This window comes from Kitasatospora sp. NPDC127116, from assembly GCF_042677365.1.
GTDB lineage: Bacteria > Actinomycetota > Actinomycetes > Streptomycetales > Streptomycetaceae > Kitasatospora > Kitasatospora lactacystinica.
The window spans coordinates 1-57671 of the sequence record NZ_JBHXTL010000051.1 but is presented as its reverse complement, the minus strand read 5'-3'; the positions used below and the strand labels follow the sequence as shown (position 1 = coordinate 57671).

Sequence of the window (57671 nt, the reverse complement as noted above, 5' to 3'; positions counted from 1 at the left end):
ACCCCGGCCGGTTCCTGCTCGTGGACGCCGACGAGCTGCCCGACGGCCTGTCGGTCGGCGACGAGGACCAGGTGGCGGTGCGCGGCGGGGCCGTCTACGTGCCCCGGCTGGTGCGCTCCGCGCCGTCGGAGTTCGACGGACGGCTGACGCAGGCGGGCACGGGCAGCCTGGACGACCTCGCGTTCCTGCCGTACGAGCAGGCCCCGCCCGGGCCCCGGGAGGTGCGCGTCGCCGTGCGGGCGGCCGGCCTGAACCTCCGGGACGTGCTGATCGCCCTCGGTGTCTACCCGGACCCGGCGCTGCTCGGCAGCGAGGGCGCGGGCGTCGTCACCGAGGTCGGCGCCGAGGTCACCGGGCTGCGGCCGGGTGACCGGGTCGCCGGGCTGCTGCCCGGCGCGTTCGGCCGGGTGGCCGTCGCCGACCACAGGGTGCTGGTGCGCATCCCCGACGAGTGGACGTTCACCCAGGCCGCCACTGTGCCGATCGCGTTCCTGACCGCGTGGTACGGCCTGCGCGACCTGGGCGGGCTGAAGGCCGGTGACCGGGTGCTGATCCACGCCGGGGCCGGCGGCGTCGGCATGGCGGCGGTCCAGCTCGCGCGGCTCTGGGGCGCGGACGTCCACGCGACCGCCGGCCCGGGCAAGTGGGACGCGCTGCGCGCCCTGGGGCTGGACGAGGACCACATCGCCTCGTCCCGGACCCTGGAGTTCGCCGACCGGTTCGGACCCTTCGACGTGGTGCTGAACTCGCTGTCCGGTGAGTTCCTGGACGCCTCCCTGCGGCTGCTCGCGCCCGGCGGGCGGTTCGTGGAGATGGGCAAGGCCGACATCCGGCCCGGCGTGCTGGCCTTCGACCTGGCCGACGCGGGCCCGGAGCGGCTGGGGGAGATCCTGGCCGAGGCCGTCCGGCTGCTCGGCGCGGGCGAGTTGCGTCTGCCACCACTCACCACCTGGGACGTCCGCCGCGCGCGGGACGCCTTCCGGTTCATGAGCCGGGCGGCTCATGTCGGGAAGATCGTCCTCACTGTTCCCGCGGATCTCGATGCGGCGGGTACGGTGCTGATCACCGGTGGTACGGGGACGCTGGGGGGCCGTGTGGCCCGGCATCTGGTGGTCGAGCGGGGTGTGCGGCATCTGGTGCTGGTCAGCCGCAGTGGTGGCGGGGCGGTGTTGCGGGAGGAGCTGGCCGGGCTGGGCGCGGAGGTGACCGTGGCGGCCTGCGACGTGGCGGACCGGGACGCGCTGGCGGCCGTACTGGACTCGATCCCGGCGGCGCACCCGCTGACCGCGGTCGTCCACGCCTCCGGTGTGCTGGACGACGCCGTGGTCGAGTCCCTGACCCCAGAGCGTCTCGCCGCGGTCTGGGAGCCCAAGGCGCGGGCGGCGTGGAACCTGCACGAACTCACCCGGGGACGGGACCTGACGGCGTTCGTCCTCTTCTCCTCGGCGGCCGGGACGCTCGGCAGCCCCGGGCAGGCCAACTACGCCGCTGCGAACGCCTACCTCGACGGCCTGGCCGCGTACCGGCGCGCCCAGGGCCTGCCGGCGGTGTCGCTGGCCTGGGGCCACTGGGCGGAGGCCAGCGGGCTGACCGGGCGGATGTCCGAGGCCGACGGTGAACGCCTCGCCCGCGCGGGGCTGCTGCCGATGGCGACCGACTACGGACTCGGGCTGTTCGACGGAGGCCTGGACACCGCGGAACCGGCGGTGGTCGCGGCCCGACTCAAGGTGTCCGCACTGGGCGACCGGCCGGTGCTGCGCGCGCTGGCACGCGCCCGCAGACCGGTGCGGACCACCGGACTGGCGGGCGAACTGGGAGCGCTCCCCGAGGCCCGGCAACGCGAGATCCTGCTCGACCTGGTCAGGACCCACGCCTCGGCCGTGCTGGGCCGCAGCGACAGCGCGGCCGTCAGCGCCGACCGGGCCTTCAAGGACCTCGGCTTCGACTCGCTGACCGGCGTGGAACTGCGCAACCGGCTGTCCACGGCGGTCGGGACCAGGCTGTCGGCGACGATGGTCTTCGACCACCCGACCCCGGCCCGGCTGGCCGAATACCTGCGGGAGGTGGTCCTCGGCCAGGAGCGCGGGACGGTCGCGCCCGTGCCGGTCGGGGGTCCGGTGCCGGGTGATCCGGTGGTCGTGGTCGGGCTGGGGGCCCGGTACCCGGGTGGGGTCGGGTCGGCCCAGGACTTGTGGGGCCTGGTGTCGGGTGGCGTGGACGCGGTGGGTGAGTTCCCGTCGGACCGTGGCTGGGACGTGGGTCGTCTCTACGATCCGGCCGGTGCTCCGGGGACGTCCTGCACCAGGTCGGGTGGCTTCCTCGGGGACGCGGGTGGCTTCGACGCCGCGTTCTTCGGGATCTCGCCGCGCGAGGCGTTGGCGATGGACCCGCAGCAGCGGGTGCTGCTGGAGACGGTGTGGGAGACGTTCGAGGACGCGGGGATCGATCCGACGTCGCTGCGGGGCAGCCAGACAGGCGTGTTCACCGGCATCTGGGCATCCGGCTACGCGGGCGGAGTGGACCAGATCTCGCGGGACACGGACGGCTACGTGGCCACCGGCACGGCGACGAGTGTGACCTCGGGACGGGTGTCGTACCTGCTGGGGCTGGAGGGTCCCGCGGTGTCGGTGGACACGGCCTGCTCGTCCTCGTTGGTGGCGATCCATCTGGCGGCGCAGGCGCTGCGCTCGGGCGAGTGCTCGCTGGCCCTGGCCGGCGGTGTCACGATCATGGCGACCCCCGCCGCCTTCATCGACTTCTCGCGGCAGCGGGGGCTCGCGGCCGACGGCCGGGTGAAGGCGTTCGCCGAGGCCGCTGATGGTACGGCGTGGGGTGAGGGTGCCGGCTTGGTGCTGCTGGAACGTCTGTCCGACGCCCGTCGTAACGGTCACCGGGTGCTGGCGGTCGTCGCGGGAAGCGCGGTGAATCAGGACGGGGCGTCGAACGGGTTGACCGCGCCGAACGGTCCGTCGCAGGAACGCGTCATCCGCCAGGCGTTGGCGAATGCCGGGCTGGAGCCGTCCGAGGTGGACGCGGTGGAGGCCCACGGCACCGGCACCACCCTCGGTGATCCCATCGAGGCCCAGGCGCTGCTGGCGACCTACGGCCGGGACCGGGACGAGCCGTTGTGGCTGGGGTCGGTGAAGTCCAACATCGGGCACACCCAGGCCGCCGCCGGTGTGGCGGGTGTGATCAAGATGATCATGGCGATGCGGCACGGTGAGCTGCCGCCGACGCTGCACGTCGACGAGCCGAGTTCCCATGTCGACTGGTCGGCGGGTCAGGTCTCCCTGCTGACCGAGGCCCGGCCGTGGCCGGAGGCGGGCCGTCCCCGCCGTGCCGGCGTGTCGGCGTTCGGGATCAGCGGGACGAACGCGCACGTGATCCTGGAGGCCCCGGCCCCGGAGCCGGCTGCCCACGATCCCGCTTCCGCGCCCGCCCCTGCGGCCGTCGGGCCGGTGCCGTGGCTGCTGTCGGCCAAGTCCGAGCAGTCGCTCCGGGCCCAGGCCCGCAGGCTGCAGACGTACGCGGCCAAGGCCCCCGACGAGGACGGGATCGCCGCCGCGCTCGCCGTGCGGACCCGGTTCGCCCACCGGGCCGTGGTGACCGGACCGGAGGCACTGGCGGCCCTGCTGCGCGGGGAGGTGCATTCCGGTCTGGTGACCGGTGAGGCCCGCGACTCCGGCCGGTCGGCGTTCGTTTTCTCCGGTCAGGGTGGTCAGTGGGCGGGGATGGGGCAGGAGTTGTACCGGGAGTTCCCGGTGTTCGCGGGGGCCTTGGACGAGGTCTGCGACCTGCTGGGGCTGTCGGTGGAGGTGCTGTTCGAGGACGCGGAAGGGGTGCTGGGGGAGACGCGGTTCACCCAGTGTGCGGTGTTCGCGCTGGAGGTGGCGCTGTTCCGGCTGGTGGAGTGGCTGGGTGTGCGGCCGGACTTCGTGGTCGGGCATTCCGTCGGTGAGGTGGCGGCGGCCCATGCGGCCGGTGTGCTGGGCCTGGAGGACGCGTGCGCCCTGGTGGGTGCGCGGGGCCGGTTGATGCAGGGGTTGCCCGGTGGTGGGGCGATGGTGTCGCTCCAGGCGTCGCCGGAGGAGGTGGCGGGGTCGCTGGTGCCGGGGGCCGAGGTGGCGGCGGTCAACGCGCCGGACGCGGTCGTGGTGTCCGGGGACGAGGCGGCTGTGATGGCGGTTGCCGAGGTGTGGCGGGGTCGTGGGCGTCGGGTGAAGCGTCTGGAGGTCAGTCACGCGTTCCATTCGGCGCGGATGGATCCGGTGCTGGAGGAACTCGGTGAGGTGGTCGCGGGCCTGTCGTTCGGTGAGCCGGTGATTCCGGTGGTTTCCACGGTGACCGGGCGTCCGGCCGAGATGGGTGTTCCGGGCTACTGGGTGCGTCAGGTGCGGGAGCCGGTGCGGTTCGCCGACGCGATGGAGTGGCTGACGGGCCAGGGTGTGACGGGGTTCGTGGAGGTGGGTCCGCATCCGCTGCTGGTGGGGACCGGGTTGATGCGCCGTGGTGGTGATTCTCCGGAGCGGTTGTTCGCGGGGCTGGGGCGGTTGTGGGCGGACGGCGCGGTGCGCTGGACGCCGCCGGTGACCACGACCGCGACCACGACGGCGGGGACGTCGGACGTGCGCGTGCCTTCGTACGCTTTCCAGCACCAGCACTACTGGCTCCGGCCCACCACCCCGTCGGAGGGCCTCGACACGCCCGACCACCCGCTGCTGCGGTCCCTGGTGAAGCTCCCCGACGGGCAGGGCGTGGTGCTGACCGGGAAACTCTCCGCGTCCGTCCACCCGTGGCTGGCCGAGCACACCGTGCTCGGTTCGACGCTGCTGCCCGCGATGGCGTTCGTGGACATGGCCGTCCACGCCGGTGAGCACACGGCCAGCCCCGTACTGTCCGAGCTGGTCCTGGAGGCGCCGCTCGTGCTGTCCGAGCGCGACGGGGTGCACGTGCAGGTCACCGTCGGCGCGCCCGACGACACCGGACGCCGGCCCGTCACCGTCCACTCCCGCACCTCCGCCGAGCCCGACGAGTGGACCCGCCACGCGACCGGCGTGCTCGGTCCGCCGGCGGACCGGGCGGACCGGGCGGCACAGGCCGACCGGACGGCCGCGCCCGGGGCGGACGAGGGCGAGGCCGCGCCGATCGACATCGGCTCGCTCTACGACCGGCTCGCCGACGCCGGCTACGACTACGGGCCGACCTTCCAGGGGCTCACCGGCATCCGGCGGCACGGCGAGGACCTGCACGCCGAGGCGAGCTTCCCGGCGGACCCCGCTCAGCTCACCGGTTACCGCGTCCACCCCGCGCTCCTGGACGCCGCCATCCAGCCGCTGACCCTGCTCGCCGGCCTCGCGGCCGAGGACGGCGGAGCCGGCGGCAGCCCGGCGCGGCTGCCCTTCTCGTTCTCCGGTGTGTCTGTCACCGGGTCGGCCGCGACGGTCCGCGTGGTGCTGCACCCGACCGGGCCGGACACCTGCGCGGTGCGGATCACCGACACCGCCGGGACGCCGGTCGTGAGCATCGACGAGATCGTCCTGCGGCCCGTCGAAGCGGCGGGTCACGGGGCCGGGCGCCGGCCGAACACGCTGTTCGCCGTGGACTGGACCCCGATGGCGGCACCGGACGGCCCGGACACCGAGGCGGTCCTCCACGAGGTCGTCGGCGAGGGCGAACCGGTCGCGGCCGCCCACGCGGTGACCCGGGAACTGCTCGGCAGGGTCCGGGAGTTCCTGGCCACCGACACGCCGGCCCGGCTCGTGGTCCTCACCGGCGACGACCTCGCGTCGGCCGCAGCCCGCGGCTTCCTGCGCAGCGCGCACAGCGAGAACCCCGGGCGGATCCTGACCGTCCGGCACGACGGCACGGCCGCCTCACGACGGGCGATCCCCGCCGCGGTGCGCGCCGCCGTGAGCGACGGCGAGCCCGAGATCCGGTTGCGCGACGGAACCGCCCTCGTGCCGAGGCTGGTGAGGGCCGCCCCGACCGGGCCGGTCGAGCCCCTGGACGGCGCGCCCCTGGACGGCACCGTGCTGATCACCGGCGGCACCGGCACCCTCGGCGTCCTGGTCGCCCGGCACCTGGTCGCGCGGCACGGCGCCCCGCACGTGGTGCTCGCCGGCCGCCGCGGCGTCGAGCCGCCCGGGCTCCGGCAGGAGCTGGGCGCCGCCCTCACCGTGGTCGCCTGCGACGCCGGTGACCGCGGGGCACTGAGGGACCTCGTCGCCTCGATCCCCGACCTGCGGGCCGTCGTGCACGCCGCCGGGGTCGTCGACGACGCCGTGGTGGGATCGATGACACCGGAGCAGATCGACACGGTGCTGCGCTCGAAGGCCGATGCCGGGTGGTACCTGCACGAGGCCACCGAGCACCTGGACCTGCGGGCGTTCGTGCTGTTCTCCTCGGCGTCCGGCGTGTTCGGCGCCCCCGGGCAGGCCAACTACGCCGCCGCGAACGCGTTCCTCGACGCGCTCGCCGAGCACCGGCACGCGCGCGGTCTGCCGGTCACCTCCCTGGCCTGGGGCCAGTGGGCCGAGTCCAGCGGCATCACCAGGGCCCTGACCGGGGCCGGCCACCGCCGGCTGGCGAGGACCGGGATGCTGCCGCTGGCCACCGAGCAGGCCCTCGACCTGTTCGACACGGCCCTGGCCGGCGAACGCCCGGTGCTGGTGCCGGTCCGCCTCGACCTCGCGGCGATCGACACCCCGCCCGCGTTGCTGCGCGGACTCGCCCGGCCGCGGCGCGCGCCGGCCCCGGCGGCCGGCCCCGGCGACCTGCGGGCCGGGCTCGAAGCCCTGCCCGAGCCCGAGCAGCGCGCCCTGCTGCTCGACCTGGTCGTCACGCACAGCGCGAGCATCCTCGGGACGGCCCCCGCCGGGATCGACGACCCGCGCCAGCTGTTCCGCGACCACGGCGTCGACTCGCTGACCGCCATCGAGCTGCGCAACCGGCTCAACGCGGCCACCGGGCTCCGGCTCCCGGCGACCCTCGTCTTCGACTTCCCGACGCCCGAACAGCTCGTCAACCACCTCTACGGGCAGCTGTGCTCGCCGGAGAACCGGGTCGCCGGGCCGATGGAGCGCCTGCTGCGCAAGGCCGTCGACGTCGGCCGCGCGCAGGACGGCCTCGACCTGCTGGCCACGGCGTCCCGGCTGAGCCCGGCCACCGACGCGCCCAAGGCCGAGGCGGTCGGCCTCGCGACCGGCTTCCTCCAGCCGTCGCTGGTCTGCCTGCCGTCCGCGCTGGCGTCCGGCGGCATCGAGGAGTACGGGCGGTTCGCCGCGGCGCTGGAGGCCGCCCGCGACGTCACGGCGGTCACCCTGCCGGGCTTCGCCGGCGACCCGCTGCCCGCGGACGCCGACGTCCTGGTACAGGCACTCGCCGAGGCCGCGTCGACCGTCGCCGCGCCGGTGCTGGTCGGCCGTTCGGTGGGCGCGTGGCTGGCGCTGGCGACCGCCGGGGAACTGGAACGGCGGGGGGCCCGGCCCAGCGCCGTGGTGCTCATCGACGGCTACCCCGACGACCTGCCGGGTGTGCTCACCGGCATGCTCGACGCCGGCCACCAGGTCCAGCCGGTCGACGACGACCGGCTGGTGGCCATGGGCCGCTACCTCGATCTGGCCGGCGCCCCGGAGCCCGTCACCGCGCCGGTGCTGCTGGTGGGCACCGGGAAGCGCTCGTGGCCCCGGCTGTCCACCACCGTTCAGGAAGTACTCACCGTCCCGGGCGACCACTTCACCGTACTGGAGGAGCACTCCGCGGCCACGGCGCTGGCCATCAGCACCTGGCTCCTCGACTTCAGCGGATACGGAGCCGGGTTGTCCGCACTCAGGGGAAAGGACCACGCATGATCTGGGACAACGTCTACATCGGCGGAACGGGGCGGTATCTGCCGCCCCGCACGCCCGCGACACAGGCCGTGCCGGACACCGAGACCATGCGGCGGCTGCTCGCGCTGTCGGACTTCGTGTCGTTCACCCGCTCCGACGACGTCACCGAGCACGCGATGGCCGTGCACGCGGCGATCGGAGCCCTGCGCGAGTCCGGCCTCAGCGGCGCCGACATCTCCATGGCCGCCTACGCCCAGATGGACCACCAGGACCACATGGCGTCCTCCTGCCACCTGCAGCGCGTCCTCGGCCTCGGCCACGCCCTCGTCTACGAGGTCGAGGCGACCAGCAACGGCGGCTCGGCCGCGCTGCAGTCCGCCGCCGCGCACCTGGTGGCCGACCCGGCCGCGACCGCGACCCTGGTCACGGCCACCGCCCGGTTCCTGCCGCCGCGGTGGGAACGCTGGCAGCCCACCATCGGGATCTTCCTGGCCGACGGTGCGGTCGCGGCCGTGCTCAACCGAGAGGGCGGCCGGGCGCGGCTGGTCGCGACCGCCAACAGCTCCGCGACCCAGATGGAGGTCCTCGCCACCCCGACGATCCCGGACCCCGAGGGCCACCGCAACCGTACGCCGATCGAGGTCACCGGCCTGGCCCCGTATCTGACGCTGATGAGCGGGGCACTGGTCACCGCGGTCGAGCAGGCCGCCGAGGAGGCCGGCGTCCGCGTCTCCGACATCACCAGGTTCGTCGTCACCGGTCTGGGCCTGGCCCAACTGGAGGTCGTCGTGCTGGAGCCGCTCGGCATCGACCTGGGCCGCACCACCTGGCCGATGCTGCGCGAGCTCGGCCACGTCGGGCCGTGCGACCAACTGCTCGGCATCGACCACCTGCTGCACGACGAGACCCTCGAACCCGGCGACACCATCATGTCGATCGGCCTCGGCATGGGCTCGCGGTTCACCGCGTCCCTGCTGGAGGTCACCGAGCCGCCCAAGCCCCGTACGACCACCACCTTCACCGAGCCGGTGCGCGCGCAGGCCCCGCCCGCCGGCGCGTACGTCATCGACCCCTCGGGCGGCGACATCTTCGGCGAGGCCGCCGCCCTGCGCGAGCGCGGCCCGGCCACGCCCGTCGAACTGCCCGGTGGCGTGTCGGCCTGGGCCGTCACCGGGCACGACCTGGCGAAGAAGCTGCTGCTCGACCCGAGGGTCTCCAAGGACGCGAACAGGCACTGGCCCATGTGGCGCGACGGCGACATCCCGCCGGACTGGCCGCTGATCATGTGGGTCGCGATGCAGAACATGTTCACCGCCTACGGGGCCGACCACACCAGGCTGCGCAGCCTGGTCGCCAAGGCGTTCACCCCGCGCCGCATCGAAGCGATGCGCCCGCGCGTCGAGGAGATCACGGCCGGCCTGATCGCCGACCTGGCCGCGGTGCCGCCGGGGCAGACGGTCGACCTGCGCGCACGGTTCGCGTTCCCGCTGCCGATCCAGGTCATCACCGAACTGTTCGGGGTGACCGCGCGGACGGGCGCGGACCTGCGGCGGCTGGTGGACGCGGTGTTCAGCCTCGACGCGGACCCGGCGGGCGTGCAGGCCGCCTCCGGCGAGCTGTACATGCTGCTCAAGGAGCTCGTGGCCGCCAAACGGCGCGACCCCGGCGACGACATGACCACCGACCTGATCGCCGCGCAGGAGGCGGACGGCACACGGCTGTCCGAGCGGGAACTGCTGGACACCCTGCTGCTGACCATCTCCGCCGGCTTCGAGACGACGGTCAACCTGCTCGACCACGCCGTCCACGCGCTGGCCACGCGCCCGTCCCAGCTCGCCCTGGTCCGGTCCGGGACCAGCACGTGGGAGGACGTGGTGGACGAAACCCTGCGCTGGCAGGCGCCGGTGCCGAACCTGCCGCTGCGGTACGCCGTGGAGGACATCTCCGTGGACGGTGTGCTGATCCGCAAGGGCGAGGCGATCCTGCTGTCCTACGGCGCGGCCGGCCGCGACCCGGCGCAGCACGGGGCCGACGCGGAGGACTTCTCCGTCACCCGGCCGTCGCGGGCCGATCACCTCACCTTCGGGCACGGCGTGCACTACTGCCTCGGCAGCCCCCTGGCGAAGCTGGAGGCGACGACGGCGCTGTCCGCGCTGTTCTCCCGCTTCCCCCGGCTGCGGCTGGCCGTCCCGTCGTCCGAACTCGAGCCGCTGGGTTCCTTCTTCACCAACGGGCACAAGACTCTGCCGGTCATCCTGGAGGAGAGCTGATGGCCCACTTCGCCTTCGTGAGCGCGCCCGCGTCCGGGCATGTGAACCCGACCCTGCCGCTGGTCGAAGAGCTGGTCCGGCGCGGTCACCGGGTCAGCTACGCCACGGGACCGGCCACCATGGACGCCGCCGTCGCCGCCGGGGCGTCGCCGGTGACCCTGCCCTCGCAGCTGCCGCCCGACATGGCGGCGCGGGGCGAGTTCACGGCGGAACAGCTCGCCGTGACGCTGGAGTACTACCTCGACGACGCGCGTGCCTCCTTCCCCGTCCTGGCCGGGCACTTCTCGGCCGACCCGCCGGACGCGGTGTGCTACGACTCGGTGACCTTCACCGGGAGGATGCTGGCGAACCTGCTCGGGGTGCGGGAGATCTCCCTGGTGCCGACCTTCGCGGAGAACGAGTCCTTCTCGGCGGCGCAGGTGTACCTGCCGGCCGACTTCGACCACACCGACCCCCGGCTGGTGGCCGCGATTCAGGACATGGGGAAGTTCGCGCAGGGCCACACCTTCCTCGAGGACCCGAACCTGATGTTCGGCCACGTGCCCCCGACGAGCCTGGTGTTCATCCCCCGCGAGTTCCAGATGTCGGGGGACACCTTCGACGAGCGCTTCCACTTCGTCGGGCCGTCGCTGAGCAGCCGGCAGACCGCTCAGGAGTGGAGCCCCCGGTCGCAGGCCCCGGTGCTGCTGATATCGCTGGGAACCGTCTTCAACGACCGGCCCGAGTTCTACCGGACCTGCGTCGAGGCGTTCGGGGACACCGACTGGCAGGTCGTCATGGCGGTGGGCGGGCTGGACCAGGAGTCGCTGGGCCCGATCCCGGCGAACGTCGAAGTGCACGCGCACGTGCCGCAGGTGGCGGTGCTGCGACACACCGAGGTGTTCCTGAGCCACGCCGGGATGAACTCGGCGATGGAGTCCCTCCACCACGGGGTGCCCTTCGTGGCGGTGCCGCAGATCCCGGAACAGCGCGCGATCGCCCGGCGGGCGGAGGAGCTGCGGGTCGGCAGGACGCTCGCCGAGCCGACCGTGCAGGGCCTCCGCGACGCCGTCCAGGAGGTCCGGTCCTGCCGCCCCCGGGCGGCGGCCCTGAGCCGGGTCGTGCGCGGGGCGGGCGGCGCGTCAAAGGGGGCGGACGTCCTGGAGCAGCTGCTGACGCGGTAGCGGCCGGACTCCACCGGGCCGTGCGCACCCGCACCCCGCCCGGTGGAGTCCGTTCCCGCGTACCTTCTCGTACGGTCTCGTACGGTCTCGTACGGCGAACTTCGGCTGTCACCGGACCACCCGCAATCGACGTGGCGGCCATACGACGAGAACAGCCCGGCCTGTTACCTGCCGCGAACTGATGCACCCGTATTCTCGTGAGTCCCGTGAAACCCTTCGGTTGTCTCCCAGTACGAAAATTCCGTCCAGGGGTACGTCGATCCGCGTCCCGTTGTCGATCGAGCCGTCTGCCCGGGCGCTGCCGCCGACAAGAACGCTGTCCCCACCTGTGGCGGCGACTCGCTTGACCACCCTGCGCCCGTCGGTACCGGAGGTGAAGACGACAACCTGGCCGCGAGCGGGACAGTGCCGTGTCAGTACCGGCCTCCGGACGACCAGGAGACGGTCGTCGACAATCAGTGTCGGCGCCATGGACTCCGTTGCTATCCGAACGAAATAGGTCAGCGAAGTCACGGCAATGACTGCCAGCGCCAATCCGGTCAGGTATATGATCTCGGCAGGGTGCACTGGTCGTTCCCCCAGCCGGCCGCCGGAAGGCCTGCCCCGCGATTCCTCGGCGGGGCAGGCGTGGAATTTCAACGGCCAAGTTTTAGCTTGAAGTCGGGGATGGCGAGATGTTGATCTCCGATGCTGAGGACAGCCGAGGCCCGCCTCGCCTGGTACTTGATGTCCCCCAGAAGTACATAGCCGCTTTCTCGCGCCGAGAACGGGGCCGGGAGAAGGCCCTCGTCGAATCCCTCGGAAGTGACGATATCCAGCTCGACGTACGAGGCCGGCTCGGAGATGAACCGGGTCAGCTCCAGGGGGAACCACACGGTATCGGTTCTGAACGAGTAGTGAACACTGCCGCCAGGTGCGAAGTTGACAAACTCCGACGAGTCTTCCCGCGCGCTGTGGAAATATGAGCGAAGGAACAGGTCCTGACGCCCGCCGTTGTGGACGATCACGGCGCGCTGGAGCACCAGGCTGCAGGCCACGAATGATCCCGGATCAGAGACGCTCGGATGGTCCACCAGCGCCATGAAGATGGTGTTGCCGTTCTTGAGGTAGCTGTCGTAGACGCTCAGGACTTCGGGCTCCATCTCGATTCCGTGGCGTCCCTGCCAACGCACCAGCTCGTCGGGAGTCCACGCAGTGCAGGCGTTGAACACCTCGGACGTGCGAAGGTTCTTCAAGTACTTCTCGGGGTAGTCCGACGGAATCCCCGGCCCGGTGGCCTGCTCGACCCGCTCGAAGATGTCGCCGTTCGCCACCCTCACCCGTGCCTCTTCGGGGGCGGGCCCCGACCACGTGACGACGAGTCCGCCGTCGAAGTACATGGGTGCGTCACCGCACTTGAGATCGGCATAGGCAGGTCGCGAAAGGCGGACCATGAGGCCTATCAGGACAACTGCCATGCACGTCATGACAACAATAAGCATGAGGCTCTCCCGTCTGTCACAATCTCTTGCTTTGGGGAGCTTAAGAATCAGTGAAGACGTGTCGCGCGCACGCAGAATGCAGTGGAGGCAATGGGGGAGGATGATCCCAGGAACCACTGGGCTTGATTCAAGCCTAGTCGCCGCCGACATGATTCGCAGCCGTACGGTAACCGTTCCGTCACGGCTGCGGCCCTCAACACCGTGCCGTCGGGCCGGTCGGTCAGCGGTTCACCGCCCGCATGCCGTCCTCGTCGTAGCGTTCGCCCGCCACTTCGGGCAGCTCGGCGTCGATGCGGGCCAGGTCGTCCGCGGTGAGCTCGACGTCGACGGCGCCCGCGTTCTGGTCCAGGTAGGCGCGGCGCTTGGTGCCGGGGATCGGCACGAGGTCCTCGCCGCGGGCCAGGACCCAGGCGATCGCCAGCTGGGCCGGGGTGACGTCCTTCTCCGCGGCGATCTCCTTCACCTTCTCCGCGAGCTTGAGGTTGGCCGCCAGATTGGCCCTGGTGAAGCGCGGGTTGGTGCGGCGGAAGTCGTCCTGGTCCAGTTCGTCCGGGGAGCTGAAACGGCCCGCGAGGAAGCCGCGGCCGAGCGGGGAGTACGGCACGAAGCCGATGCCGAGTTCCCGGCAGGCGGGGAGCACCTCGGCCTCCACGTCCCGCGTCCAGAGCGAGTACTCGCTCTGGACGGCGGTGACCGGGTGGACGGCGTGGGCGCGGCGGATGGTCTCCGCGCTCGCCTCGCTCAGCCCGATGTGGCGGACCTTGCCCTCGGCGACCAGTTCGCCGAGGGCGCCGACGGTCTCCTCGATGGGCACGTCCGGGTCGACCCGGTGCTGGTAGTACAGGTCGATGCGGTCGGTGCCGAGCCGCGCGAGTGAACCGTGGACGGATTCGCGGACGTGCTCGGCGGAGCCGTCCTGGCGGCCCACGGTCGACATGTCGCCCGGTACGGCGCCGTCCATCCGGTAGTTGAACTTCGTGGCGATCACGTACTCGTCGCGGTGACCCCGGACGGCCTCGCCGACCAGGGACTCGTTGGTGAGCGGTCCGTAGACCTGTGCCGTGTCGAGGAAGGTGATGCCGAGGTCGAGGGCGTGCCGGATGGTCGCGGTGGCCTCGTCCTGGTCAGCCGTGCCGTAGAAGGCGGACATCCCCATGCAGCCGAGGCCGATGGCCGACACCCGGAGGTCCCGCAGACTGCGCTGTCGCACGTGAGCTTCCCTTCGTCTCGTCCCTGCTCGTCCGTGCCGTGGCCCGGCGCCGTCGTGGCGCCCCGGTCCGCGCGACCGGTCGGCCCCGTCTCCTGGGAGAGGACCCTACGGTGCCGGTGCCCTCCGGAGGCGGACCGGCACGGCCGGACGCGGGCACCCGTGGGGTGGGCGCGTCGACGGCGACCCCGGCCGGTCCGGTCGGCGGGTCCGGTCGGCGGGGCGAATGCGCCGACCGGGCGAGCGGGGCGTTCCCGGAACCCGTCAGGCCGTCGACGAGACGCCGTCGGCCGGTTCGCCGGCGGCACCGGTCGGCCGGCCGTCGGCGTGCCCCTGGCCGACGTGCGGGGTCTTCTCCCAGCTGAACGGGGAGAACGCCAGCTGGTGGACCGCCCGCCAGGCCGCGATCGACCACAGCACCGAGTAGAGCGGGGCGAAGACCGCGGGCCACCCGCTCAGGTCGGCCCGCCGGGCGGCCGCGAAGGTGATGCCGACCCGCGCGACGATCGACACCCCCTGGGCGACCAGCACCGGTGCCAGTAGCCCGGCACCGAACGACGACGGGAACAGGCCCGACACGGCGAGCACGGTGAGGGCGGCCGTCACCGGCAGGACCAGGGCGGTCACCGGGGCGCTCGCGACCACACCGAGCAGCACGAGCAGCCCCGAGGCGCGGAACCGGCGCAGGGTCCGGAGTGGGCGGCGGGTGTGCACGATCGCCGTCATCAGGAAGCCCTTGAACCAACGGGTGCGCTGGCGGACGAACGGCCCCGGCACGTCGAGGGCCTCCTCCCAGGTCACCGTCTCGATCATCTCGGTGCGGTAGCCGAGCGCCGCGCAGCGCATGCCGAGGTCGGCGTCCTCGGTGACGTTCCAGGCGTCCCAGCCGCCGAGCGTGCGGAGGGTGTCGGTGCGGAAGTGGTTGCTGGTGCCGCCGAGGGGGATCGGCATGCCGAGCCGCACCAGCCCGGGCATCGAGAACCGGAAACGCAGGGCGTACTCCATGGCGAACTGCCGGGTCAGCCAGTTCACCTCGGCGTTGTGGAAGAGCAGTTGTGCCTGGACACAGGCCAGCCGGTCGTCGGCCGAGGCGAACCGGGCGGCGACGCGGCGCAGTTGGAGGGGGTCCGGCCGGTCCTCGGCATCGAAGATCACCAGAAGCTCGCCGCGGGCCAGCATCAGCCCCAGGTTCACGGCCCGGGGCTTCGTCTGCGGAGGACCGGGCGGCAGGCGCACGATCCGGACGAAGGCGGGCGGATCGGCGGCGAGCACCGCCCGGATCGTGTCGGGGTCGTGCCGTTCCACCAGGACGAGCACCTCCAGCCGGTCCGGCGGGTAGTCCAGCGCGGCCAGGTGCCGGACCAGGGCGCCGATCACCCCGGCCTCCCGGTAGGCGGGCACCACCACGGTGTAGAACGGGAGGTCCGCGTCCGCGAGCGGCGGTTCCTCCGGGGTCCCGCGGCGTCCGCCGCTCAGCAGCCCGGCCACCGCGACCACCGCGTGCAGCAGGCTGTAGGCCGTCGCCAGTGTCGTCAGCAGCAGGAGCGCGACCATGGGCGCGACCACCACCGCCGCCAGGGCGCAGACCGCCCCGGCCGCGAGCGCCACCAGCTGCCAGCGGGCGAATCCGGACCTCGCCGCGAACTCCGGATGCCGGCGGGCGAACCCGTTGGCCATCTCGTCGGCCACCTCCGCCGACCGCTCCTCCAGGACCCGGTCCTGCGCCTCGGCCCCACCGCGCGCCAGTGCCTCGACCACGTCCACTTCGACGAACCCCGCCATGCCTCCCCCTCCTCGTCCCACCGGTGACCACCGGTTCGATGATCATCGGAAGTATCCCGTGTCCGCGGACCGGCGCCGGACCGGCGTCAGGGGCGGACGCCGCCGGCTACGACGTCTCCTGATTCCCCGTCAGGATCTGCCTGGGCCGCTCACCTCTATTGACCCGGATCACCGGCGCCTTTCGGTCGCGCAATCATTTTCGGCCGTAATCGAATCCTTGACGGTTCGCGCCGCATTCGACCCCCCTATCCTCGTGCCCGATCGCAGCTCTGTCGGAGCCAGGCGATACACGCACGGAATTCCCGCCCAAACCGCCCACGATGGGGGAATCCTCATGCCGATGCCCAAAGCCGCCCGCTTTCTTGCCGCCGCCGGTGTCGCGGCGCTGCTCCCGCTCTCCTTCGCGTCCAACGCGCACGCGGCCACGTACCTGCAAACCGTTGCGCTCGAGAACGTCACCACGGGGAAGTGCGCCGACCTGCCGGGCTACGGCTGGAACCCGCTCGACACCCGGGTCGGCCAGTACAACTGCAGCTACGGCGTGTACGACAACCAGATGTGGAACCTGGAGCAGACCCGCACCGTCGACGGGCGGCCCCTGTACCGGTTCGCCAACGCCAAGAGCGGCTACTGCCTCGACCTGCCCGACTACGGCGCCGCCCCGGCCGGCGCCCCCGTGTCCGTCTACACCTGCAACTCCGACCCCGCGAACGACAACCAGGAGTGGTACCTCGTCGACGTGGTCGGCAACGGGGGCTACGAGATCGTCAACTACCGGAACGGCCTCTGCCTGGACGTGGCCGGCTGGGCCGGCGACGGAAGCGACCGGGCCAACGACCTGCCCCTGACCGTCTACCCCTGCTACGACAGTTCGTGGCACGGCGGCGTCTACGACGGCTACGACGACCACATCTGGCGTTTCGCCGGCTGATCCCGCGCCAACCCGTCGACCCCGCACGCTCCTTGCGAAGCGTGCGGGGTCGGCACCACGCGTTCGCGCAGCGGCGTCCCGGTCGAGGGGGAGCGGCGCTGACAAGTCGATCACAGCTATGGACCCCACCGGAGACGGCAAAGTACGGTGGGCGCGTCGCCGGAGGCCCGCCCCGAAACGCCTTCGAGCCGACCTTTCCCGGGCTGCCCGACCGCACACGGCAGCAGCCCGCACGCAGCATCGGCAATGACAACCGACCAGCGCTCAAAAGGCGTTTGCACCGAAAACCCGACGGACGTGGCTCCGGTGCAGTGGCACGTTCATGTGGGGGATCGACAATGACGTCGGCGAGCATGTCCGAAACCGGCCGGGTTCATCGGGCTTTCGAGGAACAGGCGAGACGGACCCCGGACCACATCGCCGTGGTGGCGCAGTCGGTCCGGACCACGTACTCGGAGCTCGACCGCAGGGCCGCCGCCGTGGCCCGCGAGTTGCGCCGCCTGGGCGTCGGGCGGGGTTCGCTGGTGGGGGTCTGCCTGGACCGCGACGAGTGGCTGATCCCGGCGCTGCTGGGGGTCTGGAAGGCCGGTGCGGCCTACGTGCCGCTGGATCCGGCCCACCCGGCGGACCGCCTGGAGTTCATCGCCACGGACGCCGGGATCTCCCACCTGGTCTCCTCGTCGGCCGTCCTCGGGCGCCACGGGGACGGCCGCCGGGCTGCCGGCGTCGACCTGCTGCTCGTCGAGACGGTGGTCCCGGGCGCCGACGACCGCGCCGCCCTCGACATGTCCGGCGAGCCGACGGACGCCGCGTACGTGATGTACACCTCGGGCTCGACCGGCCGGCCCAAGGGCGTGGTGGTCGAGCACCGCAACGTGACGGCCCTGCTGCGGTGGGAGTCGTCCGTGTACTCGGCCGGCGAACTCCGCGGGATGCTGGCCGCGACGTCCGTCTGTTTCGACCCGTCGGTGACCCAGTTGTTCCTCCCGCTGCTCGGCGGCGGGACGGTGATCCTGGCCGAGAACCTGCTCGCGCTGCCTGCCCTGCCCGCGCGGGACCAGGTCACGATGGTCTACGGGACGCCGTCCGTACTGGCCGCGCTCGTGCGTGAGCCGCTGCCGCCGGGCGTGCGCACCGTCCGCGCGGGCGGGGAACCGCTCACCCGGGCCCTGGCGGACCGGATCTACGCCAACGCCGGCGTACGACGGGTCGTCCAGAGCTACGGCCCGACCGAATGCACCGTCAGCTGCGTGACCCACGAGGTGCCCAGGGCCGGGCGGGAGGAGCCGCCGATCGGGTCGCCCTACGCGCAGAGCGGCCTCTCGATACGTGACGGCGCCGGGAACCCGCTCGGCGACGGCGAGGTCGGCGAACTCTGGGTGTCCGGTCCGCTGGTCAGCAGGGGCTATCTGGCCCGGCCGGAGCTGACGGCCGAACGGTTCGTCACGGATGCGGCCGGAGTCCGGCACTACCGGACCGGCGACCTGGTCAGGCGGGCGGACGGGCTCCACCACTTCGCCGGGCGGGTCGACGACCAGGTGAAGGTCCGCGGCTTCCGGATCGAGCCGGGCGAGGTCCAGGCGACGCTCGCGGGGCACCCGGCCGTCCAGCACGCCGTGGTGCTGGCGCCGGCCGACGCGGACGGCACCCGGCAGCTGTTGGCCTACGCGGAGTCGGCCGACCGGACGCTCACCGAGGCGCGGCTGCGTGCCTGGCTCCGGGACAGGCTGCCGGACCACCTGGTGCCGTCCCGGATCGCCGTCCTCGACCGCCTGCCCGTCGGTCCGACCGGCAAGGCCGATCGCGCCGCACTGGCCGCGGTGGAGTTCGGCCGCGGGGTCGACACCGAGTACGTGGCCCCGCGCACCGACACCGAGCAGCGGATCACGGAGGTCGTCGCCGGTGCCCTCGGTCTGGCGGATGTCGGCATCCACGACGACTTCGGCGCGCTCGGCGGCCACTCCCTGGCGGCCGCTCGCGTCTGTGCCGTCCTGGGCCGCGACTTCGGAACGACCGTCCCGCTGGCGGGCTTCCTCGCCGCGCCCACCGTCGCCGGACTCGCCTCGCTGCTGCGAGCCCGGTCGGCCGACGGCTCGGGCACCGGGCCGGAGCCCGCGCTGGTCCGTCACACAGGGCGGGACACGTACCCGCTGACGTCCGCGCAGCAGGGGATGTGGCTGCTGCGGCAGGTCAGTTCCGCCGAGCGCGCCACGACCATCGCCTTCCGACTGGGCCTGCGCGGACTGCCGGGCACGGCGCGGCTACGGGCCGCGTTGGACGCGGTGGTCGAGCGGCACGAGGTGCTGCGCAGCGTCGTGCCGGCCGGCGTCGTGGCGGACGCCGCGGGCCGGGGAGTGGACGCCGCGGGTCAGGCAGTGGACGACGAACCGGTCGCGCTGGTCCGCCCGCCGGCCCCGGTGCCGTTCGAGGAGCACGATCTCAGGGGAGCGCCCGAGGCGGAGCGGGCGAGCAGGGCGGCCGAGCTGACTCGCGCGGCCGCGGGCCACGCGTTCGACCTCGCCACCGAGACACCGCTCCTCAGGGCCACCCTGCTCCGGCTCGACGACGACACCGCCGAACTGGTCGTCGTGACCGACCACGTGGCGTTCGACGGCTGGTCGATCGGCGTCCTGATGTCGGAGCTGGTCGGCATCCCGGGTGGTGGGGAGGACCACGGGTCGGGCAGCGGCCCGGACATCACGCCGCCGCCCGTACAGGTCGGCGACATCGCGCTGCACGAACGCGCGCTGGCCGCCGGGCCCGACCGGGTCGAGGAGTTGCGGGCCTTCTGGGCCCGGGAGCTGGCGGACGCCGTCCCGCCGCACGACCTCCTCTCCGCCGGGCCCGCCGGGCGCGCCGAGCCCGCCGGCCCCGGTCGACTGGTCGGCGAACGGCTGGCCCGTCCCCTCGACGCCGAGACGGCGGCGATGCTGCGCGAGCTCGCGGCCGACTGCGGAGCCACTCCGTTCTCGACCTTCCTGACCGCGCTCGGTGTGCTGGTCGCCGGCCTCACCGGCCGGTCCGACGTCGTCCTGGGCGCAGCCGTGGCGCACCGGGCGCACCCCGAGCTGGAGGCGGTCGTCGGGCCACTGGTCGGCATCATGCCGATCAGGCTGAGGCTGGCGGAGGGACTGTCCTTCCGGAGCGCCGTCGGCCGTGCCTCCGCCACGACTGCCCGCGTCATGGACCATCCGGGGTTCACCGTGCAGGACGCCTTCGAGGCGGCCGGCGTCGAACACCCCCGGGGAACGATCGGCACCCCGGTCGTGCTGTCGCTCCAGCCGGCCGGCCTCCCGGTGGCGGTGGAGCGCGACGGCGTCCGGCTGGAGCTGCTCGGCGAGGTGAGCAGCGGCGGAACGCAGGCGGCGCTGACCGTGTTCGTCAACGAGACGGTGCGGGGGCCCGAGCTCCAGATCGAGTACGACGTGGACCGGTTCGGCCCGGCCGACGCCGAGGCGTTCGCCGACCGGCTGCTCCGGGTCCTGCGCGCCGCGGCGGCCGATCCGGACCTTCCGCTGTCGGCCCTGGAGTTGGTGAGCGGAGCGGAGAAGGCCGCTCTGCTCGCCGCCGGCACCGGAGTCCCGCTGCCGGTCGACGGTCCGCGGACGGTGGTGGCGGCCGTTCTCGACCAGGCCGCCCGGCGGCCGACCTCGGTGGCCGCCTCCGACTCGGCCGGCGAACTCACCTACGCGGAACTGGCCGAACGGTCCCGGCGAGTGGCCGCGGCCCTGCTCGCGAGGAGAGCGGCCGAGCCCGCGGCAGGACCGGCGGCGGCATTCACCGTGGGGGTCTGCCTTCCCCGCGACCGGTACCTGCCCGCCGCCCTGCTCGGCGTCCTGCGAGCCGGTGCGGCCTACGTTCCCCTGGAACCGGACCAGCCCACCGAACGGCTGCGCGGCCAACTCGCCGACTCCGGGGCGACCGTCGTCGTCGCCGCCGAGGAGACCCTCGCGCTGGCCGGCGAGCTCGGCGAATCGGTCGGCGTCGGCGTCCTCGACCTGGGCGGCCTGCCCGACCCCGGACCCACGAGGCTGCCCGAGGCGGCGCCCGAGGATCTGGCGTACGGGCTGTACACCTCCGGTTCGACCGGCCGGCCCAAGGGTGTGGAGGTCACTCACGCCAGCCTGGCGGCCTTCGTGGCCGCGATGCGGATCAGGCCGGGCGTCCGGCCCGACGACGTGATGCTGGGTCTCACGTCACCGGCCTTCGACGTGTTCGGGTTCGAACTCTGGGTCAGTCTGGCCTGCGGACTCCGGCTGGCGGTGCTGGACCGCAAGGCCGCGGTCGACGGGTATGCCGTCGCGCGGTCCATCGACCGGGCCGGGGTGACGTTGATGACCGCCACGCCGACCACGCTCCGGATGCTGGTCGCCGCCGAGTGGTCGGCCCCAGGGGTGCGCGTCGTCAGCATCGGCGAGCCGATGGACCCCGGGCTGGCGCGCGAACTCCTGGCGCGGACAGGCGAATTGTGGAATGCCTACGGGCCCACCGAGAGCACGGTCTACTCGACCGTGGCGCGGGTGGAGACTCCCGTCGGCGAGGCGGTGCCGATCGGCCGCCCCTTGGCCGGGGAGACGGCCTACGTGCTGGACGCCATGGGCCGGCTGGTGCCGCCGGGAGTCACCGGAGAGCTGTGGATCGGCGGTGCGGGCGTCGCCCGGGGCTACCGGAACCGGCCCGAGGCGACCGCGGCGGCGTTCACCGCGGATCCGTTCACGCCGGGCGGACGGCGCTACCGGACCGGTGATCTGGCCCGCTGGCGGCCATGGGGATCCCCCCGGCCGGTGGGGGCACCTCCCGGCCTCCCCCAGCCTTCGGCCGGGGGGACCCCCATGGCCGGGGGCGCCGGGGGAGGCACCCTCGAATTCCTGGGCCGCCGCGACCAGCAGGTGAAGCTGCGCGGCCACCGGATCGAACTCGGCGAGATCGAGACCGCCCTGCGCGCGGAGCCGGCGGTCGTGGACGCGGCCGTCGTGCTCCTCGGCGACGGAGCCGACGCCCACCTGGTCGGCTACCTCGCGGTGGACCCCTCGGCGGTGACCGCGGACGCCTTCGGCACGCCCGCGGTGGAGGAGCGCCTGCACACCCGTCTCCCGGACCACATGGTGCCCCGGCGGTGGGTCGTGCTCGACGCCCTGCCCCTGACGGCCTCGGGCAAGGTGAACCGGGGCGCCCTCCCGGCGCCCGGTCGCGAAACCGGCCGCGAACAGGTCGCCCCGCGCACCGATGCCGAGCTGCTGGTGGCCGAGGTGTGGGAGACCGTCCTCGGGGCCACCGAAGTCGGTGCGCACGACGACTTCTTCGCGATCGGCGGGCATTCGCTGGCGGCCACCCGGGTCGCGGGCCGGCTGATGGCGGCGCTGGACTTCGCGCTGCCGGTGCGGCTGCTGTTCGAGCACCCGGTCCTGGCCGACTTCGCCGCCGCGCTGGAGGCCCTGCTGCTGGCCGACCTCGCCGAATCGGCCGACCTTGCCGAATCGGCCGACCCGGCCGGCCTCGACGACCCGGCCGACCCGGCCGAACCCGCCCGCCCGGCCTCCGGCACCGGCGGCGGTGCCGCATGACCGAGGTGTCCGCCGAGCGGCGGGACCCCCGGCTCACCAACGCGCTGCGCGCCCGGCTCGCCTCGGCCCGCCGCACCGCGGTCCGCGGCACCCCGGCGATACCCGCCCGCCCGGACGCGGGTGCTCCGGCCCCGCTGTCGGCCGCACAGACCCGGCTGTGGTTCCTCACCCAGCTGGATCCGGAGAGCACCGCCTACCACATCCCGGTCGCCCTGCACCTGCACGGACCCCTGGACCGTGCGGCGCTGCTGGGGGCGGTGCGCGATCTCGCCGAGAGGCACCAGGTCCTTCGGAGCCTGATCGTCGAGACCGACGGCGAGCCGGCGGCAGTGGCAGGCCCGGCGGACGCGGTACCGCTGGCCGAGGCCGATCTGACCGGGCCGGGCGAGCGGGAGTCGCTGGACCGCCGCCTGACCGAGGACCTGCGCCGGCCGTTCGACCTGGCCGTGGAACCGCCCCTGCGGGCGGTGCTGCTCCGGCTCGGCACCGACGAGCACGTCCTGGCACTGACGGTCCACCACATCGCCTTCGACGCCTGGTCGAGGACGGTGGCGGTGGCGGAACTGGCGGCACTCTACTCGGCGCGGCTCGGGCTGGCCGAGTCTCCCGCACCGCCACCGGTCCAGTACGCGGACTACGCGCACTGGCTCTCCCGGCGGCCGGAGGACGGGGACCGGGCGGAGACCGACCTGGCCTGGTGGGTCCGTGCGCTGTCCGGTCTGGAGCCGGTCCTGGACCTGCCCACCGACCTGCCCCGCCCACCGATCGCGGAACGGGCGGGCGCGGAAGTGCCGGTGGTCCTTCCGGCCGCCCTGACCGCCAAGGTGCGCGGGCGGGCCGCCGAAACCGGCTGCACGCCGTTCATGGTGCTCCTCGCGGTCTGGCAGGAGCTGCTGGCCCGGCTGTCGGGCGTCGACGACGTGCCGGTCGGCGTGCCCGAGGCGGGACGACGGCACCCCGACACCGAGCACACCATCGGCTTCTTCATCAACACCCTGACCATGCGGACCGACCTGTCCGGCGGGCCGAGCGGCCGGGAGCTGCTGACCCGGGTGCGCGACGCGGCCCTGGAGGCCTTCGCCCGCACCGAGGTCCCGTTCGAGCGGATCGTGGACCGGCTGCGCCCGGCTCGCGACCTCTCCACCACGCCGATCTTCCAGGTCCTCCTCAACGTGATCGACACCCCGACGGCGGCGCCGCGCTTCCCGGGCCTGACGGCGAGGGTCTTCGCACCGCCGGCGACGACGGCCAAGTACGAACTGAACCTGGCGTTCGCGGCCACCTCCTCGAACGGCACCGGCGACACCTACGAGGGGTCGCTGATCTACCGCACCGACCTCTTCGAGCGGCACACCGCGCAGCGGATCACCGAGTGGTACGCGGTCCTGCTGGACGGTGTGCTGTCCGATCTCGACCGCCCCGTGCGCGAGGTGGCCGTGGAACCGGTGGACGGACCGCTGCTGTCCGGGCCGCGCCGGCAGTTCGACCTGGAGCAGCCGCTGCACGGTCTGGTCGAGCGCTGGGCGGCCGAACGGCCCGACGCGACGGCAGTCGTGGGCCCCGACGGCGAACTCACCTACGGACAGCTGGACCGGCGGGCGAACCGGCTCGCGCACCGGCTGCTCGCGGCCGGAGTCGGACCGCAGGAACCGGTCGCCGTCCTGGCCGACCGCCGGACACCGCTCGTGGTCGCCCTGCTCGCCACGCTCAAAGCCGGCGCGATCTACCTGCCGCTCGACCCCGCGTACCCGGACGACCGGCTGGCCGACATCCTGTCGACGGCGGGTGCGCGGGTCGTCCTCGCGGAACGGGAGTTCGCGCGGCGCCTCCCGGGACGCGGCGCGGACACTGCGGGCACCCCCGCGGAGCTGCTGCTCCTCGACGGTCCGCCCACCCTGGAAACGCCACACGACCAGCCCGGAGGAGCACCCGGCGTGGCCGTCGATCCGACCGCGCCGGCCTACCTGGTCTTCACCTCGGGCTCGACCGGCCGCCCCAAGGGCGTCACCGTCGAGCACCGGCAGATCGTGCACTACCTGCACGCGGTGACGGAGCGACTGACCGGCTGCGGTGTCGAGGGGGGCGCGTTCGCCCTGGTGTCGACCCACGCGGCGGACCTCGGCATGACCAACCTCTTCGGCGCGCTGGCCACCGGCGGCACGGTGCACCTGGTGGACCGCGAGGTGGCCACCGACCCGCAGGCGTACGGGGAGTACCTGGAGGCGCACCCGGTCGACGCGGTCAAGATGGTGCCGAGCCACCTCGAACTGCTCGCCGCCCACGGGGACCTCGGCCGCGTGCTGCCCCGCAAGCTGCTCATCCTCGCGGGAGAGGCCTGCTCCTGGGACCTGGTGGCCAGGATCCGGACCGCGCGGCCCGAGCTGTCCGTGCAGGTGCACTACGGCCCCACCGAGACCACGGTGTCCGTGCTCGGCTGCGCCGTGGAGGAGACCCCGCCGGCCCGGCGTTCGGGGACGGTTCCGATCGGCCGGCCACTGGCCGACGTGGACTGCTACGTGGTCGACCCCGGCGGCCGGCCGCTGCCCGCCGGGGTGCCCGGCGAGCTGTGGATCGGCGGGCCGAGCGTGGCGCGCGGGTACTTCGGCCGCCCCGACCTCACCGACGAGCGCTTCGTCCCCGACCCGGTGACCGGCACCTCGCGGTGCTACCGCTCCGGGGACCGGGTCCGGCTGACCACGACCGGACTGTTCGAGTTCCTCGGCCGGATCGACGACCAGGTCAAGATCCGCGGCTTCCGGGTGGAACCGGGCGAGGTGGCCGCCGCGCTGCGCGACCTGCCCGAGATCGCCGAAGCGGTGGTGCTGCCGGTCGGCGAGGCCCGTGCCAGGCGGCTCGCCGCCTGGGTGACCCCCGCGGCGCCGGCGACCGGCGTGGACGTCGCGCGCGTGCGCACCGCGTTGCGCGAGCGACTGCCCGACTACATGGTGCCCACGGCGATCGTCGTGCTCCCCGCGCTGCCGCTCAACCCCAACGGAAAGGTGGACAGATCGGCCCTGCCCGCCCCCGAGCCGGCGGCGAGTACCGAGCACATCGCCCCGAGCACGCCGACCGAGCTGCGCGTCGCACAGGCCTGGGCACAGGTCCTCGACCTGGACGCCCCCGACGGCATCGGCGTCGACGACGACTTCTTCGCCCTGGGCGGGGACTCCTTCCGGGCCGTGCGCGCCGTCCGGGCGATCGACCCGACGCTCCGGGTGATCGACCTGTTCACCCGGCCGACCGTGCGCGAGCTGGCCGCGTTCCTCGACGCGGCACAGGCGGACGGGCCCGGCGGTGAGCGCCGCCTGCTGCACCGGCTGGCGGGCCCCCCGCCCGGCCGGCTCCCGACCGTCACCGTGGTGTGCCTCCCCTACGGCGGCGGTTCGGCCGCCGCCTACGGTCCGCTCGCCACGGAACTGGCCAAGGCGATCCCCGGCGCGGCCGTGCTGGCGGTGGAACCGCCGGGACACGACCCGGCGAGGCCGGACGAGCCGCTGCTCCCGCTCACCGTGCTGATCGACCGGGTCGTCGCCGAGCTGGCCGAGGCGGCCCGCCCGGCCCCGGGGACGGGCGGCCGGGTCAGCCCGGTGGCGGTGTACGGCCACTGCGTCGGCTCGGCCGCGGCCACCGAACTGGCGCTGCGTCTGGAAGCCGAAGGCGTCCCGGTGACGGGCCTGCTGGTCGGCGGGAGCTTTCCCGGCGCGCGGCTGCCGGGGCGTCTGTCGACCTGGCTGCGCAGCAGGTTCCCGGCCACCCGCTGGACGTCGGACCGGGCCTACCGGGACTTCCTGCGCACCCTCGGCGGCATGGACGACGACGGCGACGGCGACGGGGAAGCGGCCGAAGCGGCACAGCGGACCATGCTGCGCGCCCTGCGGCACGACGTGGACCAGGCGCAGGGCTGGTTCACCCGTGAACTGACCAGGGCGGACGCCCGCAGGCTACGGGCCCCGGTGCTCTGCGTGATCGGCGAACGCGACCGGTCCACCGAGCTCTACGAGGAGCGGTTCACGGAGTGGGGAGCCTTCGCCGACCGGGTGGAGCTGGCCACCCTCCCCAGAGCGGGCCACTACTTCCTCAAGCACCAGGCCGCCCAACTCGCCGCGCTGATCGGCGAGCGGCTCGGCGCCTGGGCCGGCGGCCTGCTGCCCGAGCGGATCGCCGACGTCACGGTCGTCGGCCGGACGGCGCGACACGACCTCAGGAAGTTCTACGTCGTCGCCGCGGGCCAGACCGTCTCGCTGATCGGCAGCGCGCTGACCTCGTTCGCCCTCGGCGTCTGGGCCTACCAGCGCAGCGGGCGGGTCCTCGACTACGCGCTGATCAGCATGCTCGCCATGCTCCCGGCGATCGTCGCGGCGCCGCTGGGCGGCGCGGTGGCGGACCGGATCGACCGCCGCCGGGTCATGCTCACCTGCGACGCCGTCTCCTCGACCGCCACGGTGTCCCTGGTGGCCGCGCTGTGGAGCGGCAGCCTGGCGCTCTGGCAGGTCGGCCTGATCGTGGGCGTCATGTCGCTGGTGACCGCGTTCCGGCGACCGGCCTACCTGGCCGCCGTCGCCCAGCTCGTCCCCAAGCCGTACCTGGTGCAGGCCAACGGGCTGGCCAACCTCGGTGCCGGACTGGGGACGCTGATCGCCCCGCTGGCCGGCGGCGCGCTGATCGGGCTGGTCGGCCTGCCCTGGGTGGTGGCCGTGGACGTCGCGTCGTTCCTCGTCGGCCTGGCCGCGCTGCTGTGGGTGCGCTTCCCCGACCGGCTCTTCCGGCGGCAGAAGGAGTCCTTCGCCCGGACCGTCGTCGGCGGCTGGCGGTTCCTGATCCGGCGGCGTCCGCTGATGATCATGATCGTGTTCTTCATGGTGGAGAACTACCTGGGCACCCTCGCGGTGACGCTGACGGTCCCGAGCGTGCTCTCCTTCAGCGGCACCACGGCGGTGGGCGTGGTCACCGCGGTCGGCGGCGCGGGTGCCGTGGCGGGCAGCCTGATCGTGGCGGTGTGGGGCGGCACCGCGCGGCGGGCGACCGGCATGGTGGGGTTCGTGAGCGGCGTCGGCCTGGGCGTCGTCCTGGTCGGCCTGCGTCCGTCGGTGACGCTGGCGGCCGTGGGAGCACTCGTCTGGTGGGCGTCCATGAGCATCCTCAACGCGCACTGGCTGGCCATCATCCAGCTCAAGGTCGGCCCGGAGCTCCAGGGCCGGGTGCTCGCCACCAACCAGATGCTCGCCGTCGCCATGACCCCGCTGGCCTTCCTCACCGCCCCGCCCCTCGCCGGGTACTTCTCCGGCCTGCTGAACCCGGGAGGGGCGCTGGCAGGCACCGTGGGACGAGCCCTCGGCACCGGGCCGGGCCGCGGCACCGGCCTGCTCCTCGTCACCTGCGGACTGCTGCTGATCGCCTGGGCCGTCCTGGGCCTGCGCCACCGCCCCTTGCGGTACATGGAGGACGAACTGCCGGACGCCGTCGCCGGTGCGGAGATCGCCGAGGACCTCGACGTTGTGCAGGCCGCGGCCGACCGCGCCCTGCCCGGCGGGGCGCGGTGACCGGGTCGGCCGCGACGGCCGGGGCGCCCATCAGGTCGTGAAGGCTTCGCGGAGCGGACCGGTGAAGGCGGGCCCGGAGGATCCCTCCTCGCTGGACGCGCTCGGCCGCGAACCGGGCCCACAGCGGTTCGACCAGGCATGACGGCAGGACAGGCACGAGCCCCCGGTGGTCACGGAGCGTAGAGACCTCCATGATCACCCGGGCTCGTGCCTGATCTTTTCTCCGCAGCCGTGGGCGGCGGTGCCGGAAGGCCGTCCGTGACCGAACCGTGTGGCGGCTCGTTGTCGGGACACGAGACTGGATGGCCGGTGACCGAGCGTCCCGCGCGCGACAGGGGCGCGGCTGCGCGCACCGTCCGTCCCGCACGAACAACGTTCCGTCCACCCGGCACGATCGCCTCCGCTCCGCGAGAAATGGGTCGTGGTCGAACCTTCGCGTACGCGCACGCCCGGGTGGCATCAGCCTCCGTGGCACGCGTCATCACCCGCACGGGCGCGATCGAGGCCGTTTGGAGGGGGTCGTCGGCCCGGCGACGCCCCGCCCGGCCGCTGCGTACCGCATTCCGTCCATCCGTCGGTCGGCTTCGGATCACGCATCCGACGGCTCTCCGTGCTTCCACGGCGGCCGTGCCATCGAAGATCCGGGCTGCGCCGGAGGCGGCTACGCCGGACGGTCCGCCGCCGGGCGGCATCCGCCGACGAGCTCGGTGCCCAGCGGGGTGATGCTGTGGAGCACGGAGGTGCCCTGGCGGCGGGTGATGACGAGGCCGGCCGCGCGCAGGACGGCGGCGTGCTGGCTGGCCGCGGCGGGGGTGACGCCGAGTCGCCGGCCGAGTTCGCTGGTGGTGGTGCCGGTGGCGATGGCTTCCAGCGCGGCGGCGCGGGTGCGGCCCAGCAGTGAGGGCAGGGCGGTGTCCCCCTCCGTCTGCATCCCCCGGACCGTGGTCCGGAAGGACACCGCGTCGAGTGCGACGGGGAAGGCCAGTTGGAGTGGCTGGTCGCGTGCCGCACAGCTGCGGTGGCTGTCGACGTTGGGCCAGAGGAAGAAGGACGGTGCCAGCAGCAGGCCTTGACCGTCCAGCCGGATCTCGGCGGCGTCGGCGGATGGGATCTCCAGTACGGGGGAGTGCCAGCGGACGGACGGGTGGAGCGTCGCCAGGAGGCCCTCGACCCCCTGTTCGGCCATGATCCTGCGGCGGATGGCGATCTCGCCGTGCACGGCGGCCGAGATGCGCTGCCAGAACGGGGCGACGGCGATGTCGTGGTAGGCCCGGAACGCCATGCTCATCCGGTCGAGTGCCGCGTGGTCGGCCTCGGCCAGGTCGTGCATCCATTCCGGTAGTGCGCGTGACGATCCGAGTGCGGCCAGTTCGGCGGCGATCCGCTCGGGTTCCGCGCGGAGCCGGGCGAGACCCTCGTCGAGGGTTCGGGTACCGCGTACCGTGGTGAGGAACTCCGGCCGGCCCATCGGCGCGTCGGGCGGCAGCAGATCGAGCAGCGGGCCCATGATCTCGCGGGAGAACCGGGACCGGACGAGCGCGCGCCACGGTCCGTAGGCGGACGCCTGGTCGCGACGCTGGAGCACACGGACGCTGTTCGCCGTTTCGGCGAGCGGATCCGGAGTGAGCGCGATTCGTACCCGTGAAAGATCATCGGAAGTCAAATGGACCCGCAACACTGGCTCCCCCTGTGCTATCGCCGGTGATTGCCTTCCGGGTCAGCTTCGTCAGGGTGATCGTTCCTGTCCAGTGTTTTGACGAAAGTGCCGTCCCCCGTCCGGAGCCGATCTTCATGGATGTGAATAAATGGCGAGTGCGATGACGGTAAAGGGAGCGTATTGCACAGCTCGGTGCGGTAGACGCTGTTGGCCGTGGTTTGTCCGGTTTGCCTCGAAGGGAACCGGACCGATCGCCGAATCCCCGATTCTCCACGGCTTTTAAGCGTGGATTGAACGTCCTCGACAACCCGGGGCGGCCGGGCGAGGGTAGTGGTGGCTGCCACCGCAGCGATAGGAATCCCGGCCACAGGGGGAGGCTGACATGCGTTACAACTACTGAGATTAACTAATTGATGCGGCCCAGGTCATGCACCTGGGCCGCATGTCAGCATTGCTGCCGCCGGTTCGTGAGGAATGCATGATGCTCGATTATGACCCGCTTTCAGCGGACGTGATTGCCGACCCGTATCCGGTTTACTCCGAACTGCGTTCGGCCGCCCCGGTGTTCTGGAGCGAACGGCTCGGATCGTGGGTACTGACCTCGTACGAAGACTGCCGTGCCGTCATCGGCGACACCGGGACGTTCGCGAGCGACTGGCGTCGCGCGGGCCATGACGAGAGCGGTGCGACGCCGTCCATGCAGTCGCTCGATCCGCCGGAGCACACGCCCGTCCGGAGGCTGTTCACCCTCGCCTATCGCGCACAGGACCTCGACGGCATCGGGATCCGGGCCACCGAGGCCGCGCGCGCCGTCTTCGAACAGCTGGCGGACGCGCCCGGGTTCGACTTCACCGCCCAGGTGGCCAGGCCGGTGGCGCTCCGTGCGGTCTGCGAGCTGCTGGGGGTGGAACCGCCCCCGGTGGCGAGCTTCGCCGAGCTGTCCGACGCGCTGGTCCGCGGCATGGACGCGGGTCTCGTTCCCGACGTGCTGGAACCGGCACTCGCCGCCCGGGTGGAGATCACGCGGCTGCTCGCCGAGTGGGCCGCCGCGGAGCCGAAGCCCGGCCTGGTCGCGGACGTGCTCGCCGGCGCCCGGAGCGCCGGCGTCCCGGACGACGAGGTCTGGAGCAACGTCCGGGTGCTGTTCCTGGCCGGCTTCAGCACCACCGTGGCCGCGGCCGTGAACGCGGTGCTCGCGCTGCTCCGGCACCCCGAGGCGCTCGGCCGGATGCGCGCGCCCGGCGTGCTGGAGACCGGGGTGGACGAACTCCTGCGCTATGACGGCCCGGTGCAGGGCACCACCCGGGCCTGTGTCACCAGGACGGAGATCGGCGGGGTGACGATCGAGCGCGGTGACCTGGTCATGGCGCTCTTCGGCGCGGCCAACCGTGATCCCGCGCGCTTCGAGGCCCCGGACGAACTCCGGGTGGACCGGACGAAGAACCGGCACCTCTCGCTGGGCTGGGGCCCGCACGCCTGCACCGGCGCGTCGCTCGCCCGCATCGTCATCCGGTCACTGGTGACCGCACTGCTCGACGCGCCGGCCGCCCCCCGGCTCGCCGGCGCCCCCTGGCGGGCTCCCCGGGCGACCCTGCGCTACCCCGACCGGCTGCCGATGACCTTCCTCCCCGTGGAGCATGACGCGTGAGCATCGAGACGAGCGCCTACCACCCGCTGGACCCGGCCGTCCACGCCGACCCGTACCCCGCCTACGCGGCCATGCGCCGCACCGGCGGCCCCTGTTGGAACGAGCGGTTGAACGGCTGGCTGGTCACCTCCTACCGGGACTGCCGGCAGGTGCTGCGGGACCACGAGACCTTTGCCGCCGACTGGCGGCGGGCCGGTGAGAGCATGCCGGACAGCGCGCTCAGCATCCACCATCTCGACCCGCCCGAGCACAGCCTGGTCGCCGGCCTGATCGCGAGCACCCTGCGGCCGCTCAGCTCACCGGAGTTCGCGGCGCGGGTGCGCGTCACCGTCGACGAGCTGCTCGACAGCCTGCCGCCCGGGCCGGTGGACCTGATCGGTTCCTTCACAGTGCCGCTGTCCCGCTGGTTCGTCCCCAGCGCCATGGGACTGCCGGAGTTCGAACCCGAGGTCATGGAACCGATCGCGGCGGCGATCATGCGCGCCATGGACGCCGGGCTGGTGCCCGAGGCCGGCAAGCCGGGAGCGGCCGCGCGCCAGAAGCTGACCGGCATGCTGAAGTCCTGGATCGACGACATGGAGCCCGGCGCCCCGCTGCGGAACCTGCTGGACGACGCCCGCCGGGCCGGCCTGCCCGAGCTGATGACGATCAACTCGCTGCGCACCCTGGTGGTCAACGCCTTCAGCTCCGTCCCCGGATCGCTGGGCAACTCGCTGTACGCGCTGGCGCGCCACCGCATCCCGCTGAAGGAGCACCTGGGCACGCCGGGAGTGCTCGACGGCACGGCCCCCCAGGAGCTTTTCCGCTACGACACCCCGCTGCAGGCGACCACCCGGCTGTGCGTCACCGACACCACGCTGTCCGGCGCCGACATCCGGCGCGGGCAGGACGTCGTGGTGTTCTTCGGCGCGGCCAACCGGGACCCGGAGCGGTTCCCGGAGCCCGACCGGATCGCGCTGGACCGAACTCCCAACGGGCACCTGGCTTTCGGCTATGGTGCGCATGCCTGCGCCGGGTCGATGCTCTCGAAGCTCCTGCTCGGCGAGGTGCTCCAGGCCCTGGCCCGCCGCGGCGCGTCCCTCCGGCTGGCGGACGAGGTCACCCGCCATCCGTACGCCACCATCCGGTCGCTCGCCGCGCTGCCGGTGGAGATCTCCGGCTGAGTGCCGGCCGACAGCCGACCGAGTTCGGCCCGAGTGCAGGCCGAGTTCCGACTGAGGAGAGGGGAGCCGCCCCCGTGAGCAGCACAGGCCGCTACCGCGACGCGCTCGCCGTGGCGGAGTTCCGCGCGATCTTCGCCGCCCATGTGGTCTCGGTCACCGGCATGGTCATCGCGAACTTCGCGCTGACCGTGCTCATCTACGCCAGAACCGGATCGCCGCTGCTGTCGGCACTGGTCTTCACCGTCACCTTCGCCCCGTACCTGGTCGCGGGGACGCTGCTGAACGCGCTGACCGACCGCCTGCCGATCCGACGGCTGCTGGTCTGGTGCAACCTGGCCTCCGCAGCGCTCACCGCGGTGATGGCCGTCCCCGGGACCCCGGTGGTGATGCTGCTGGCACTCGCGTTCGGGCGCGGCCTGATCGCCCCGGTGATCGCCGGGGCGCGCGCGGCCACCCTTCCCGATGTGGTGCCCGGGCCGGCCTTCGTGCCGGCCCGCAGCCTGCTGCGACTGGTGTCGCAGAGCGCGCTGCTCGGGGGCACGGCGGTGGCCGGCGTGCTGCTCACCGGCGTCTCGGCGCCCGGCGTGCTGATCGGGAACGCCGCCTGCTTCGCGGTCTCGGCCGCGCTGCTCAGGTTCGGCACCGTGGAACGCCGCCCCGAGGACACCGCCGAACGCCCGTCCCTGATCCGGGATTCGATCGGCGGCATGGGCGCGATGTTCCGGGTCCGACCGCTGCGGAGGGTCCTCCTGCTCAGCTGGGCCGTCCCCGCGCTGGGCGTGGCCGCCGAGGCGCTCGCCGTCCCGTACACCGGGAGCGTGCACGCCGGGAGCCTCGGCGCCGGCCTCTTCCTGTCCGCCGTCCCGGCCGGCGCCGTGCTCGGCGAGGTGCTCACCAACACCCTGGCCGACGCGGGCCGGCAGGTCCGGCTGGTCGGCTGGGCCGCCGCCACCGTCTTCGCGCCGATGCTGGTGTTCGTCCTCCACCCGCCGCTGGCCATCGCCCTGCCACTGCTCGTGGTGAGCGGCCTCGGTTTCGCCCACCACCTCGGCCTGGACCGGCTGCTGATGGACGTCGCCCCGGAGGAACTGCGCGGCCGGGCGCTCAACCTCCAGTCCACCGGCCTGATGTTCTGGCAGGGCCTCGGGTTCGCCGCGGCCGGTGCGGCCGCCCAGTTCCTCGGCGCGGCCCAGGTCATCGCGCTCGCCGGCTGCTGCGGCCTGCTCTGCGTCGCCTGCCTGATCGGGCCCGGACCCGCCCGCCGACCGGAACACCGCACCGACGCCCCCGTCACCGCTGCCTCGGAGTGAAGAGTTGATCGACCACGAGCCCGTCATCCGCCTCGGAGTGAAGAGTTGACCGATCACGAGCCCGTCATCGACCAGGAACGGTGGAAGGCCAGGTTCCGGGCGGCCCGGGTCGGCCTGCCGGAATGGGCCGCGGACGCCCCGGCCCGCAGCTTCCACCGCTCAAACGCCTCGGGAACCTGGGAGATCCACGCCCGGGACGAAAGCACCGGCACGGCCCGGCAGGTGACCCACCGGGCGAACGGAACCCTCACGGCGGCCATCGACCCGGCCGGCGACTGGCTGTGGTGGTTCGCCGACGCCGACGGCGGTGAGTACGGCGTCTGGATGCGCCAGCCGTTCGACGGCGGCGACGACGAACCGGCCGTCCCGGGCCTGGAACCGGCCTACCCGGCGGGTCTGGCCCTGGGATCGAGCGGTCTGGCGGTCGTCGGCGGTACGGTCCGCGGCGGAACCACCATCCACCTCTGCGTCCCCGGGAAGAGCCCGACGGTCCTCTACCGGCACGAGCAGGACGCCTGGGTCGCCGCGCTGTCCCGGGACGAGTCGCTCATCGCGATCGGGCACAGCGAGGCGGGGGACAGCCGGCACCCGGCCGTGCGGGTGCTGCGCCCGGACGGAACCGTGGTGGCCGACCTCGCGGACGGGCCCGGCCTGGGCGTGCGGGCCGGAGCCTTCTCCCCGGCCCCGTCCCCGTCCCCGGGCGAGGCGTTCCTGCTGGTGGAGCACGAGCGGCGCGGCCGCCCCGAACCCCTGCTCTGGGACGTCCTGACCGGCCGGCAGGAGGAGATCGTCCTCGACCTGCCCGGTGAGCTGACCGCCTCCTGGTACCCGGACGGCTCCGCCCTCCTGATCACCCACACCCACCACGCCCGTCACCAGCTCTACCGCTACGACCTCGCGCACAAGGAGCTGACCCGCCTGCCCACCCCGCGTGGCGTCATCGCGGGCGCGGCGGCCCGGCCGGACGGCACCGTGGCGTTCGCCTGGACCGACGCGGCCTCGCCACCGGTCATCCGCTCGACGTCCGGATCGGTGCTCCTCACCCCGCCGGGTCCGACACCGCCCTCCTCCGTCCCCGTGGAGGACCTCTGGGTCGACGGACCGGGCGGCCCGATCCACGTGCTGATCTCCCGGCCGCCCGGCGGCGGTGAGCAGCCCCACCCCTGCCTCTTCGACGTGCACGGCGGCCCCGCGGGCTGGAACGACGACTCGTACAACCCGCCCGCCGCCGTCTGGGTGGACCAGGGATTCCTGGTCGTGCACCTCAACTTCCGCGGCTCGACCGGCTACGGCTCGCAGTGGCGCGACGCGATCGAGGGCCGCCCCGGACTGACCGAGCTAGAGGACGTCCACGCGGTGCGCGACCGCCTGGTGGCCGACGGGATCGCCGACCCGGCCCGGATGGTGCTCTCCGGCCGGTCCTGGGGCGGCTACCTCACCCTGCTGGGCCTCGGCCTGCGGCCCGAGGCCTGGACGCTCGGGTTCGCCGACGCGCCGATCGCGGACTACCTCACCGCCTACCGGGACGAGACGGAGATGCTCCGGGCGTACGACCGCTCGCTCTTCGGCGGATCCCCGGACGAGGTGCCCGAGCGGTACCGGCGGTCCTCCCCGCTCAGTTACGCCGAGCGGGTCCGCGCCCCCGTCATGATCCTGGCCGGGGAGAACGATCCCCGCTGCCCGATCCGGCAGATCGACCGGTACGTCGAACGGCTGGGCGAACTGGGCAAGGAGTGCCGGGTGTACCGGTACGACGCCGGTCACGGCTCGCTGGTCGCGGAGGAGCGGATCCGGCAGACCATCGAGATGATCGACTTCGTCGGCACGCACATCACCACGTCGTGATGTTCAGGGCAGTTCGCCTCGCCGCTCGTACGTCCACACCGCGAGCTGCGTGCGCGAGGTGAACCCCAACTTGCCCAGGATGCGTTCGACGTGGTTCTCCGCGGTGCGCTGGGCGATCGTGAGGCGGGCCGCGATGTCCTTGTTGGTGAGGCCTTCGGCGACCAGTTCCGCGACCTGGCTCTCGCGCTTCGTCAGTCCCGGCACCCCGGCCGACTCGTCCAGGACGTAGGCCAGTGCCTCGTCCACGGTGGTGCGCGCTCCGCGGCGGAACTCACGGTCGAAGGCGGCGACTCCCAGTGCCTCCCGTACCTCGGCGTCCAGGCGCAGGTGCTGCGTGCGCATGAACGGTGCCGCGCCGAGCCGCCCGCCCAGCGACTCCCACAACAGGTGCAGCACACCCAGGAGCCGGGCCGCGCGCCGCGGGGCGTCCCGGGCGCTCCAGGCGATGACCTCCACGCACATGGCCACGTCCCACCAGTCCTGGAAGGGGCGCAGCCGGGCGATGGCCGCCCCGGCCCGCGCGGTCGCGTCGGCGGGTTCGCCCGCGCGCAGGGCCAGCAGTGCGCGGGCGAGCAGGGCCATCCCGTGCAGCCAGGACTCGCCGTGTGCGAGGGCGGCCGCCTCGACCTCGCCGCACGCCTCGGCGGCCGCGGCGGCCTCGCCCCCGTAGGCGTGCGCGATGGCGAACTTGACCCGGCACTCGAGCGCCGCGTCGAGGCAGCCCAGCTCGCGGAAATCGGTGCGCGCCCGCGCGAACAGCTCGGCGGCGTTCGCGAAGTCCCCGCGCCAGACGGCGAGGATCCCGTGGTGGTGCCGCACCCACGCCGACTCGCGCCGGTGCCCCCCGTGCCCGGCCGCTTCCCGCGGACCGGCCAGGTCCCGATGGGCCTCGGGGCTCAGCAGCTCAGGTTGTTGCCCGGTACGGTGCCGAGCAGTTGGGTGAAGCGCTGGTAGGCGTTGATCCGGCTCTGCACCTGTGCGGGGGCATGGTGCCCGGCCCGTTCTGGGTGTTCCAGTACCAGAGCGCGGTCTTCCAGGCGACCGCCGGATCGGTCCGCACCAGGTTGGGGTGGCGCAGCAGGTCGATGCCGAGGGCGTCGCCGGCCGCCTTGTAGCTGAAGTTCCAGCTCAGCTGGATCGGGCCGCGGCCGGGGACGCGGCGCCGGGGCGGCGAGTGGCCCTCCCGCCGGCCGGGCCGACGAGAGGGCCGGGGTGGGCCGGGGTGCGGGCCTACTTGGCGAGGCCGTAGCCGCCGACCGCGGCGTACACGGTGTCGGCGACGTGACGCGGCGCGGAGTCGGTGGTGGTGGTGACGGGCGGTTCGCTGCCGTTCTGGTCGCGCAGGTTGAGGGTGGTCGAGCCGCCGCCGTCCATGTTGACGGCGTCGACCAGGTTGAGCGCCTTGAGCAGCTGGGCGAGCTCGCTGCGGGTGGCCCCGGCGGCGAGGGGCGCGGGGCCGCCCTTCTGTCCCTCGACGGTGACGAAGAAGAGGTGGCCGAAGCCGTCCGCGCCGCCGGCGGTGCGCCAGGCCCGCGCGGTGTCACCGGGCACCTGGTAGACGACCGTGGCGTCGCGGATCAGGACGTCGCCGACGGGGGTGGCGTACATCGCCGGGTCGATCGGCCGCTCGACGGCGCCGGCCGGGGCGCGGCCGAACCAGGTGTCGGCGACGGTGTCGCCGAAGCGGGTGTCGGTGACCACCGTGTGCAGGCTGACCGGCCTGCCGGCGCAGGCGTTGTCCCAGAGCCAGGCCGCGCCGTCGCCGGTGCCCTCCAGGGCCCGTCCGCCGGGCGGCACGTCGTGGCCGCCGCGCGGGGCGTCGGAGACGATGCCGCCGGCGGTGGCGCCGGGGCGGAAGCAGGCGGTGGCGACGCCCGCCGCGTTGAACAGCACCTCGACGCCCGGGTCGTCGTCCGTGGTGGTGGCGGTCTGCTTGAGCAGGTCGGCGGCCGGCGTCCTCGCCCCGAACTCGGGGGTGAACTCGACGATCTCCGACGGGTCGAAGCAGACGCCGCCGGCGACCGTCACGTCCGTGTTGGCGGGGTCGGTGTTGCGCAGGCAGTGGCCGGCCCGGCCGGGGAGCCGGTTGACGCCGTCGACCTTGCGGCTGACGGTGGCGTCGTCGGAGAGCCGCACGGTGAGCGCGGTGCCGAGCTCGGTGATGTACGGGCGGCCGTTCTGCAGCATCAGCACGGAGTTGGCGGGGCGCAGCCCGACGGCCTTGCCGGTGACGGGGTCGTAGGCGTAGCGGCCTCCGCCGGCCTCGCTGAGCAGCCGCCCGTTCTTCATCGAGGTGCCGCCGAGGTCGCCGAGGTAGATCCGGGCGGTCTGGTCCAGGACCACGCCGTCGTCGAAGTAGCCGCCGTTGACCCCGAGGTAGGGGCGACGGCTGGTCACGCCGGTGGTCTGCTCCAGCATCTCCTGGACGGTCTGCGTGGTGTACATGCCCTGCCCGATCGAGCCGTCGAAGGTGATCGGGGCCCGGTTCGGGTCGATGTCCATGACGTTGACCGTCCACGTGCGGTCGGCGTCCTGGTAGACGGTGCGGGTGATCCCGGGGAAGGGCGTGGTGGCCTCGGCCTGGGCGAGGGTGATGGCGCCCAGGACGATGTCGCCCGGGTTGGTGTCGCCGGTCGCCGCGCCGGCCAGGCCGCTGCCGGGGACGGCGAGGACGGAGGCCGTCAGGCCGAGGGCGGTGGCGGTCCGGATCGCGGCGGCCCGCCGGACGAGGGTGTGCTTCATGAGGGGGCTCCCGGTTCAGCAGAAGTCGGTGGCGGGGCGGCCGTTGGCGGCGACGACCAGACGGTCGGAGCTGAGCGTGCCGGCGTAGGGCGCGGGGACGAAGGTGCTGTCGCCGCTGAGGACGACGAAGGCCCGGTAGGTGGAGCCGTTGGCGGTCCAGGAGCCGGTGAGCCCGTTGTCCGGGTAGAAGCAGGCGTGCTTGGCGGTGTGGTTGAAGACGGAGACCGTGCGGTCGTTCCACTCGGCGCCGTAGTCGCGGACCTCGTCCTCGGTGAGGGAGGTCATCGCGCCGCGGCCGCCCTCCTCCGCGAACAGGCAGAGCCGGCCGGTCTCGCAGCGCTCGTAGCCGGTGAAGCAGCCGGCCTTGGACTTGGCGCCCTTGACGGAGGTGACCTTGCCGTCCAGGTGGGTGCCGAGGTCGGCGAGGTCGGCCTGGCCGCCGGGCCGGACGGCCTGGACGGTGCCGCCGTAGGCGCCGTCGGCGTAGAGGCAGGCCCAGTAGGCGGACTGGTTGTCCACCGAGCGGGCCCGGTCGTTCCAGGCGGGGTCGACGCCCTGGACGGGGACCCGGGGGTCGTTGGCGAGCTCGGCGCCCTGGCCGCCGTTCTGGTCGTAGAGGCAGAAGCCGCCGACGGCGCAGTGGCTGGTCCAGCTCGCGGCGGTGGCCCGGGTGCCGGGCAGGAAGGCGATCACGAGCGCCACGAGCAGGATGCCCATGACGGCGCGCGGGAGGTGTTGCCTCACGGCGGAGTTCCCCTTTCGGTGAAGCGGTGGTCGGAACACGGTGGAACGCAGGGCGCGGGCCGGGCGGCCGTGCGGCCGCCCGGCCCGGGCTCCCGGCCCGGTCAGGGACCGGTGGTCGTCGGGATCTCGGTGTTGTAGTCCGCGAGCCTGGCGATCTGAGCCGCACTCAGGATCCCCTGGTAGGCCCAGACGTCGTCCAGCTCGCCGGAGAAGTACTCGCCCCAGGTGCCGGCACCCGTCCTGGCCCGCCCGAACTGCAGGCCCGGGCCGGCGTCGAAGGGCCGCCTGGCCGGGCCCCACGAGGTCCGCGAGACACAGGAGTCGCCGCTGGTGCAGAGCTGGTTCTCCGGCTGCCCGTTGACGTACAGCGACAGCTGTCCCGCCAGGGCGTCGTACGTCACCGCGAGGTGGGTCCAGTTCTCCAGCACGCTCGTGGCGGGGGAGTGGGCGACCACGGTGCGGCCGGTGGTGGCGCCGTCGCCGGTGTTCACCTCGGCCTGCCACTCGCCCAGGTGGGCGCCGGTGGCCGGATCGTCCTTCAGGTAGTGCCAGCGCACGGTGACCGCGTCGCCGTTGGCGCCCGCCTGGGAGAGCACCGTCATGTCCCGGGTCGGGACGCCGGCGGTGTCCGCCCACGCGGCGAGGGTGAAGCTCTGGTCGGCGTGCAGCGGGGTGGTGGCGCTCTGCGCGTAGCCCTTGACGCCGTCCAGCTGGAGTGTGCCGGGAGTGAGGAGGAGCCCGCCGCCCGGGTTGGTCCTCGCGCCGTCGCCGAACTGCGCTCCGGAGGCGGTGCTGTTGTCGTCCGGCGAGACGAGCGGAGAGCCGGCCGCGGTGTCGAGTCGCCAGCGGCCCACCAGCTGCGGTCGCTGCTTGACCAGGTCGGCGGCCTCGGTGGCGGTCACCACCCGGTCGTAGAGGCGGACGTCGTCGATGTCGCCGTCGAAGAAGTCGCCGTTCCTGCCTTCCCGGCTGATGGCGCCGATCTGCACCGGGCCGGGGTCGGGCCAGGGCGTGGTCTGGACGTAGTCCGTCTCACCGACCAGCGTCCCGTTGATGTACAGGCGCAGCTTCTGCGCGGTGGCGTCGGAGACGCCGAGCAGGTGCGTCCACTGGCCCTCGTTCGGGCCGAAGCAGGGGATGCCGTTGACCGGCCCCGTGCAGACCGGCTGGACGGCGCGCACCAGGGTGTCGGCGGCGCTGTCCTCCTTGTAGCGCCCGAAGATCCACTTCTTGCTGTAGGCCGAGTAGTAGAGCGAGAACTCGTTGTTGTGGGCCCCGATCTGGTCGAGCACCACGCGCGCGGCGGTGTCGCCGTCGGCGAGCTTGGGCAGACGCACCCAGCTGGAGACGGAGAAGCTCCTCGTCCCGTCGACCACCGGCCGCGCGGTGCGGGCGTAGCCGCTGGTGCCGTCCAGGCGGATCGCCTTGTCGGCGACGCCGGGGATGCCGAGCTGCGCCGCGCCGGAGACCGTGAGGTCGTCGGACTCCGACGCGCCGGGTGCGGTGCGGGCGTTGCCGTCGAGGTGCCAGACCGCCTTGGCCGGGAGGCCGGTGGCGAGCTGCCGGTCGGCCGCCACGTCGGTGGCCTCGCTCGCGGACAGCGCGCGGTCCCACACCTTCACCTCGTCCAGCGCGCCCGACCACGGGTCGTTGTAGCCGCCGCGGTAGCGCATCCGGCCGAGCTCCAGCGACCCCCGGGCCGACCAGGAGGCCGGGGCGGCCACCGGCGCACCGGCCGGCACGCCGTTGACGTACAGCATCACGGTCCTGGCCGCGGCGTCGTACACGCCGGTCAGGTGCGTCCACTGGTTCAGCGCCGCCGGACCGGTGGCGCCGGCCAGTTGGTAGCCGTAGCCGACGTCGTCCGTGCTGACCGTCTCGAAGGCCCAGCCGCCGTTGCGCACGCCGAGGCTGAAGCCGGGCATGTACGACCCGGACTGCGAGACCGCCGAGCGGTTGCGGTCGGCGTTGGCGAGCTTCACCCAGGCCGAGACGGTGAAGCTCCTGGCGGTGTCGAGCACCGCGCCCTGGGTGCTCGCGTAGCCGTTGGCCGTGGCGTCGAAGGCCAGGGCGTCGCCCAGGTGCCCGGGGGACTGCGGGCTCGCGCCGGAGCCCAGCGCGGCGTCGGACCCGCCGCCCGTGCCGGTCAGCCTGGTGCCGGAGGCGTCGTCCATGGACCACCCGGCGCGCTGTGGCTGGCCGGCCAGGACGTTGAAGTAGTACGTCTCGGGCTGCGAGGCGTTGCCCGAGCCGTCGATCGCGCGGGCGGTGAGGGTGTGCAGGCCGGGTTTCTCCGGCAGAAGGTTCACCGTGGCGGCCGCGCCGCCGCTGACGGCCACCTCGTTGGTCAGGGCCGTGCCGTCCACCACCCACTGGTACTTGGCCACGTCGGTGGCCTTCGACCTGACGGTGAAGCTTCCGTAGCGGCCGACGCCGTCGGTCCAGGGCAGGGCGGCGGTGGCGTCCGAGGAGCCCGGGTAGGACGAGGACGTGATGGCGGGGCCGTCGGGCGCGGTGGTGTCGACGGAGAAGTAGCAGTCGGTCGGGTCGCCGTCCGAGGACCACGGCCCCCACTCGGCGCCGTCCCAGGCCCGCACCTCCCAGCCGTACTGGCCCTTCGCGGGCGCCGGCAGCGCGGGCAGGGTGATCGAGAAGGCCGAGCCGGAGGCCTTGAAGGTGTCGGAGCCGGGCGCGGTGCCCTCCGCGCCGGTGGACCACCAGCGGCGCCGGAAACCGGTGGTGCCGTCGTCCCAGGCGGCGGCGAACTGGAGGCCGACCGCCTCGCCGTCCGGGTCACCGGCCTTCGCGGTGAGCTGGGGCCACTTGTTGAGCTTGACCCCGGTGGACACGCACATGCCGGGCGACATGGTCAGGTCGCTCATCGGGGTCTGGCGCGGAGGCACGTTGTAGCGGACCCGCAGCGCGGCGTCGTCGGTGAACTTCTTCCAGCCGTAGAGGTCGCTCTCGTCGCGGGCCCGCAGCCCGAAGGTGGTGGACGACCAGCCCCAGTTGGCCGCGTCCTGGACCAGGTCGCGGACCGGGCCCGAATCGCCGCCGAACTCCAGCTGGCCGGCCGGGCAGTCACCGCTCCAGCCCTTGGCCGTCCAGATGGTCTGCAGGTAGCGGTTCCAGAACCCGCTGCCGTTCTGGCTGTCCCAGGTGAGGCCCGAGCTGATGTAGCCGGTGTTCCAGAGCTCGACCGGCGTCTGGTGGGTGCAGTCGAAGGACCAGCTCTCGTTGGCGACGAACTCGGCGCTGAGGATGTGCTTCCCGGCGAACTGGCTGGTCGGCACCTGGAAGAACGCCCGCTTCACGTCACGCGGCTGACAGCGCGAGGTGTCGCCGCAGTACCCGACGCCCCAGTCGCCGACGTACTTGCCGTTGTAGGTGAAGTGCCAGTACGACTGCGAGTGCCAGTACTGCGAGACGCCCGCCCAGTCGCCGGCGTGCGGCGTGCTCCAGGCCGGGTCGATCATGACCGGGTAGACCGTGCCCGGGTCGTCCAGCATGGACCGGTCCGGGGTGAGGACCATCCCGTCCTGCGTCTTCGGCAGCTCCACGCCGATCCGGGCCACCTTCGCCCCTTCGCCGGGGGCGGCCAGGGACGGGGCCTCGGGCGCTTGGGCCGCGGGTTCCTGGGCGGCGGGCGCCTGCTCCGCGAGCGATCGCTCCTGCGGGCGGGAGGTCTGCGCGGGCTCGGCGGCCGGCGCCGCCTTGGTGGCGGAGTCCCACATCACCGGGGTCGGGGCCTCGAAGACCGTGCCGCCGGCGCCCTTGTCGACGGCCGTCATCGAGCCGTCCGCGGCCTGCGCGACCGTCAGGCCGTCGCCCTGGAGGCCGAGCCGGAGCCGCCCGAGCTCGGGGTTCTTCGCGGCCTGCGGGGTGTGCACCACGAGGACCTGGGTGAACCCGGTCCGGGTCGCGGTCAGCCGCAGGTCCACGTCCGGCAGGACCGAGTGGTACTCGGCCGTACTGCCCTTCAGGTCGGGCTTGGGCAGCGGCTTGGGCCAGCTGAGCTTCAGCTCCCGGCCCGCCGAGGCCATCCGCACCAGCGGACGGCCGCTGCCGCCGCCCGAGAACTCCACCTCGGCCGTCGCCGCCTTGGCCGCCACCACGCCGCCCGGCCGCTCGGTGAGGGTCGGGTCGATGTCCACCCAGGTACCGCCCCGGCGCACCCAGTGCGGCTGGACGTACGTCGTCGTCACCAGCTGTCCGTCCGGCTGCGCGACCGTGTCACTGGACTCGCTCCGCTTCTGCGCGACGTCCACCGGTTTGCCCGTCCGCCGTGCCTCGGCGACCGCGAGGCCCTCCGGCCCCTCGGCGGAAACCGCACCGGCCGCTGTCGCCCCCTGACCGGGCCCGGTGCCCACGGCACCCGCGCCGCCCGCGGCGGTCGCCGGAACGACCCCCGCCCCGAGCAACGCCCCCACGGTCAGCGCGGCGGCGAACCAGCCCTGGGCGAATCGCCTCCACCTTTTTCTTTGCACTGTTAACCAATTCGAGATCGACCGACATCGTGAAATGACGGCACCGAATCGGGCCTGCGGGGAGGTCCACGGAACGGGTGAAACCGATGGGGATGCGGCCGGAATCGGAGACATCCCGCCTGGTCGGGCATCGGGTCCGCACTCGATGTCCCGAGCGCGCCGTCGTGTGCGCCCCGTGAAGGCCGTTTCCTCGGCGCCAGGGCAGAACTGTAGGGGGCGCGGGCGGTCGGCAGGCCGGGGCGACCTGTCCGGGCGCCTGTCTCACGCCTGTCTCACGGCTCTGACCTGCTGTTGTTCAAGTCGGAAAGGTACGGAATTGGAGACACCGAAGGGGGATCGGAGGGTTCGACAGCGGGATCCTGGTGCCCGGATCGGCTCTCCCATCCGGCATACAGGTTCGTATACGATTCTTGAATCACTGCTGACGGAACCCAAGTCGAAAGGATTTCAGGGAATTGACCAGGATGCGTTTCGCGCCGTGCGCGCGCCGACCGGGATCGTACGGTGCGGTGTGGCACCGTACGGGGTGGTGCGGCGCCCGCCGGTCGCGATGATCGCCTCGGCCCGGAAGAATGCGATGCAGTCGATCAGCGAGCCGATCGGCGGCCCGCCCGGCGCGGCGTTGCGCATGCCGACCAGCGCGAACAGGGTCGCCGCCATCCCGCCCACGACGGGGACCGGAAGGCCCTACGGCGCGATCTCGAACGCGGGCGGCTCGAGACCCGCGAGGCAGCCGGTGTCCGGTGCGGTCGGGGTGTCGAAGAACGACCGTGTGATCGACTGGGCGCACGGCGAGTCGGCGAAGACCACGTGGGCGACGTAGGGGACCGTCACCTCCGTGGAGCGGCTGAGCGTGCGGGCGGCGTACGGCCCGCTGCTCGGTGCGGTCTGGGCGTCGAACCCGCCGGAGAGCACGAGGGTCGGGACGTCGCTGTCCGTCACGTCCCGGATCGAGTCCGGCGCGGCGGGAACGTCCCAGGCACGGCAGTCCGCCTGGAGGAAGGCGAGCAGCGGGGCATTGGCCACCACCGACCGGGGGAAGGACGGGAAGGCGCGGTGCCCCGCCCGCATCACGTCGGCCCGGCTCTCGAACGGCGTCCACTCGCTGCAGAAGACGCCGTAGGCGAGCCCGTGGGAGACTCTGCCGACGGCCTGCGGGCTGAGCTTGCCGCCCGCCCACTGCTCGGCGATCCGCCGGGGGTCGCCGTGGGCCAACTCGTCGATGGAGCGGGGCACTCCGGCCGCCAGATGGGTGGCGGAGACCAGCCAGTTCACCAGGACCCCGCCGTCCAGTACGACCTCGACCGGCTCCGGGTGGCCCGGGACGGTGACGGTGGTGGTGACCGGGTCGGCTTCGAGCTCACCGACGAGGCGCTCGAAGGTGCCCTTCAGGTCCGGGTAGCGGTCGGCGCAGGCGGGCTGCCGCGCGCAGGCCCCGAACAGGCCGTCGAAGCCCTCGCGTGCCGCCTTCCACGTCACGGCCCCGCCCGCCAGGGACGGCGGCAGCACGCCGTCGATGCCGACCGAGCGGATGCCCTGCGGGTGCAGGCGCAGGTAGGTGAGGGCCAGGTCGGTGCCGTACGAGATGCCGAAGACGTTCCACCGCTCGACACCCAGCGCCCTGCGCAGGTCCGCGTAGTCGGCGGCGCTCTCGGTGCTGTTGTAGGCGCCGAGCTCGGCGCCGCGGCCCTCCAGTTCGTCGTGGCAGGCCCGCGTCGCCCGGACGTGCAGGCGCCCGGTGGAGCGCGCGCCGTAGACGAGGTCGAGGGCGCTCGCGTTGAACTCGTCGATGTTCGGGCAGGTGAGCGCCGGGTCGGCCGAGTAGGTCCCGCGCTGGGACATGAAGATCACGTCCCGGTCGCGGTTCAGGTCGCCGTTGAGCGCCAGGGGGATCTCGGAGACCGCGTCGTCGCCGGGCCCGCCGGCGAGCCACACGATGGGGTCGTCGGCCTTCCGGTGGGTGGCCGGCACGATCGCGACGCCGAGGGTGATCTTCCGTCTCTCGGGGTCGTCCCGGTCCTCGGGCACGGTGAGCGTTCCGCAGCGGGCCCCCGTCAGCGCGGGGGACGGGTCGGCGGTCCTCGGGCAGGGGCCCGGCGCGTAGCGGGCGTGGCCCGCCGTCCGGGCGACGGTGCCGAGGGGCTCCCCGGCGCCGGACGCCGCCCGGGCGGGCGCCGCGGCCGGGCCGGTGGCGAGGCCGGTGAGGAGACCGGTGACGAGGCTTTGGACGAGGACGGCGGCGGTGGCCCCGGCCAGGGTGGTCAGCGGCCGTCGCGCGGTGCGCCGGTGCCGGGGTGGGCGGATGGACATCATGCGGACTCCGGGCCGGGGGTGATGGTGAACGGTTCGGGGGCGAGCCCGGCCACGCAAGCGGTGTCCGGCGGCGCGGTCGGATCCGCCAGGAAGGAGGCCAGGACGCTCTGCGCGCAAGGGGATTGGGGTACCACCCAGTGGCCGATCCCGGGGATCCGCACGGTGGTCGAGCGGGACAGCGTCCGGGCCGCGTACGCGCCCCAGGCCGCCCCGGACTTGGCGTCGAAGGTGCCGGAGAGGACGAGCGCGGGCACGTCGCTGACGGTGGCCACCCGCTGGACGTCGGTGCGGTCCGGGACGTCCCAGGCCCGGCACACGCCGTACTCGAAGGGCAGCTGCGGTGCCTGCGCCAGCACCCGGCCCGGCCAGCCGGGGAAGGCCTCGCGGCCGGCCTCCAGCACGGCGGAGCGCGCATACCCCGGCACCCACTCGCCGCACGCCACCGACTGGGTCAGGCCGTGGCCGATCTCGCCGACCGGGGTCTTCGCGCCCGCGGCCTGGGCCCGTGCGAAGCGCTCCGGATTCCCGTCGGCGAGCTCGTCGAGCGCCGCGGGGACGTCGACGGCCTTCACGGAGTTGGCGACCAGCAGGTTCACCAGGGCGCCCCCGTCGAGGACGACCTCCACCGGCTCGCCGCCCGACGGCGGCCGCGCCGCCAGCCGCAGCGGACCCGCCTCCAGGCGCCGGACCTGCTCCGTCAGCGTGTCCGGGAGGTCCGGGTAGCGGCTCCCGCAGACGGGCTGCGCCGCACACGCCGCGAGGATCGCCCCGATGCCCTCCCGGGCGCTGTCCCAGGTCCACGGCAGGCTCACGATGTCCGGGGGCACGACCGAGTCGATCGCGACCGAGCGGATCCCCTCGGGGTGTCGCCGCAAGTGGGTGAGGGCCAGTTCGGTGCCGTACGAGTACCCGTAGACGTTCCAGCGGTCGACGCCCAGCGCCTCGCGCAGATCGGCGAAGTCGTCGGCGTTCTCGGTCGTGTTGTAGGCGTCCAGATCGATGCCGTCGGCCGTCAGCCGGTCGTGGCACTGTCTCGCCGCACGTACCAGCCGCCGCCCGGTCGACGGCGCGTCGTAGCGCAGCCCGACGGACTCCGCGGTGAACCGGTCGATCTCCGGGCAGAGCAGGGCCGGCTGGGAGTGGAGCGTGCCGCGCTGGGCCATGACGATCAGCTCGCGGTCTCGGTTCACGCCGGAATCGAGGAGGAAGGGGATGCTCCCGAACGCGTCGCCCCCGGGCCCGCCTTCCATGAACACCACCGGGTCCCCGGCCGGCGTCGCCGAGACGGCCGGGATGATCGCGACGGCCAGCCGGATGGTGCGTCCGGTGCGGTCGGCGCGGTTCTCCGGGACCTCCAGCATGCCGCAGCGCCCGGGGACCGGCTCGGGGGTCCGCGGGCAGGCGCCGGGCACGAACCGTGCCGCGGTTCCCGACAGGGGAGCGCGGACGGCCGGTGACACCGCACCGGCCGGCGTCGGGCCAGCCGCCCCCAGGACGGCCAGACCGGCCGTGGCGAGCGCTGTCCCGGTGCGTGCGCCCCGGGAGCCTCGCCGTCCCCACCGGTGTCGCGCCGGTATTCGCCCGGACCGGGCGCTCCCGTGGACGGACGGCGGGTGGCCCGGGCTGTCGCCCTGTCCCATCATGTGGTCCCGTCTCTCTCACGGCCCCGGAACGGACGGCGCCGCGTGGTGCCGGCCGCCGCCGCACGGTTCGTCCGGGGACTGCGCAGCCCAGCCTCGGGCCGCCGGGAGACGGCCACCACTCGTGGGCTCCACTCGGAGCAGTGGCCGCTCCGGCCGCGGCGGGCGGCGTGGCCGCCCGGGCCGAGGCCGCGGTCACAGTGCGACTACAGCACGGTCCTCACCTCGGGCCGGATCCAGTCGCCGGGCCAGCGCCGGTGCCTGGGGCGGCGTCCAGGCGAACAACTACCGATGTGCTCCGCCGAGGCCGACCGGCCGGGCGCGTCGTGGGCGGGTGGCCCCGTCCACTGCCAGGGACGCCGGCCGTCCGCAGCAGCAGCCCACTGCCGACGGGGAAGCCCGTTCCGGGCGACGCCGGATCCTGGGGCTGCGCCTTCTCCAACGGCTGCCGAACCGGGCGTTGCTGCGCACACCCCGCCGGCGCTCGAGTACTGAGCCCGGCACAGCGGCGTGTCAGGGCCCTTCCGGTTCCGCCCGGGTGCCCGGGACCGTCTGGGCCGCCGGTTCGGACGGCTCCATGCAGGTTCCGCACGCCGGTGCAGGGTTCCGGCGTGGACTCGGACTTCCTGTCTTGCTGTCTGACAGGTTCACGCGCTGATCATGCGACGCCCGGTGACGTCGCGTCAAGGCCGGATTCATGCCCTGCCGTGCAGGTGGGGGCATCGGCGTTCTGCGATCGCCCGCCCTCGGCTCCGCTCGTGCACGGACCCTCGCGGCGTGACAAGTCCACTACTGATCGGATTTGATCGTACGACTCTCGCAGGGCAGGCTCGGTGCCGCACAGTGGCGGAACCGCCACGGTCCGGCACGGAGGGAGCCGCATGTCCGGGACCGAAGACAGCAAACCGGCCGCACACGTCGTCGTCGGGTACACCCCGCAGGACGGTTTCGTCGCCGTCCAGCTCAATCCGCCACCAGCGGAGTACGTGTGGCACGACCGGCAGGCCGAGCACCACCAGGAACGGTTCGGGCCGGGTAACGGCTACCAGCAGTGGCTCGCCGTCGATGCCGCGACCGGTGCCGTCTGGTTCGGGGACACCGACTGGCGAACGCGGGACGAGGACGCCGACCTCTGGTTCCCGGGACACCGCCGGGCCACGGTCGGCGATGGCGCTCTGCCTTCCCCGGCGGTCTTCGCCCTCCCGCTCACCCACCGCGCTGTTGACGACCAGGGCACCGACACCTGGCGCTTCTTCGGTGCCGAGGAGCTCCACGCACTGGTCCGGCGGGTACTGCCCCTGGTCCAGCGGGTGATCGGCTCGCTGCACCGTGTGGGCCCCGGCGAGGATCTGGAATGGTCCGCCGAAGCCGCCACAGCCTGGACCGATCTCGAACAGGCTTGCCGGTACACGCTCGACGAGACGGGAACGGTGGTCTGGGCCGAACCCCGCATGAGTCCGGTTCCCGCATGGCGGGTCGAGGTGGCCGACTTCCTCGCCCGGAATCCGGAGCTGTGCGACCCGGCTTGGGCGACGGCCACCGACGCCGAGTTGGACGGCTGCGCCGCTTACGAACCCGAATCCGGTTACGGCGGCGTTCCGGGACGGATGTGCGCTCCGGCGGGCGTTCGGATCGAGGAAGGTTACGCGTTCTACGGTCACCGCGCGGCTCTGTACGCCCACCGCGCGGCCGCCTGCGGCGACCGCGTCCCGGTCGAGGCCGGGCTCTGGCTGCGGACCAGCGATGCCGGACGGAGCAGCTGGGAGAGCGCGAAGGTCGTGGGAGCGAGTCTCGCCGACGCCCCTGACTGCGTGTTGGAGCACCTCGCCGAGACGTTCCGCGGCGCTGCGGCCGACGACGGCGTGGTCCTCACCGGCCTGACGGCCTACCTGTGGCAACAGCGGGCCGAGGAAAGGGCGGCGGTGGACGACATGCTCGCCGCCACGGGGGAGGAACTCAAGCGCCTGGAGGAGTTGCTCAAGGACGTCCGCCTGGTCCGGAACACGGTCCTGACCCGAGTCCTCAGCTGGACCGACGGGCGGGACGACGAGGTGATCGCCCGTCTCGCGGCGATGTCCCCCGTCGCCGTGGCCGAGTGGCGTGAGCGGCTCACCGCCGACCGGAGCATCCCCTCGGGGGCGTGAGCGGTTGCCCGGAGGGCCGGCCCACGGGCGGCCGGCATCCTTCGGCCGCGCACTCGTCGCGGCGTCGCCCCGGCTCATGAGAGGGCGGCCAGTGCCTGCGCGGCGAGCATCCGTTCCAGGGCCAGGAGGGCGCGCGGGGCGTGCCGGGTGTCGATGCGGACGGTGTAGATGAAGCGCGTCAGCTCCGGACCGGCGAGGGGACGCGCCACGACCTGGGTGATGCCCGGGGGAAGGGCCAGCCTCGGCATGACGGCGACGCAGAGGCCGGCGGAGACGAAGCCGAGCACGGTGTTGAAGTCGTCGCCGTCGTATTCCAAGCGGGCCTGGAAGCCCGGCGTCTTGGCCATCTGGGCGAGCAGTTCCAGGCGCAACGCGGCCTCCGGAGCCGCGATCCACGTCTCGGACGCGAGGTCTGCCAGGTCGATGACGTCCCGGTGGGCGAGGTGGTGGTCCGCCGGGACGACTGCCACGACCGGGTCCCGTGCGACCAGCAGTCGGCGCAGCGTCCGGGGCGGTGGCACCGGAATGAAGTCGTAGTCGTAACTGAGGGCCAGGTCCATGTCCCCCCGCTTGAGCCGGTTGTAGCCGGCGTCCGGTTCCACCTGGGAGAGGCTGACCTGCACGTCCGGATAGATCGAGTGGAGCTCCGCCAGCGCCTTCGGGACGATGCCCGCGGCGGAGGAGGCGAAGGCGCCGAGCCTGATCCGTCCGGCCGTGCCGGCACGCATGGCGTCGAGTTCCACGGCCGCCGCCGCCAGTGCGCTCCGCACGCGCTGCTCGGCGTCGAGGAGGACCCTGCCGGCCGGGGTGGCGCGCACGGGTCGGCGCTCGATCAGGATGAGGCCGGCGCGGCGTTCGAGTTCGGCGATCTGTTGCGATACGGCGGGTGCGCTGTAGCCCAGCTCGCGGGCGGCGGCGTTGAAGGAGCCGTGGCGGACCACGGCTTCGAGGGTGGCGAGCAACCGGGGGTCGAGTCTCTGCACGGAGTTAAGGCTCACTTATCTGTCGCGAAGATGTCTTTTCTTGTGCTTAAGCATGAACGGCAGCAGGATTCTTGCTCGCGGCCCGAATGCGCAAGCCTCCGCCCCCGGGTCCGCGACCCACCCCACCCGCCTCGGGCGCGTCCGTGTGCCCGAGGGGCCGTGCACCCCCTCCTCCCCAGCCCGCCCGCACCCGCCTCCGTCGAGCGGATGGGCCGGGGGGAGACGGCCGTCGACGATCGACCCCCGCCCCCTGGAAGGAAGTGGTATGCCCAAGCCACTCATCGGACTGACCACCTACCTCGCCGATGCCCAGTGGGGGGAGTGGGAGCTGCCCGCCGCACTGCTTCCCGCGGCGTACGTCAGCTGCCTCCAGGCGGCGGGCGGCCGTGCGGTCCTGCTGCCGCCGGACGCGCCGGAGGCCGCGCCCGACGTCGTCGCGCGTCTGGACGCGATCGTCCTGACCAGCGGTGAGGACGTGGATCCCGCGTTGTACGGGGCGCGGCCGCATCCGTGCACGGGACCGCCGGTGCGCGAGCGCGACCGGTGGGAGCGGGCCGTGCTGGCCGAGGCTCTCGCGCGTGACGTGCCGGTGCTCGGAGTCTGCCGCGGAATGCAGTTGATGAACGTGCACGCGGGCGGCACCCTGATCCAGCACCTCCCCGAGAGGCTGGGTCACCACGGGCACAACCTGCACGGCGGGCACTTCTCCCCCCACGCCGTCACCACGGTGCCGGGGACGCGGATCGGTGCGCTCCTTCCAGGGACCCGCAAGGTCGCCACGCACCACCACCAGGCGGTGGAGTCCCTCGGGGCCGGCCTGATCGTGGCCGCCCGCACGGCGGACGGCACCGTCGAGGCGATCGAGAGCACCCGGCACCGCTTCGCGGTCGGCGTGCAGTGGCATCCCGAGATGGCCTTCGACTCGCCGGTGGTGCATGCTCTGGTGGCCGCGGCCAGGTCGACGTCGACCCCTGCGCCGACTCGCGTCGGCGAGCGAGAGGTGCGTGTGCGGCCGAGTTCACCGGAGGTCTCGCGGACGACTCCGGGGTCTTGACACCACGGCGCTCCGAACCCCAGGATCAGCCCGTGAACCTGTCAGACAGCCAGACAGGTGGGGCGATCCCGCGGCGCGTCAGCGCGATGGAAGCGGTCTTCGGCCACCTGCGCAGCGCCATCGAGCGCGGTCAGTACGCCGTGGGGGACAAGCTCCCCTCGGAAGCAGAGCTGTGCCGGACCCTGGAGGTCAGTCGGCCCGTGCTGCGGGAGGCACTCCGTGCCCTGCAGGCCATGGGCCTGACGGTCTCGAAGACCGGAAAGGGCACCTTCGTCGTGGCGAACACGGTCGAGGAACCCACCTTCGGCGACTACGCGGCCGGCGACCTCCTGGAAGTCCGCCGGCACGTCGAGATCCCGGTCGCCGGCTACGCGGCGCTTCGCCGGACCCCGGAGGACCTGGACCACCTGGCCCACTTGCTCGACCGGATGGAGCGGGAGACCGACACCACCGCGTGGGTCGCCCTGGACACCGTGTTCCACCTGGCGGTGGCCGAGGCCTCCCGCAACCCGGTGTTCCGCCGGGTGATCGAGGAGATCCGTGACGCACTGGCGCGTCAGTCGACCTTCCTCAACGAATTCTGTGGTAGGCGCGAGCAGTCCAACTGCGAGCACCGGGCGATCGTCGAGGCCCTGATCGACGGTTCCGAGACCGACGCCGTCGAGGCGATGTCCCACCACCTCCACCGCGTGGAGGCCACCCTCACCGACATCGTGCGCCCCCAGCGGGCGGACACCCCAAGAGAAGGCAGAGCCGAGGCGTGAGCGAGCAGTTCCTCAAAGACGAGAAGCGCCCCACGACCCGTCACGTCGACGCCGGTGACGCCGGCTACAGCAAGTCCCTGAAAGCCCGGCACGTCAACATGATCGCCATCGGCGGTGCCATCGGCACCGGGTTGTTCCTCGGCGCGGGCGGCCGGCTCGCCGATGCCGGGCCCTCCCTGTTCGTCGCGTACGCGATCTGCGGAGTCTTCGCGTTCCTCGTGGTGCGGGCGCTCGGCGAGCTCGTCCTGTACCGCCCTTCCTCCGGCGCCTTCGTGTCGTACGCCCGGGAGTTCATGGGGGAGAAGGGCGCGTACACCGCCGGCTGGATGTACTTCCTCAACTGGGCGACCACCGGCATCGCCGACATCACCGCCGTCGCCACGTACACCCACTACTGGCACCTGTTCTCCGACGTTCCCCAGTGGGTGGTCGCGCTCGTAGCCCTGGCCGTCGTCCTCACCGTGAACCTCATCTCGGTGCGGATCTTCGGCGAACTCGAGTTCTGGTTCGCCATCGTCAAGGTCAGTGCCCTGGTCGTCTTCATGGGCATCGGGATCTTCCTGCTCGTCACCCGGCACCCGGTCGACGGCGTCGTACCCGGTCCGTCGCTGATCACCGACAACGGCGGGATCTTCCCCAACGGCCTGCTGCCGATGCTGTTGATCATCCAGGGCGTCGTCTTCGCCTACGCCTCCGTCGAACTGGTCGGCGTGACGGCCGGGGAGACCGAGAACCCCGAGAAGATCATGCCGAAGGCGATCAACTCGATCATGTGGCGCGTGGGCCTGTTCTACGTCGGCTCGGTCGTGCTGCTGTCGATGCTGATGCCGTGGAGTGCCTACACCTCCGGCCAGAGCCCCTTCGTGACGGTGCTCTCCCACATCGGTGTCCCGGCGGCGGGCAGCGTGATGAACCTGGTCGTCCTCACGGCGGCGATGTCCTCGCTCAACTCGGGCCTCTACTCCACCGGCCGCATCCTGCGCTCCATGGCCGTCAACGGATCGGCCCCGCGCTTCACCGCCCGGATGAGCCGCAGCCACGTGCCCTACGGCGGCATCCTGCTCACCAGCGGCATGTGCGTCCTCGGTGTCGGCCTCAACTTCGTGGTCCCCGCCGAGGCGTTCGAGATCGTGCTCAACCTCGCGGCCGTCGGCATCATCGCCACCTGGGGCATGATCATGGTCTGCCACCTGCTGTTCTGGCGGAAGAGCACGACCGGTGAACTGACCCGCCCCGGCTACCGACTGCCCGGCTCGCCCTGGACCGAACTCGTGACGCTGGCCTTCCTCGCCGCCGTCCTGGTCCTCATGTACGCCGAGGGCGGAGCCGGACGCACCACCGTGCTGTGCATACCGCTCATCGCCGCCGCACTCGTCGCCGGCTGGTACACGATCCGCGGGCGCGTCGCGCGCACCGCCGCCGGAGCAGACGACTGAACCCGGGCGGTCCGGGAGGACCGCGCGGACCCACCGCGCGTCCGCCCGGGCCCGCCGCCCGCAGGCACGTAGGCCAGCGCCCCCACACCATCACCGATCGAGGCAGTCATGCTCACCAGCCCCCTCACGGACGCGCCCGCGATCCGTGAACCCCGCCACGCGCCCGTCGCCCACGTCACCCGGAGCGGCGTGGTCGAGAGCACCCACTACGGTTCCGTCGTCGTCCTCGGCGCCGACGGCGAGGTCCGGTTCCAGCTTGGCGACGCGGAGGCCGCGTTCTATCCGCGATCGGCCCTCAAGCCCGTCCAGGCCGTCGCCATGGTCCGCGCGGGACTGCCGCTCGACGGCGAACTGCTCGCCCTGGCGATGGGCAGCCATTCCGGCGAGGGACGCCACCTCGCCGGTGCCCGGCGGATCCTGGAGCTCGCCGGCCTCACCGAGGACGACCTGCGCAACGTTCCGGACCTGCCGTTCGGCCCGGCCGTCCGCGACACCTGGATCCGGGAGGACCGTGCTCCCTCCCGGCTCGCCCAGAACTGCTCCGGCAAGCACGCCGCGATGCTCCACCTCTGCAAGCTCAACGGATGGCCGCTGCAGGACTACGACGCCCCCGAGCATCCGCTCCAGCGGATGATCGCGGAAGTCGTGGAGGACCTCACCGGCCAGCGCATCGCGCGCGCCACCGTGGACGGCTGTGGCACCCCCCTGTTCGCCGTCTCCCTGCGCGGCCTGGCCCGTGCCGCCGCGCGCATCGCCACCGGCGCGCCCGGGACCCCCGAATTCAGGGTGGCGGACGCCCTGCGCAGCCACCCGGAGATGGCCTCCGGTGCGGGGCGGGACATGGCCGAGCTGATGTACGCGGTACCCGGGCTGCTCACCAAGGACGGCTTCGAGGGCGTCCAGATCGCCGCGCTGCCGGACGGCCGCGCCATCGCCCTGAAGATCGCCGACGGGGCGAACCGGGCGCGCGTCCCGGTGGCGGCGGCAGCCCTGGCGCTGGCGGGAGTCGACCCGCGGCTGCTCACCGGGTTCGCGGGGGAGCCGGCGACCGGCGGCGGCCGGCCCGTCGGCGGCGTGCGGCCGGTGGCGGCGCTGGACCCGTCGGCCCTGCTCGCCCCCGCGTGACCCGACCCACCACTCCGAGAAGAGGACCCGCACACACATGACCGCCGCCACCCGCAGCGAACACGACCTGCTCGGGGACCGCGACGTCCCCGCCGACGTCTACTGGGGCGTCCACACCCTGCGCGCCACCGAGAACTTCCCCATCACGGGCACGCCCATCTCCGCCCACCCGCACCTGATCGACGCGCTGGCCGCCGTGAAGGAGGCCGCTGCCCTCGCAAACGAGGAACTCGGCCTGCTGGAACCCGCGAAGGCGGAGGCGATCGTCGCCGCCTGCCGCGAGATCCGCGCCGGCAAGCTGCACGACCAGTTCGTCGTGGACGTCGTCCAGGGCGGCGCCGGCACCTCGACCAACATGAACGCCAACGAGGTCGTCGCCAACCGGGCGCTGGAGCTGCTGGGCCACGCCAAGGGCGAGTACCGGCACCTGCACCCCAACGAGGACGTCAACCTCGGCCAGTCCACCAACGACGTCTACCCGACCGCCGTCCGGATCGCGACCGTGTTCGCCGTGCGGGGCCTGCTCGACGCGATGGCCGTCCTCCAGGACGCCTTCGCCCGCAAGTCCGCCGAGTTCCACGACGTCCTGAAGATGGGCCGCACCCAGCTGCAGGACGCCGTGCCGATGACGCTCGGCCAGGAGTTCTCCGCCTTCGCCGTCATGCTCGACGAGGACCGCAGCCGCCTCGCGGAAGCCGTCGAACTCATCCACGAGATCAACCTCGGCGCCACCGCGATCGGCACCGGGCTCAACGCCCCCGCCGGATACGCCGAATCCGCCCGGCGCCACCTCGCCGACATCACCGGGCTGCCCCTGGTCACCGCCGCCAACCTGGTCGAAGCCACCCAGGACTGCGGCGCGTTCGTCCAGATGTCCGGCGTCCTCAAGCGCGTCGCCGTCAAACTGTCCAAGACCTGCAACGACCTGCGACTGCTGTCCTCCGGGCCGCGCGCCGGCCTCGGCGAGATCAACCTGCCACCGGTGCAGGCCGGTTCGAGCATCATGCCGGGCAAGGTCAACCCGGTGATCCCCGAAGTCGTCAACCAGGTCGCCTTCGAGGTGATCGGCAACGACGTCGCGATCACCATGGCCGCCGAGGCGGGGCAGCTCCAGCTCAACGCCTTCGAGCCGATCATCCTGCACTCCCTGTCGGAGTCGATCACCCATCTGCGAGCGGCCTGCCACACCCTCGCCGAGCGTTGCGTCGTCGGCATCACCGCCAACACCGAGGTGCTGCGCGCGACCGTCGAGAACTCCATAGGGCTGGTGACCGCCCTGAACCCGCACATCGGCTACACGGCCGCCACCGACATCGCCAAGGAGGCCCTGGCCAGCGGCCGGGGCGTGGCCGAACTCGTACTGGAGAGGGGCCTGCTCCCGGCGGAGCGGCTCGCGGCCCTGCTGCGGCCCGAGGTCATCGCCGGCAGCGGAGCGGCCGTGGCCTGAGGACGGCGGCCGAGGCCGCCGGCTTCCGGGCCGCTTCGCGGTCGGTGCTGATCCTGACGGCCGGTCACTGGTGCGGAGTCGCCGCCATCCCGATCCCCCGGGGCGCCGAACTCGCCGCCGCCCGATCGCGGTCGACGGGCCGGGCCCGTTGCCCCGGAGCGGTGGATCAGTCGCCGGTGATCCTCGACCGGAGCTCGCCGCGGGCCGTCCTCCGTCGGTAGCGCACCCGCGCGGCCCCGGCACGGCCTGCCCGGGCCGTGCGCTGATCGAGAACGACATGGAGTTCCACCGCCGGCTGGCGGCGGGGTCGACCAGCGGCGCCGCCAGGCCGACGGCGGACAGCACCGCCCCCGACGCGCGGATCGAACCCTCGGCGATCCACGGGACGGCGGTGTCCTGCGAGACCACGCCGTGCCGACGGGTCCGGGTGGTCGGCGCGGACGGTCCGCCCGCCGTGCAGCGACGGCCGCAGCCGCTTGTGCAGGCCGACCCAGGCGGTCAGGCGTTCCAGCTCCTCCTCGGAGCAGGCCGTGATGTCCCACTCGGTGCCGGCGTGCCCGAACGGCGCGGTGGCCAGCCGGATGGGTACTGGGCTGGTGCGTCCGGTGGTGTGGGCGGTGGCAGCGCCGACGTGGCTGCCGGTCAGCTCGGGGGGATGAACAGCCCGGTGTAGCACTGGATGCGCTGGCGCTCGACGGGGTCGTTGGTGTCCGAAGCCCATGTCCGGTCGGTGCGTTCCAGGATGCCGTAGTCGATCCGGGCGCCGCCGGAGGAGCAGGACCCGATAGTCGCCGAGGCCGGCGCTGTCGTCGCGGTGGCCGACGCCCTTCCGGCGTGCCAGCGCCCCTCGGGGCGCCGGCACCCGAGGCCGCCGTCAGTAGATGAGGACGTCCCAGTGGCTGCCCTCGTTGCAGTACAGGTTGCCCGACGCTGCCTTCCACTGCGGGTAGCCGTCGCCCCGGAGGCCGATGTAGGTGAAGCTGTTCTGGATGTAGTTGTCGATGCAGGAACTGCGGGCGATGTCGACCTTGTAGCCGTTGTAGTGGCTGTAGGTGCCGGAGGCGTGGCCGACCTCGGTCCCGCCGGTGATGTTGATGGCGCAGCCGCTGGCCTGCTTGAGGGTGATGACGGCGCTCACCGTGCCCGAGTTGATCTGGTCGAACGAGGTACAGGTGGAGTTGGACCTGGTGGTGCAGCCCCCACTGGAGCTCCATGTGACGCCGGCATTGCTGAGCTGACTGGCGGCCGTCGACTGCGACAGCTTGGTGCCGCTGGCGCCGGCCGTGGGCGCCGAGAGCGCGAGGCCGGCCAGGGCCAGGGCGACGACGGTGGCTGCGGTGCGTGGCTTCATCTGCATCTCCCGGTGAGGATGGTGTGCCTCCGACTCGGCTTCCCGCCCTCC

Annotated in this window: 29 protein-coding genes and 3 pseudogenes (1 of these 32 running past the window's edge); 16 read left to right on the top strand and 16 right to left on the bottom strand. The window is 73.0% G+C overall.

What is annotated here, in order from left to right; genetic code table 11:
- The 3 genes in view from ACFVHV_RS21305 to ACFVHV_RS21295 are tightly spaced (each overlapping or abutting the next) and all read left to right on the top strand, a layout consistent with a single transcriptional unit that may run on beyond the window.
- Positions 1-7850 carry the 3' portion of an SDR family NAD(P)-dependent oxidoreductase gene (locus tag ACFVHV_RS21305; RefSeq protein ID WP_380352708.1) on the top strand. 1729 nt of this gene lie to the left of the window's left edge, so the window shows 7850 of its 9579 coding nt (coding positions 1730-9579); its start codon lies beyond the left edge, outside the window; its stop codon occupies positions 7848-7850.
- Positions 7847-10099, top strand: a complete 2253-nt coding sequence (locus ACFVHV_RS21300; RefSeq protein WP_380352706.1) for a cytochrome P450 — start codon at positions 7847-7849, stop codon at positions 10097-10099. Before ACFVHV_RS21305 ends, ACFVHV_RS21300 begins: the two co-directional genes overlap by 4 nt.
- A complete protein-coding gene (locus ACFVHV_RS21295) occupies positions 10099-11262 on the top strand; it encodes a macrolide family glycosyltransferase (RefSeq protein WP_380352705.1) in 1164 nt (387 codons plus the stop codon). The genes ACFVHV_RS21300 and ACFVHV_RS21295 overlap by 1 nt, the downstream gene beginning before the upstream one ends.
- A 108-nt stretch (positions 11263-11370) precedes the next feature.
- Here the strand turns inward: ACFVHV_RS21295 and ACFVHV_RS21290 are convergent, their stop codons facing one another.
- The 4 genes from ACFVHV_RS21290 to ACFVHV_RS21275 all read right to left on the bottom strand — a co-directional run bounded on the left by ACFVHV_RS21290 (position 11371) and on the right by ACFVHV_RS21275 (position 15732).
- On the bottom strand, positions 11371-11829 hold the full coding sequence (locus ACFVHV_RS21290; RefSeq protein ID WP_359897216.1) for a S26 family signal peptidase: 459 nt from the start codon (positions 11827-11829) through the stop codon (positions 11371-11373).
- A 68-nt stretch (positions 11830-11897) separates the two neighbouring features.
- The gene (locus ACFVHV_RS21285) at positions 11898-12719 is read right to left on the bottom strand and encodes a hypothetical protein (RefSeq protein ID WP_359897218.1); all 822 of its coding nucleotides are present in this window, start codon (positions 12717-12719) and stop codon (positions 11898-11900) included.
- 244 nt (positions 12720-12963) lie between these two features.
- Positions 12964-13953 (bottom strand): aldo/keto reductase, encoded by a 990-nt coding sequence (locus ACFVHV_RS21280; protein WP_359897219.1) that lies wholly within the window; start codon positions 13951-13953, stop codon positions 12964-12966.
- A 261-nt stretch (positions 13954-14214) separates the two neighbouring features.
- Positions 14215-15732, bottom strand: coding sequence for a glycosyltransferase family 2 protein (locus ACFVHV_RS21275; RefSeq protein ID WP_380352702.1), 1518 nt, complete (start codon positions 15730-15732; stop codon positions 14215-14217).
- A 340-nt stretch (positions 15733-16072) separates the two neighbouring features.
- Between ACFVHV_RS21275 and ACFVHV_RS21270 the strand changes: the two genes are divergently transcribed.
- From ACFVHV_RS21270 to ACFVHV_RS21260, 3 genes are all read left to right on the top strand, one after another.
- A complete protein-coding gene (locus ACFVHV_RS21270; protein ID WP_359897223.1) occupies positions 16073-16663 on the top strand; it encodes an RICIN domain-containing protein in 591 nt (196 codons plus the stop codon).
- A 353-nt stretch (positions 16664-17016) separates the two neighbouring features.
- Positions 17017-22227 carry an amino acid adenylation domain-containing protein gene (locus tag ACFVHV_RS21265; RefSeq protein WP_380352700.1) on the top strand — a complete coding sequence of 1737 codons (5211 nt, stop codon included), beginning with the start codon at positions 17017-17019 and terminating at the stop codon, positions 22225-22227.
- Positions 22224-27767, top strand: a complete 5544-nt coding sequence (locus ACFVHV_RS21260; RefSeq protein ID WP_380352698.1) for an amino acid adenylation domain-containing protein — start codon at positions 22224-22226, stop codon at positions 27765-27767. Before ACFVHV_RS21265 ends, ACFVHV_RS21260 begins: the two co-directional genes overlap by 4 nt.
- 661 nt (positions 27768-28428) lie before the next feature.
- Here the strand turns inward: ACFVHV_RS21260 and ACFVHV_RS21255 are convergent.
- Positions 28429-29352 (bottom strand): ArsR/SmtB family transcription factor, encoded by a 924-nt coding sequence (locus ACFVHV_RS21255; protein WP_380352696.1) that lies wholly within the window; start codon positions 29350-29352, stop codon positions 28429-28431.
- 769 nt (positions 29353-30121) lie between these two features.
- Here ACFVHV_RS21255 and ACFVHV_RS21250 point away from each other — a divergent pair.
- The 4 genes from ACFVHV_RS21250 to ACFVHV_RS21235 all read left to right on the top strand — a co-directional run bounded on the left by ACFVHV_RS21250 (position 30122) and on the right by ACFVHV_RS21235 (position 35390).
- Positions 30122-31072, top strand: a complete 951-nt coding sequence (locus ACFVHV_RS21250; RefSeq protein ID WP_359897231.1) for a cytochrome P450 — start codon at positions 30122-30124, stop codon at positions 31070-31072.
- Positions 31069-32235, top strand: a complete 1167-nt coding sequence (locus ACFVHV_RS21245; protein WP_380352694.1) for a cytochrome P450 — start codon at positions 31069-31071, stop codon at positions 32233-32235. The genes ACFVHV_RS21250 and ACFVHV_RS21245 overlap by 4 nt, the downstream gene beginning before the upstream one ends.
- Positions 32236-32309: 74 nt before the next feature.
- Positions 32310-33545: an MFS transporter gene (locus ACFVHV_RS21240; protein WP_359897233.1), complete on the top strand. Its 1236-nt coding sequence runs from the start codon at positions 32310-32312 to the stop codon at positions 33543-33545.
- Between the two features lie 45 nt (positions 33546-33590).
- A complete protein-coding gene (locus ACFVHV_RS21235; protein ID WP_380352692.1) occupies positions 33591-35390 on the top strand; it encodes a prolyl oligopeptidase family serine peptidase in 1800 nt (599 codons plus the stop codon).
- A gap of 3 nt (positions 35391-35393) precedes the next feature.
- Here ACFVHV_RS21235 and ACFVHV_RS21230 read toward each other — a convergent pair whose 3' ends face one another.
- From ACFVHV_RS21230 to ACFVHV_RS21195, 8 genes and pseudogenes are all read right to left on the bottom strand, one after another.
- Positions 35394-36209 carry a response regulator transcription factor gene (locus ACFVHV_RS21230; RefSeq protein ID WP_380352690.1) on the bottom strand — a complete coding sequence of 272 codons (816 nt, stop codon included), beginning with the start codon at positions 36207-36209 and terminating at the stop codon, positions 35394-35396.
- Between the two features lie 77 nt (positions 36210-36286).
- Positions 36287-36540, bottom strand: a pseudogene (locus ACFVHV_RS21225) (chitinase); the annotation flags it as partial.
- A gap of 80 nt (positions 36541-36620) precedes the next feature.
- Positions 36621-38132 (bottom strand): phosphodiester glycosidase family protein, encoded by a 1512-nt coding sequence (locus ACFVHV_RS21220; protein WP_380352688.1) that lies wholly within the window; start codon positions 38130-38132, stop codon positions 36621-36623.
- Between the two features lie 15 nt (positions 38133-38147).
- Positions 38148-38876: a peptidase inhibitor family I36 protein gene (locus ACFVHV_RS21215; RefSeq protein ID WP_359897241.1), complete on the bottom strand. Its 729-nt coding sequence runs from the start codon at positions 38874-38876 to the stop codon at positions 38148-38150.
- Positions 38877-38977: 101 nt separating this feature from the next.
- Positions 38978-43144, bottom strand: a complete 4167-nt coding sequence (locus ACFVHV_RS21210; RefSeq protein WP_380352686.1) for a LamG domain-containing protein — start codon at positions 43142-43144, stop codon at positions 38978-38980.
- Between the two features lie 666 nt (positions 43145-43810).
- Positions 43811-44035: pseudogene (locus ACFVHV_RS21205) on the bottom strand (DUF4436 family protein); the annotation flags it as partial.
- A gap of 15 nt (positions 44036-44050) precedes the next feature.
- Complete coding sequence (locus tag ACFVHV_RS21200) at positions 44051-45673, bottom strand: alpha/beta fold hydrolase (protein ID WP_380352710.1); 1623 nt, start codon at positions 45671-45673, stop codon at positions 44051-44053.
- Positions 45673-47037, bottom strand: coding sequence for an alpha/beta fold hydrolase (locus ACFVHV_RS21195; RefSeq protein WP_380352685.1), 1365 nt, complete (start codon positions 47035-47037; stop codon positions 45673-45675). Before ACFVHV_RS21195 ends, ACFVHV_RS21200 begins: the two co-directional genes overlap by 1 nt.
- A 1160-nt stretch (positions 47038-48197) precedes the next feature.
- On the opposite strand from ACFVHV_RS21195, the gene ACFVHV_RS21190 reads away from it, so the two are divergent.
- Positions 48198-49460: a hypothetical protein gene (locus ACFVHV_RS21190; protein WP_380352683.1), complete on the top strand. Its 1263-nt coding sequence runs from the start codon at positions 48198-48200 to the stop codon at positions 49458-49460.
- Between the two features lie 74 nt (positions 49461-49534).
- Here ACFVHV_RS21190 and ACFVHV_RS21185 read toward each other — a convergent pair whose 3' ends face one another.
- Positions 49535-50443, bottom strand: a complete 909-nt coding sequence (locus ACFVHV_RS21185; RefSeq protein WP_380352682.1) for a LysR substrate-binding domain-containing protein — start codon at positions 50441-50443, stop codon at positions 49535-49537.
- Between the two features lie 265 nt (positions 50444-50708).
- Between ACFVHV_RS21185 and ACFVHV_RS21180 the strand changes: the two genes are divergently transcribed.
- The 5 genes from ACFVHV_RS21180 to aspA all read left to right on the top strand — a co-directional run bounded on the left by ACFVHV_RS21180 (position 50709) and on the right by aspA (position 56269).
- Positions 50709-51497, top strand: a complete 789-nt coding sequence (locus ACFVHV_RS21180) for a gamma-glutamyl-gamma-aminobutyrate hydrolase family protein (RefSeq protein WP_380352680.1) — start codon at positions 50709-50711, stop codon at positions 51495-51497.
- 86 nt (positions 51498-51583) lie between these two features.
- Positions 51584-52261: a FadR/GntR family transcriptional regulator gene (locus tag ACFVHV_RS21175; protein ID WP_359897292.1), complete on the top strand. Its 678-nt coding sequence runs from the start codon at positions 51584-51586 to the stop codon at positions 52259-52261.
- A complete protein-coding gene (locus ACFVHV_RS21170; RefSeq protein WP_359897252.1) occupies positions 52258-53697 on the top strand; it encodes an amino acid permease in 1440 nt (479 codons plus the stop codon). The genes ACFVHV_RS21175 and ACFVHV_RS21170 overlap by 4 nt, the downstream gene beginning before the upstream one ends.
- A 108-nt stretch (positions 53698-53805) precedes the next feature.
- On the top strand, positions 53806-54822 hold the full coding sequence (locus tag ACFVHV_RS21165) for an asparaginase (RefSeq protein WP_359897253.1): 1017 nt from the start codon (positions 53806-53808) through the stop codon (positions 54820-54822).
- Between the two features lie 37 nt (positions 54823-54859).
- Positions 54860-56269 (top strand): aspartate ammonia-lyase, encoded by a 1410-nt coding sequence (gene aspA, locus ACFVHV_RS21160; RefSeq protein WP_359897255.1) that lies wholly within the window; start codon positions 54860-54862, stop codon positions 56267-56269.
- Between the two features lie 166 nt (positions 56270-56435).
- Here the strand turns inward: aspA and ACFVHV_RS21155 are convergent.
- Together ACFVHV_RS21155 and ACFVHV_RS21150 are read right to left on the bottom strand one after the other, a co-directional pair.
- Positions 56436-57010, bottom strand: a pseudogene (locus tag ACFVHV_RS21155) (alpha-galactosidase).
- Positions 57011-57143: 133 nt separating this feature from the next.
- The gene (locus ACFVHV_RS21150) at positions 57144-57626 is read right to left on the bottom strand and encodes a hypothetical protein (protein ID WP_380352678.1); all 483 of its coding nucleotides are present in this window, start codon (positions 57624-57626) and stop codon (positions 57144-57146) included.
- Between the last annotated feature and the right edge of the window lie 45 nt (positions 57627-57671).

Coding starts and splice junctions, on each gene's coding strand:
- ACFVHV_RS21300 (WP_380352706.1), top strand. CDS start 7,847: ATGATCTGGGACAACGTCTACATCGGCGGAACGGGGCGGTATCTGCCG.
- ACFVHV_RS21295 (WP_380352705.1), top strand. CDS start 10,099: ATGGCCCACTTCGCCTTCGTGAGCGCGCCCGCGTCCGGGCATGTGAAC.
- ACFVHV_RS21285 (WP_359897218.1), bottom strand. CDS start 12,719: ATGGCAGTTGTCCTGATAGGCCTCATGGTCCGCCTTTCGCGACCTGCC.
- ACFVHV_RS21275 (WP_380352702.1), bottom strand. CDS start 15,732: ATGGCGGGGTTCGTCGAAGTGGACGTGGTCGAGGCACTGGCGCGCGGT.
- ACFVHV_RS21270 (WP_359897223.1), top strand. CDS start 16,073: ATGCCCAAAGCCGCCCGCTTTCTTGCCGCCGCCGGTGTCGCGGCGCTG.
- ACFVHV_RS21265 (WP_380352700.1), top strand. CDS start 17,017: ATGTCCGAAACCGGCCGGGTTCATCGGGCTTTCGAGGAACAGGCGAGA.
- ACFVHV_RS21260 (WP_380352698.1), top strand. CDS start 22,224: ATGACCGAGGTGTCCGCCGAGCGGCGGGACCCCCGGCTCACCAACGCG.
- ACFVHV_RS21250 (WP_359897231.1), top strand. CDS start 30,122: ATGCAGTCGCTCGATCCGCCGGAGCACACGCCCGTCCGGAGGCTGTTC.
- ACFVHV_RS21220 (WP_380352688.1), bottom strand. CDS start 38,132: ATGAAGCACACCCTCGTCCGGCGGGCCGCCGCGATCCGGACCGCCACC.
- ACFVHV_RS21200 (WP_380352710.1), bottom strand. CDS start 45,673: ATGTCCATCCGCCCACCCCGGCACCGGCGCACCGCGCGACGGCCGCTG.
- ACFVHV_RS21195 (WP_380352685.1), bottom strand. CDS start 47,037: ATGCTGGAGGTCCCGGAGAACCGCGCCGACCGCACCGGACGCACCATC.
- ACFVHV_RS21190 (WP_380352683.1), top strand. CDS start 48,198: ATGTCCGGGACCGAAGACAGCAAACCGGCCGCACACGTCGTCGTCGGG.
- ACFVHV_RS21180 (WP_380352680.1), top strand. CDS start 50,709: ATGCCCAAGCCACTCATCGGACTGACCACCTACCTCGCCGATGCCCAG.
- ACFVHV_RS21175 (WP_359897292.1), top strand. CDS start 51,584: ATGGAAGCGGTCTTCGGCCACCTGCGCAGCGCCATCGAGCGCGGTCAG.
- ACFVHV_RS21165 (WP_359897253.1), top strand. CDS start 53,806: ATGCTCACCAGCCCCCTCACGGACGCGCCCGCGATCCGTGAACCCCGC.
- aspA (WP_359897255.1), top strand. CDS start 54,860: ATGACCGCCGCCACCCGCAGCGAACACGACCTGCTCGGGGACCGCGAC.
- ACFVHV_RS21150 (WP_380352678.1), bottom strand. CDS start 57,626: ATGCAGATGAAGCCACGCACCGCAGCCACCGTCGTCGCCCTGGCCCTG.